Here is a 57,039-nt window from a genome sequence, read left to right as displayed (position 1 = left end):
TGCTGCTGCTCTGAGTGCGAAAGTGAAGGCATACCGGTCAACATGAATGTGTTCCTGTTCTATTTCTATAGTGAAGCGAGCTTAGCCGCACATTATACGCCTTAATTTGCCAATGACCTACCCACATCAAATCTATGCTAGGATCGGTTCGCCAGGAATTGCATTGTCACCGTGTCGGGAATTTTCAAAATACTATGCCATCCGTTCAATCCATTGATTTTTATAAATTAGATTATCAACCTGATGCGCTGCTCACGCGCTTTGCCTCCCTGTCGTCACTGCCTTGGGCCATGCTGCTGCACTCCGGCGCTGCCGACCATGTCCACAACCGCTTCGACATTTTGGTCGCCGACCCGCAGGTCACGCTGACCACGCGCGGGCTGCATACTGAAATCTGCCGAAAAGACGCCTCGGGCGTGACGGCTGAAATTAGCGAGGCGGACCCATTCCAGCTGTTACAGCAGGAGCTTGAGGCCAGCGGAATGCGGGCAGAAGTTAACGCCGACTTCCCTTTTCAGGGTGGCGCGTTAGGGCTGCTGGGCTACGATTTAGGCCGCAGGATTGAAAAGTTGCCGTCGCTGGCGGAACCTGACATTACTCTGCCGGATATGGCGATAGGGATTTACAGCTGGGCGCTGATTGCCGATCACCATTTACAGCGGCTGACGCTGGTGAGTCAGGGAGATATCCACACCCGCCTTACGTGGCTCGAGCAGCATCAACAAACGCTGCCCACCGAGCCTTTCCAGCTGACTTCGCCGTGGCAGTCGAACATGACCCGCGAAGCCTACGGTGATAAATTTCGCCAGATACAGGAATATTTGCACAGCGGCGACTGCTATCAAATCAACCTGACTCAGCGCTTTAAAGCCCAATATCAGGGCGATGAATGGCAGGCATTTCTACGCCTGAACCAGACTAACCGTGCGCCGTTCTCGGCGTTCCTGCGTCTGCCAGAAAACGCCGTGTTGAGCCTTTCGCCCGAGCGTTTTATCTGGCTGGAAGAAGACAGGATCCAGACCCGTCCGATCAAGGGTACAATGCCGCGCCATGAGGATCCGCTTCTCGACCGACTTCAGGCCGAAAAGCTGAGATCTTCAGCCAAAGATCGCGCCGAGAACCTGATGATCGTCGATCTCTTGCGTAATGATATTGGCCGTGTTGCCACCCCCGGCAGCGTAAAAGTGCCTGAGCTGTTTGTGGTCGAACCCTTCCCCGCCGTGCATCACCTGGTGAGCACTATTACTGCTCGCCTGCCCAACGCCTGTCATCCGGCGAGCCTGCTGCGCGCATGTTTCCCCGGCGGGTCTATCACTGGTGCACCGAAAATCAGGGCAATGCAGATTATCGAGCAGTTGGAGCCACAGCGCCGTAACGGCTACTGCGGCAGCATCGTCTACATCAGCTGTTGCGGTACGATGGACAGCAATATCACTATCCGCACTCTGCTGGCCGAAAAAGGCGAACTGTTCTGCTGGGCCGGTGGCGGCATCGTCGCCGACAGTCAGGAGCAAGCGGAATATCAGGAAACCTTCGATAAAGTGGCGCGCATTCTGCCGCTGCTCGGTGAGGATATCGCGCCATGATGGACTTCAGTCCTCAACCTTTACCGCCAGACGTTGAGCGATTTGTTCGCCAGTTTCAGCTGAATTTGCCCACCACGCCGGTGCGCAAGGCCGTTGGACGACGACAGGCTGCGGTGCTGATCCCGATCGTCTGCCGCGAGCAGCCCACCCTGTTGCTGACCCGCCGATCCGACAATTTACGCAAGCATGCGGGTCAGGTGGCGTTTCCGGGCGGCAAGGCGGACGCGTCCGACCCTTCGCTTATTTTCACCGCGCTGCGCGAGGCGCAGGAAGAGGTCGCCATTCCCCCCTCTTGCGTGCGCGTACTGGGCCAGATGCAGCCGGTCGACAGTAGCAGCGGGTTTCAGGTGACGCCGGTGGTGGGATTGATTCCGGTCGATGTGCCGTTACACCCCAATGAAGACGAAGTGGCAGAGCTGTTCGAAATTCCGTTGCAGGAGGCGCTTAACTTTGCGCGCTATCATCCGCTGGATTTTCAGCGCGCAGGCGTTCGTCGTCGAGTGTATTTATCCTGGTATGAGGAGCAATTTGTGTGGGGAATGACCGCCGGGATCATTCTTCAGTTGGCTAAACAGATAGGCAACTGACGACGAGTTGTGATCCCGCTCCTCACCCACTTCACACTTATGCGATGAATTACTTTTTTTCATGCGAAAACCGCTGTGTAATCCTTCACACCCTTTTACACTATAACGCTAACAACCGAACAATAAATAAACAAAGCTTGTGCAAATTTGGCCACCCAAGATTCACCTGCAGCCGATTTGCTTCTATCAGGAGCCTTTAAGTGATCAGTGTTTTCGACATGTTCAAGGTGGGTATTGGCCCGTCCAGTTCCCATACGCTCGGCCCAATGAAAGCCGGCAAACAATTCGCCGATGATCTGTTGGAAAAAAACCTGTTGCCTAACGTGACCCGCATCGCGGTCGACGTCTATGGTTCATTATCTCTGACCGGTAAAGGTCACCATACCGACGTGGCGATTATTCTGGGCCTCGCCGGTAACAGGCCGGATACGGTCGACATCGACGCCATTCCACACTTTATCAAAGACGTTGAGCAACGCCAGCGCCTGCCTATTGGCGATACCCACCACGAGGTAGATTTCCCGCGTGATACCGGTATGGTATTCCGCGGTGAAAACCTGCCGCGCCATGAAAACGGCATGCAGATTCACGCGTTCGTTGGCGAGCAGATGGTTTATAGCAAAACCTATTATTCGGTCGGCGGGGGTTTTATCGTCGACGACGAGCATTTTGGTCAGCCGGTACTGGACGAAGTCAGCGTGCCTTACGCCTTCAATTCGGCCAGCGAAATGCTGCAAAAATGCCGTGAAACGGGCCTCTCATTGTCGGGACTGATGATGAAGAATGAGCTGGCGCAGCACAGCAAAGCCGAAATCGACAAGTATTTCGAGTCAATCTGGCACACCATGCAGGCGTGTATCGACCGCGGCCTCAATACCGAAGGCGTGTTGCCGGGTCCGCTTCGCGTTCCACGTCGTGCCTCGGCGCTGCGCCGCATGCTGGTGTCGAATGACAAACTGTCGAATGACCCCATGCACGTCATTGACTGGGTCAATATGTTCGCGCTGGCAGTCAACGAAGAAAATGCCGCCGGTGGCCGCGTGGTCACGGCGCCGACCAACGGGGCCTGCGGCATCGTTCCTGCGGTGCTGGCCTACTATGACAAGTTCATTGGCTCGGTCAGCCCAGACATTTACCAGCGTTATTTCCTGACTTCGGGCGCCATCGGCATCCTTTACAAGATGAACGCCTCGATTTCGGGTGCGGAAGTTGGCTGTCAGGGAGAGGTCGGTGTGGCATGCTCGATGGCAGCAGCGGGTCTTACCGAACTGCTTGGCGGCAGCCCGGAGCAGGTGTGTGTAGCGGCTGAAATTGGCATGGAACATAACCTGGGTCTGACCTGTGATCCGGTCGCCGGGCAAGTTCAGGTTCCATGCATCGAACGTAACGCGATCGCCTCGGTGAAAGCCATCAACTCGGCGCGCATGGCGCTGCGTCGTACCAGTGAACCGCGCGTCTCGCTGGATAAAGTTATTGAAACGATGTACGAGACCGGCAAGGACATGAACGCCAAGTATCGTGAGACCTCACGCGGCGGTCTGGCTATCAAGGTACAGTGTGACTAAAGGCTGAGTGATATTTTACTCCCAAAAAAAGGGCAGGTTTCGATAAGAAGCCTGCCCTTTTCTATTCTGATTACGGATTACTCTTCTTCATCACGCATCTCGTTGGACGATATCTTGGTAATACGCACACGTTCGATGCGATATTCAGAGACCTCGATCACCTCGAAGCGCAGCGGAGGCATCTCGATAACTTCGCCTTCGAACGGCATCTGACCGGATTCGGACAACAGCAGTCCGGCAAGGGTCGCGTAATCGGCGTTTGGACTCACCAGCTCATAGGTGTTGAGCAGCTGTTCCAGCGAATGAAGGTCGGTACCGCCCTTCGCCATCCAGCCGTCGCCGTCTACCACGACATCCGGCGTTTCGTCTTCGTCAGGGAATTCACCGGCGATAGCTTCAAGCACGTCGAGCGGCGTCACCAGCCCTTGAATGACACCAAACTCGTTGCTCACGACGACCAGACGCCCCTTGGCACGACGCAGCACGGCCAGCAGCTTGATGACGTCCATGGTTTCGGGCACCACGATCGGCGGCGTTTTCTCCGCGAAGGCAACAATGTCTTCACCGTTTTCCAGCGCCACCAGCAAGTCTTTCGCCCGCACCACGCCTATCACGTCGTCCAGCGACTGACGGCAAATTGGGAACAGGCTGTGCGGCGTGTCCAGCAATTGTCGTCGAATCTCGTCGGGAGAGCGTTCGCAGTCTACCCAAGAAATGTCGTTACGCGGTGTCATGATGCTGCGCAGCGTTCGGGAGGCAAGCGTCAGTACACCGCTTATCATGAAGCGCTCTTCTTCGGCGAAGGTTTCTTGTTTCGGCTCAGCGGTGTCGTGTGCGTCTTCTTGCTGCACGTCGCTGTCGCGTTTTCCACCCATCATGCGGAAAATAGCTTCAGCGGTGCGTTCGCGCAGCGGTCGATCTGACTGATGCTTAATAAAGTTTCTGCGCGCAATCTGGTTGAACAACTCGATCAATACCGAGAATCCGATCGCCGCATACAGATAACCTTTCGGAATATGGAAACCGAAACCTTCGGCTATCAGGCTCAAGCCGATCATCAGCAGGAAGCTGAGGCACAGGACAACCACCGTAGGATGCGCGTTAACGAAACGCGTTAGCGTTTTAGAGGCCAGCAGCATCACGCCCATCGCGATGACAACGGCGGTCATCATAACCGCGAGGTTATTCACCATGCCGACAGCGGTAATCACCGCGTCGAGCGAGAATACGGCGTCAAGCACCACTATCTGTGCCACTACGGCCCAAAATCCGGAATAGCCGCGATTATTACTTCCTAACCCATTGTGGCCTTCCAGCCGCTCATGCAGCTCGCTGGTCGCTTTAAACAACAGGAACAGCCCCCCGACCAGCAGGATAAGATCGCGCCCCGAAAAGGTAAATTGCGCGATGCTAAACAGCGGCGTCGTCAGTTTCACCATCCAAGAGATAAGCGAAAGAAGGCCCAAGCGCATCACCAGCGCCAGTGATAAGCCAATGATTCTCGCCTTGTCGCGCTGTTTCGGCGGCAGTTTGTCGGCCAAAATAGCGATAAATACCAGGTTGTCGATCCCCAGCACGATTTCCAGAACGATAAGCGTCAACAGGCCGACCCAAATCGAAGGATCCATTAAGAATTCCATTGCAGTCTCCGAAATTCGGCGCAGCGGCCATGACTGAGGTGTGTTGCTTTATGGGGAGTTGATAATGCTGAGGATTCAAATGCGGTTAAACGTCTTCGGTGACAGTCCATAGGGTGGGCTGATGCCCGGCACTCCTGTGTAATAATTGGAAATACAATGTAACAGGTCTATTTGTTTTAGAAAAGCGTCTTTTAGAGCAGGTCCCTTCATCCCTGCCTATGCTCAATGTTGTTTTATGCGGTAAATCATTTAAATCGTGAAAACCGGGTTAACGCGGGGTAATTCGTCTCTGAATAGCAGACAGGGGTCACAAAATTTATTTTTTCACGCACTAAAATAAATCCAGTCGATACTTTCGACAGATTTTTTCGATGTTTGGTTATTGATTTTTCAGAAACAAAAGGATTAGAGAGTTTTTTTAACTCAAAAATAATGTAGGGAACACAGCATTCGTCAAGGGAATCTGTTGGCGAATTAAAAAAGCTTTATCACTAAGTGCAGGACTCGCAAAGCGGGTCACAAGAGGAGGTAGCAGGTGAGTATAGCTATTATCATCGGCACTCATGGTTTGGCGGCTGAACAGCTGCTAAAGACGACGGAAATGTTAATAGGTGACCAAGAAAACGTCGCCTTTATCGACTTCGTCCCAGGGGAAAATGCCGATACACTGTTTGAAAAATATAATGTAAAACTTGAACATCTCGACACCAGCAGCGGCGTTCTGTTTCTGGTTGATACCTGGGGCGGCAGCCCGTTCAACGCCGCTAACCGTATCTGCGTTGATCGCGAAAACTACGAAGTCGTTACCGGCGTTAACGTCCCTATGTTGGTCGAAACCTTTATGGGACGCGACGACAACCCATCCCTCAGTGAACTGACAAGCATTGCGCTGGAAACCGGCCGTCTTGGCGTCAGAGCGCTGAAGTTTGTCGAACCGGAAGCCCACGCTGAAAAACCCGTTACTGCCCCGGTGGCTGCTAAACCTGCCGCGCCAGCCAAAGCCCTCGGCCCGAATGACCACATGAAAATCGGCCTTGTCCGCATCGATGACCGTTTGATCCACGGCCAGGTCGCGACCCGCTGGACCAAGGAAACCAACGTTAACCGCATTATCGTCGTCAGCGATGAAGTCGCCGCCGACACCGTGCGCAAAACGTTGCTGACCCAGGTTGCCCCTCCCGGTGTCACCGCCCACGTGGTTGATGTTGCTAAGGCCATTCGCGTCTATGACAACCCGAAATATGCCAGCGATCGCGTGATGCTGCTCTTCACCAATCCTACCGACGTCCTGCGTGTGGTAGAAGGCGGAGTCAAAGTCACGTCGATCAACATTGGTGGCATGGCCTTTAAACAGGGGAAAACCCAGGTCACCAATGCCGTCTCCGTTGATCAGAAAGATATCGAAGCATTTAAGAAATTAAATGAAAAAGGTATCGAACTCGAAGTGCGCAAAGTGTCTTCAGACAGCCGTGTGAAGATGATGGATTTGATTAACAAGATGAATTAGGAGAAGGTCAATGGAGATCACCACACTACAAATTGTGCTGATATTTATTGTCGCATGTATTGCAGGGATGGAATCCATCCTCGATGAATTTCAGTTTCACCGTCCGCTCGTCGCCTGTACCTTGATAGGTATTGTTCTCGGAGATATGAAAACCGGGATCATTATCGGGGGTACGCTGGAAATGATCGCCTTAGGCTGGATGAACATCGGTGCTGCCGTTGCACCAGATGCCGCCCTCGCCTCAATCATCTCTACCATTCTGGTTATTGCAGGTGGGCAGTCGATTGGTGCCGGTATCGCGCTGGCTATTCCGCTGGCCGCCGCCGGTCAGGTATTAACCATCATCGTCCGTACCATTACCGTCGCCTTCCAGCACGCCGCCGACAAGGCTGCCGAAAAAGGGAATCTCAGTGCGATTTCCTGGATACACGTCTCCGCGTTGATTCTGCAGGCGATGCGTATCGCTATCCCTGCGGCGATTGTAGCGGTTTCAGTCGGTACCAGCGTGGTTCAAAGCATGCTGAACTCAATCCCTGAAGTGGTAACCAGCGGTCTTAACATCGCAGGTGGCATGATTGTGGTTGTTGGTTACGCCATGGTTATCAACATGATGCGTGCTGGCTACCTGATGCCTTTCTTCTATCTGGGCTTCGTGACCGCCGCATTCACCAACTTCAACCTGGTTGCGCTGGGCGTAATCGGCGTGGTGATGGCAGTGCTTTATATCCAGCTGAGTCCAAAATACAACAAGTCTTCACAGGCTGCCGGACCGGCTCATGGCGTTAACGACCTCGACAACGAATTGGACTAAGGGTGAGAGAAATGGTTGATCAAACTCAAGTAAAAAAACTCACGCCTGGCGATATTCGCGGTGTGTTTCTACGCTCCAACCTGTTCCAGGGTTCATGGAACTTCGAACGTATGCAGGCACTGGGCTTCTGCTTCTGTATGGTGCCAGTCATTCGTCGTCTTTATCCTGAAAACAACGACGATCGCAAACAGGCGATTAAACGCCACCTGGAGTTCTTTAACACCCACCCTTACGTCGCCGCCCCAGTATTGGGGGTAACGCTGGCGATGGAAGAACAGCGTGCCAACGGCGCACCTATCGACGACGCGGCCATTAACGGCCTGAAAGTCGGTTTGATGGGGCCGCTGGCTGGCGTAGGTGACCCTATCTTCTGGGGGACGGTGCGTCCGGTATTTGCAGCGCTTGGCGCGGGAATTGCAATGAGTGGCAGCCTGCTTGGCCCGCTGCTGTTCTTCTTCCTGTTCAACCTGGTTCGCCTGCTTAACCGTTATTACGGCGTGGCATACGGCTACAAGAAAGGGGTCGATATCGTTAGCGATATGGGCGGCGGCTTCCTGCAAAAACTGACCGAGGGGGCGTCCATTCTCGGCCTCTTTGTCATGGGGGCATTGGTCAATAAGTGGACCCACGTAAACATTCCGTTAGTGGTGTCCAAAATTACCGACCATACCGGGCAAACAACGGTGACCACGGTTCAGGGCATTCTCGATCAGCTGATGCCTGGCTTGGTGCCGCTGCTGCTGACCTTCGGCTGTATGTGGCTGCTGCGTAAGAAAGTCAATGCGCTGTGGATTATCATGGGCTTCTTCGTACTGGGTATTTTCGGTTATTGGATTGGCCTGCTGGGTCGCTAAGCGCTGAACATCCACCGGGGGTTTCAAAGCCCCCGGTTTTTTATTGGGAGAAAGGGATGTCGGTCACAGATATTGCGTTGATCATTTTTATTATTTTTCTGCTGGCGTATGCGATTTATGATGAATTCATCATGGACAAACAGAAGGGAGAAACCCTGCTTAGGGTTAAGCTACAGCGTAGAAACAAGCTTGATGCGATTATCTTTATCGGGCTACTGGCCATTTTGCTCTATAACAACCTGAATGCCCACGGCAGTACCGTGACCACCTATTTGCTCATTAGTCTGGCCCTGATTGCGTTTTATAACTCCTTTATTCGCTGGCCCAAGATGTTGTTCAAAGCGGGCGGATTCTTTTACGCCAATATCTTTATCACCTATGACAGAATCAAGGCGATGAATCTGTCTGAAGACGGGATTTTGGTGATTCAGCTCGAACAGAAGAAACTGCTGGTGAGGGTTCGCGAGTTAGACGACCTTGAGAGAATTTACAAGCTGATGGTTAACTTCCAGTAAGGCTGTTACCCCCCCAACATTCATTGAAATCAGGCGGACTCTCCGCCTGACTGACTCTCGAATAACCTTTAAGCGTCTACCTCGTCTTTGCGACGAAACAGGCTAATTACAAAGTCCGTTTCGCAGGCAAAGGCTTCGCGCTGAGAAAGACTCTGCATCAACGCTTCTGTGGCGCGCCATGCAAAGGGAGTCATCTGCAATAAATCAAACGCCTGCTTGCCATCAAGGGCCATCTCATAGCCGAGCGACTCGGTGCTGATGCGTTCAAAACCTTCGAGACTCTCTTCGGCGTCGCTGTGAAGCTGAACGTCGGCATAAATGCACGCCTTCAGCTGATACAGATGCCTTGGCCCCGGTGCAACGGTAAGCACCAGCCCAGAGGATTTCAGCACACGATGCAGCTCAGGGGCCTTGCAGGGGGCGTAGATGCGCACAATGGCGTCCAGAGAGTCGTCGGCGAAAGGCAGACGATGGCTCGAGGCCACGCAAAATTCGACCTGGTGATAGCGTTTTGCCGCATAGCGAATGGCGACCTTCGAGACATCAAGACCGTAGACCTGCATCTTGCGGCTGGCATTGAGCCCCTGCTCTATCGCCGAGGTGTAATACCCTTCCCCACAGCCGATATCCAGCAGCGCGTCGGCATCGCTCCCCAGATGCTCATTGAGCAGCGCCACCAGCCTATCCCGCAGCGGCTGATAGTGGCCTCCTTCAAGAAAGGTTCGCCGTGAGAGCATCATTTCGGCGCTATCGCCAGGCTGCTTCGAACGCTTGTGTTGGACCGGGAGCAGGTTGACGTATCCCTCTTTGGCATTGTCGAACTGATGATTATTCTCACAGCGCCATTGTTTATCAAGGCGTTGCAAAGGGAGATGACAAAGAGGACATTGATAGGTCATGCAGGTTTCCAGAAAGGTGAAGACCGGGAATAGTGACACGCCGGTGTCTTGCAGGGTTGCTGGCGCTAAGTCTAAAGAAGCCGACTGCCAGTTGCAACTTTTGCCCTTATCGGGCGGGGACATAGATGAAAATGCGATGGTCAGCGGCCTGCGAGGCTACTACACTGCTTTGACGCGCTTTCTGAATCTTTCCCATTAACCGATGTTTTTAACCAAAAGTGATGTCATGAGTGATATGTCTACCCTGCTCAGCCAAATTCCCGCCGTCAGGCACGGTTTTGGCAGTAAAGAAGCGTTATTACCCGAATCGCTCCAGCCATATAGCGCTACCCTGCCCGAAAAAAAACAGGTGCATGGCGTCAGAATTGTCGATGTGATGCAGCCGCAGCAGGCCTGTGGGGAGGCAGACGGATTCTATACCGAACAGCCGGGAATTCTGCTTACCGTCTTTACCGCCGATTGTTTGCCGATAGTCTTCAGCCATCGTCAGGGAAAGGCGGTTGCCGTAGTCCATGCAGGCTGGCGCGGACTGCTCAATGGAATCATTGAGCAGATGGCCGCTCGCATTAATCAGCAGAGTAATACGCAGGATTGGGTGGCATCTATTGGCCCTGCCATAGGGGCGTGCTGCTATGAGGTGAGCGAGGAACTGGTGATTGAGTTTAGGCGTGGCCTGGATTTACCGCCGACGTTGATTTCACCCTCTTACCGCCATCTGGATCTGCCCGCCATTGCGTTTGCCAAACTGACCCAGGCCGGATTCTCCGCAGTAGACTTTGCGGGCAGCTGTACCCTTTGTACTCAAAATCCGCGCAATGAGCTGTCAGCACCGAAATTCAAATACACCAGCTTTCGTCGCAACAGCCTACAGCGCGCGAGAGACCCTCAGATTCCAGGCATCAGTGGCCGTAACCAACAATCAGGTATTCTCATCCTGCCTGCGTAAATGTGCAGGGGACAAAAACAAAAAACCCGCACATTGGCGGGTTTTTTTTACAGCTAACGCTGCTTAGATTGCAGTTACGTTAACTGCAGATGGGCCTTTCTGGCCATCTTGGATTTCGAACTCAACGTTCTGGCCTTCAGCCAGGGTTTTGAAACCGTTACCCTGGATTGCAGAGAAGTGTACGAACACGTCTTTGCTGCCGTCAGCTGGAGTGATGAAACCGAAACCTTTAGACTCGTTGAACCACTTAACTTGACCTTTGATCTTTGCCATTTTGAGTATTTCCTTTGGATTGTTTAAACCGCCCTGCGGCGTTACACAGACAAACTTGAGTCGTTACTGCTTGAGGCACCAAGATAAAAATCGGCAGAGAAGCGGTATTCAACGATAACGTCTTTACTCAAAACTTCTTTACTGAAAATGCCACACATATACAGAACTGTACCTCGTTTTACCCAGATGCGTTATCACATACTCTGAATTCAATGGCAAGCCATTTTTAATCAGCGATGGACTTGTCGCACATATTTGAGCCGGTTAATCGCACTTACTGTTAAGTAAGGCGAAAATAGGTTGATAGGTCTGCTATTTTCTGCTTTCAACAAAGCAGGGCTGACAATCAAATCTATAACCACTCAAACTAGAGTATTGATCAATAAACGCTAAACCGTAAGACTAAAAATCAGCTTTAATTGAATCATTATTGTATTTGATATAACACAAATCGATTTTACGCAAGTTTTTCAACACTTCTGGTGGCAAATTAAAACCTGATTTCAACTCGCCCTCTTCAGTCATAGCAGGGTTCTCTTACACATTGTTAGCCCGGCGCGCCCGTCAAAGAGGCGTTACGGCGAAGCCGTGCAATTGCACAAAGGATGTACAGGCTTCTAAAGAAATTGATTGTATAACTACTCGTCAAAACAGGCAGTAGAGTACTACTGTGGTGCAAAATAATTGCTGCACTCTATTCTACTGCACCTTTAGCGTGCGCATTTAGAATGCGGAAATAGGAGATCAAGAATGTAATAAAATTCGTCAAAGAGAACTTTTTTGATCCGGATCAATAAATAAGCACTTTGCAATAACCCTTATACTGCATGAGATTTACAGGCCAGTGAATTTTATATTAAAGCATTTGCACAAAAATCAGACGGCATATTCAAATTAACGCATAGCTATTTCAATATTTAAATTTAGAATAACCGTGAGCCATGCTGCATTTCTATTATTTCCCCTCATTATTTTGCGGTTTTTGTTCTACGCCCGGCACACATTTTCTCATCCTTCATCACCCAAGCACGCGGGGACCCCAGAGCCGGAGCAGCTTACGGGGAAGCTCCCGCTCAGTGGGCAGAGTGACAAAGGTGAAATCCTCTAAACGCCATGGGGAAAATCAAATTATGTTTGGAAAGAATGGCAATAACGAGACTTAACAACCCATTGTTCTGAATAGTGGAACTATGACTATCATCAAATGTGAAGCAATAAAGTAAACAAAATGTTAATCATTTATACAAGAATCGGTAAGCGACGGGAAATCTCGACTAGTTTTTGCATGAAAAAATATCTCGTTTGAAGAAATGAAGGCGCTATTTCCTACAGGTAAGAAAATAAAACGCCCACATTTTTACAGCGAAATATGTTCGCCTATTTTTAGCGGCGCGAAATTTTCACCGCTGAGACCGCCCTCTTCAATCGCGACACGTAATTCCTTTGGCGGTTCATCGAGAGACTCATCGGCCAATTCAAATACCCCCCAATGTATGGGGACGGCACGATGACATTTCGTTTCCTTGAACACCTGTACGGCCTGCTGCGGGTCCATGTGATGAGAATGCATGAACCATCTTGGTGCATAGGCGCCAATCGGAATTGCCGCAATATCAAAGGGCCCCAGACGTTCGCCAATCTCGGCAAACTGGTCGCTGTAGGCGCTGTCACCGGAAAAATAGAAGTTTAGCTCATGGTGTTTTACCACCCATCCACACCACAGCGAGCGATTGCGGTCCCAGGGCGTGCGCATACTCCAGTGTCGTGCGGGTACCGCATGGAAGCTCACCCCGTCAAGCACCAATGCGTCCCACCAGTCCATTTCTTCGATGTAATGAGCCCCCTGGCGTTCCAGCCAGGGTTTCATGCCCAGCGGCACCATAAAGATACTTTGTGGGAAACGTTTGACCAGCTTGCGAATGGTCGATTTATCCAGATGATCGTAGTGATTATGGGAGATGAGGACATAGTCGATCACCGGTAAATCGGCCACCGTCACTGCGGCAGGCGTCTTACGTTTCGGGCCATAAAAACTCAGCGGCGAAGCACGTTCAGACAGCGCGGGATCAGTCAGAATATAGCGACCTGCTACACGCAGCAGCAGGCAGGCGTGCCCCAAAAACCACAGTCTGTCTTCGGTCCCGCTAAAATCGGGTTTCTGGCACCACTCGCGAATGAACTGCTCATATCCCCTGCCAGGCGGACGCGGAAATCCCTGCTTTTTGCGCTCCTGACGCCAGCGTTTGAGATCTCCCTCTTTTCGCGTTTCGGGTTCAGGATTAGTAAATCCGTACGGCGTATGGTGAGGTTTTGCAGGATCATAATAGGGATTTTTTTCGGCCATGATTTCCCTTATCGATAAATTTTTTGTAGGAAAAGTTGATAAAAAACCAACCTCTTTCTCTTTAGTAGCATAAAGGTTTGAAGGTTTTCACTACAAAAAGTGCAAGACGGTGTATGTAAAGCCACTTAAGCTAATGTCAGGAATTTTTAAGCGATACTCAGGCAAAAAAACCCCGCCGACGAGGTTAAGCGTCGGCGGGGTTTGCGGCTATTACAAAAACAGGTTAGTCAGATGTCTACACTGTCAGCCTGGACTCAGGCTGCCATCCCACAAAGCTTGGTAAGGTTTCGGGCTCCAATCATTAATGTCGCAACGTAAGACTGCCTGCGCGTAACGACTTCTACGGCAACACGCGTGTCTTTGTATTTGATCAGGTAAGTTGAGGGCCAGCCCTGGCGTCTTTTACCGAAGGCTTTTTCATGACTGTCTATGGCTGCATGAGCCACGACCAGATGAGAGAGAGTTTTATCACCTTTAATGATGCGCTTCATAATGGACTCCGCCTTAGACACTACTGTCAAAATGAGGAAACATTAATCACTTGATACGCATCGCTTTATGCGATGCTTATTCGAATCACTGCTTTGTATATAGCTTGTAACAGAATGAGTATCTCTGCGCTTTTTGTTACGCGCAAGTCTTACTTAACAAGAAACAAATCATTGCCGCACGGAGTGGCCTGGCGCAACGGGCCTGCCATTGGCCTTCGGCGCTTGAAATCTGCGCAGACCAGTCTTTACTCTCTGGCAATTCAATGAAATTAAGGCTTATTTTATTGGCGCAGATAATCGGCCAAGCGTCGGAGGGGTTGTTGCAGTAGTCTTTTCCTTTCACACCGCCGTAGGGATACCATTTATCTGGATCTTCTCCAGTCAGTAAAGCGATGTTGTGATTCAGTTCGTTGTCGTGTTCTTCAGACCATTTAATCATCTGGTAATCATCCTGCTGAGTTGTTATTGAACAAGTTACAGCAGAAATAAGACACTTTTATGAACGAAAAAACCGCCTGTTGAGAGCGGTTTCTTCTTTCAACCCGTTATTTTTCGAACGATATGATTATCTTTCCGGGATGAAGCCCTTGAGGCTATACGCAGAGTCGTCATCGTTGTTCTCCAGAGAACCCTGACCTTGCGCTTTGACTAACTGCTCCAGCAGTTCGGTTTGACGGCGTTGCTGATCGGCAATTTCAGTCAGCAGCTGCACCTGTTGATTCGCTTTGACACTGGAACGGTTGACAACAAACCATACCAGTAAAAATAACAGTGCGCCCAAGAGGCTCAGCACTATTGGGGCCAGACCAGATTGGCCAATTACTTGATCGAACATTGACAACCCTACAACGTGATTAACCAGACGAGTATCTTATCATCGTCTGCTGTACAGGGAAGGTATTCACAAAAAAACAGAAGCTTCTGACAGGCTTTTGGCACTACCAGGGAATAAATGAGGTCACTGAACAAATCCCGAGATCGAAGTTACCGCCTTGATCGCAATAGCTGTTAAGTGCCAGTAGATAAAGCCCAATACAGAGCAGCAGGAAAACGATGAAAGCAGCGATTCTCCTGACAGAAAAAATGGGTTTTTTCAGTTTTATGGCAGATCTCTTAGGATTTATCACGCGCTTATTGCTGCCCAATATCTGCGTCCGAAAGGAAGTAAAACATAACCTATCCTACTCTGTATAAGTTAAACAATATTAAAACGGAGCAGTCCCAATGAACTCATTAGCCGTTTTAATGCATCTGACGATCCTTTTTTTCATGATTTTTTTCAGAGAATTAGAGAAGCGTTGCAGAGCAGTATACGATTATACTCAGTGTCGGCTTAAGCCATAAAGGGAGTGTAAGAAATGGGCGTCATTAAAACAATAATCGTACTGGCGGTGATTTATGCTGTTTTCCTGTTTTCAGGCTATGGGGTAACCGTAGGCAGCAGTGAAAATGCAGCGGGACTGGGACTTAAATGCCAATATTTGACGGCACGCGGAATTGTTGATTCGCAGTATCTCCACTCTGACAGTGGTATCGTTGGCGTAGCAAAATGCCCGATTCTGAAACAGGTCAGCGAGGTGGTAGATAAGTCATAACATCCTGTAAAATAGAGAATAACCCGCAATTTTCTGCGGGTTATAACCACACTTCTTCTTTCTTAGCTGTCGTGCTTGGTAAACTTGAGCTCAATCAGCGAAATCGCTTTCTCAATCGCACGACGAGTAACAGGATCGGCACCGGCAGGATGGGTGCTAAAATCGATACTTTTCAGTTGGTGAGACATTTTGTCACGCACTTCGGTCGGCGCGATAACGTCAATAACGTCCAGAATTTGTTTAATAACCAGCTGGCACGCAACCAAATCTGACTCAAGTTCCTGCTCTTTAGATAAGCTCTCTGACATCCCCGTAACTCCTCGGTACTCAATTTAAGCGTAAAAAATTCGGCGCAAAGGATAACACGTCGCTGTTGAATTTCATCAGAGCTTCTATGCTTAATGAGGTAAATTGCAGAGGAGGCAATGATGTTCGCACTGGTTCTCACAGTATGTTATCTGGGTGGTGGATGCGACGATATGGTGGTCGATGCCTTTGATACAGTTCAGGAATGCCACATCGCCATGCGCCAACAGGGGCTGCATCAGGCAGGGTGTTATCCCATTGAAGAGTTTATCGATGGCGACTGGATCCCTGCTCATTCCCATGCTGATTTTTAAAACTTAAGCGCCGTTAACGCAAATCCAATCATTAAACGTTGATTATTCTTAGCAATAGCGCTATCAATTACCTGTTATTCATTGATATTTAATATATTAATTGAAATAGGAAAATAGCGATGCAAAGAAGCAACACCTTCGGAAAACGACTTCCTCTTGTACTGTTGGTTTCAGGCTTTTGTTTATCTCCGCTAATGGCTCAGGCAGCCACCGTACCTCAGGGCGTCGTGCTTGCTCAAAAACAGGAAATTGTGCGTAACAACGGTTCTGAACCTGCCACCCTGGACGTTCATAAAGCCGAAAGCAATGTGGAAAGCAACATCCTGAGCGACCTGTTTGTCGGATTGGTCAGCATCGATGATAACGGTAATCCGCGCCCTGAATTAGCGGCAAGCTGGGACACCAAAGATAATAAAACCTGGGTGTTTCATTTACGCCCGGGATTACGCTGGTCGGACGGCTCACCGATTACTGCGCAGGATGTGGTTTACAGCTGGCGACGTCTTATCGATCCCAAAACCGTCTCCCCTTATGAAAGCTACCTTGGCACGGTGCACGTGTTGAACGCCGACAGCATTATCGCAGGTAAAACGTCGCCCGACAGGCTCGGCGTCAAGGCGCTAGATGCGCAGACCGTGCAGGTTGAGCTCGACCGTCCGATGTCCTACTTCCTGCAGATGATCTCACACTATTCTCTGTTCCCGGTCAGTCAGGCCGACGTTGAGAAGTATGGCGATAAATGGACGCAGCCGGGTAATCTGGTCAGCAGCGGGCCTTTCAAGCTCAAAAGCTGGACAGTGAATGAGCGCGTGGTCGCCGAGCGCAACCCGAATTACTGGGATAATGCGCATACCGTTCTTTCACAGGTCACTTACTTGCCCATTGCTTCAGGTGCCGCAGACGTCAACCGTTACAAGGCCGGTGAGATTGATATTACCCTGACCATTCCTGAAGTTCAGTTTGCCTCACTGAAGAAAGAGCTGGGTTCGCAGGTTCACACCAGCCCTTACCTCGGGGTCTATTACTACGCGTTTAATAATCAGAAACCGCCATTTAACGACGTCCGTGTACGTCAGGCGTTGAGTCTGGGAATAGACCGCGGCATCATCGCGGATAAAGTGTTGGGTCAAGGCCAAACGGCGGCGTATACCATTACCCCAGATAATACGGGCGGCTACACTTTCAAATTACCGGCTGTCGCCAATATGACGCAGGATCAGCGTAACGCCGAGGCCCGCAAGCTGTTAGCCGAGGCCGGATTTGGTCCACAGCATCCTCTGAAATTCAATCTGCTTTATAACACTAGCGAATCACACCAGCACATCGCGATTGCAGCCGCCTCAATGTGGAAGAAAAATCTGGGCGTGACGGCAGTGTTGCAGAATCAGGAATGGAAGACCATGCTGGATACCATGCATCAGGGTAACTACGACGTGGTGCGTTATGCATGGATAGCCGACTATAATGAACCCTCGACCTTCCTGAATACTTTCCGCAGTGATAACAGCGAGAATACCCCGAAATTCCACGACGCCGACTATGATAAGGTGCTCGACGATGCGCTGGCGGCCACCAGCAAAGATCAGGTACAAAAGGACTATCAGAAGGCTGAGGATATTCTGAATACTCAGGCCCCGGTGGTTCCGCTTTATCACTATGTCAGCGCCAAGCTGGTTAAGCCTTATATCGGCGGCTTTGATGACCACGATCCGCAGGGAAGGGTTTTTGCAAAAAATTTGTATGTGATTAAACACTGATTTTAGATTCTACTCAGACTAAAAAGCCCCGCCAACTCTCTGAAAGGCGGGGCTCATTTCGAAATTCCCCTCGATGTTGCCGATAATCCGCCCCCAACTGTTCGCCGAATAGGCCTTGCCACCGGTGTCTCAGATGATAAATTGAACATCATTCGTACAGACGGGAGGCCTTATGCAATTCTCGGAAAGCGAGATCCAACCCCTTTGGGACGAAGTTGCTCGCATTATTGGTGAGGGAGTGATTGAGCTACGCCATCGCGGCGAGCCCCTCACGGCAGATTCGTTAATTGATTATCTGGAACATAAACTGAGCACTGCGGGCGTTCAGCAGCGTATCTTGATTGGGGCTGCGGTTAACCTGCTAAAAGCAGACAGGCGCTCATAGCCTGTTGATGCTAAAGGGTAAAGCAGCGCTGTCTTGTCCAGGTTAGCGGGATTGAGACGCACGCCCTTGAGCAAACAGGAAAATGCGCTGGGTAATATCATCGGCCCCGAGGATATTGCCTTTCTGCTCGATATTGGCTCTGGCATAGGCGATATCATGGGCTTGATCGACCATATGGATCACCTTGTCACGCGTGGTTTTATCAAGATTGCCCAGTAGCGTGGTCAGGATTGCCTGATAAGCATTCGATGCATAGGTAAGTTGTTTTTCGCGCTCTTCCAGCGCGTCAATACGCGCCATCAGCACCTCAAACTGCTCTTGATTGGACATAGCGGCACCCCTCTTTGTCTCGCAGTGAAAACTGTTGCGGTGATATTGAGTGAATTTCATACAGTTTATTCCACTTTAGAACAAAATCTGCGGTAAACCAATCCCGCTCCTGCACAAATAATGACAGGACCGTGCATATAATTGTAAAGGTCGGCAGGCTTTTATTCCCTTCTGTGCTCTATATTCAAGCTCAAAGGCTACATGATGCGTAACATAAGCAGTAATTGCTTACAGAAGGCACCATGACAGCAGGCTGGAAGTTATGACATGTTAATAATGAGTCTATTCTTTCCTTTGGGGATATAATTCTATGCGTAAGATTTCCTGTTGCTTTATCGTTTTCGCTACGCTGATGTCAGCAACGACTTTTGCTCACGCTGAAGGCTGCCTGAAAGGCGCGGCCGTTGGCGCTGTCGCGGGCCACGTTGCGCATCACCACGCCGTATTAGGTGCCGTTGGCGGCTGTGTCGTCGGCCACCACATGGCGGCAAAAGCCAAAAAAGAGAAGGCCGCCGAAGCGCAGAAACAGCAGTAATCTGCCGGGCTGCTTACAGCAGACTGTAAGCGAATAAAAAGGGAGCCCTCAGGCTCCCTTTTTTATGTATTCCGGTTTCCCGAAATTACATATTGGCGATCATCGCATCGCCGAACTCTGAACATTTCAGCAGCTTAGCGCCTTCCATCAGACGTTCGAAATCATAGGTCACGGTTTTCTTGGCAATCGCCGCTTCCATGCCTTTAACAATCAGGTCAGCCGCTTCGAACCACTCCAGGTGGCGCAGCATCATTTCCGCAGAAAGGATCACTGAGCCTGGGTTCACTTTGTCCTGACCGGCATATTTCGGTGCAGTACCGTGGGTGGCTTCAAACAGCGCACAGTCGGAACCAATGTTGGCCCCCGGCGCAATACCGATACCGCCAACCTGCGCCGCCAGGGCGTCAGAGATGTAGTCGCCGTTCAGATTCATACAGGCAATCACGTCGTATTCAGCAGGACGCAGCAGGATCTGTTGCAGGAACGCATCGGCAATCACGTCTTTAATGATGATATCTTTGCCGTTGTTAGGGTTCTTAATTTTAACCCAAGGTCCGCCGTCGATCAGCTCACCGCCAAACTCTTCGCGAGCCAGCTGGTAACCCCAATCCTTGAACGCACCCTCGGTGAATTTCATGATGTTGCCTTTGTGTACCAGCGTCAGTGAATCACGATCGTTAGTGATGGTGTATTCAATCGCTGCACGTACCAGGCGTTTAGTGCCCTCTTCGGAACATGGCTTCACGCCGATGCCGCAGTCATGAGGGAAACGAATTTTGTTTACGCCCATCTCGTCTTGCAGGAACTTAATGACTTTATCCGCTTCGGCAGAACCGGCTTTCCATTCGATACCCGCATAAATATCTTCGGAGTTCTCACGGAAGATAACCATATCAATATCTTCAGGGCGTTTAACCGGGCTCGGCGTGCCGGTGTAATAACGCACAGGACGCAGGCAGATATAAAGGTCAAGCTGCTGGCGAAGTGCGACGTTTAAAGAACGAATACCCCCGCCGACCGGAGTGGTCAGTGGACCTTTAATAGCAACGCGATATTCGCGGATCAGATCCAGCGTTTCCTGCGGCAGCCACACGTCCTGGCCGTACAGCTCTACAGATTTCTCACCGGTGTAAATTTCCATCCAGGAAATTTTACGCTCACCGTTGTAAGCCTTCTGAACAGCTGCATCGACAACTTTAAGCATTGCCGGGGTTACATCAACACCAATACCGTCACCCTCAATAAAAGGGATAATAGGATTATTTGGAACAACCAGTTTACCTTTGGCATCAACGGTAATCTTGGTACCTTCAGTAGGGACAACAACTTTGCTTTCCATTAATCTCTCCTTTAGCGCACTATTTGTTAATGATTTGTAAGATGCGAGTCAATACTACTTGATTATTTTCACGACGCCAATCGCAAACAATTTTCAAGTATAATGCGCTAATTCTCGGCTACTTCAACGACTATGAAAAAATTCCCTTTTAAAAATCACCAAGTTAAACGTTTCAGCACCAAGCCACATCGGGAAAGCACTTCGTTGAAAAAAGAGCGTAAAGTCCTGCTTTTCAACAAGCCATTCGACGTGCTGCCGCAGTTCACCGATGAGGCAGGTCGTACCACTTTGAAGGATTTCATCCCCGTGAGCGACGTGTATGCGGCGGGTCGTCTGGACAGAGACAGCGAAGGCCTGTTGGTGCTGACCAACGACGGTCAACTCCAGGCTGCGTTAACCCAGCCGGGAAAACGGACGGCCAAGGTCTATTACGCGCAGGTGGAAGGTGAGCCGGACGCCCTCTCTTTGAAAGCGTTTCGCAGCGGGCTGGAGCTTAAAGATGGTAAAACGCTGGCCGCAGGCATTGAGCTTGTTCCCGAACCCGAGTGGCTATGGGCGCGTGTTCCGCCGATTCGTGAGCGTAAAAGCATTCCCACCAGCTGGCTCAAAATCACGCTATATGAGGGTCGAAACCGTCAGGTTCGTCGCATGACGGCAAACATCGGCTATCCTACATTACGACTTATCCGCTACAGCATGGGCGACCTGACGCTCGATAACCTGGCGCCGGGACAATGGAAGGAAATACCTTATGTTTAGACCCAACGTCACCGTTGCTTGTGTTGTGCAGGCAGAGGGGCGGTTTTTGCTGGTTGAAGAAATCATCAACAACAGGCTGACGCTGAACCAGCCCGCCGGACATCTCGAGGCCAATGAAACGCTGCTCACCGCCGTGCGCCGCGAGCTGTTCGAGGAGACCGGCATTGACGCATCGCCGCAGTTTTTTCTCGGCCTGCATCAGTGGCAGGCGCCCGATGAGACGCCTTTTCTGCGTTTCACCTTCGTGATTGATTTAGCGGAAATCGTGCCGACTTTCCCGCAGGATAGCGATATTTCTGGCTGCCGCTGGCTCACCGCCGACGAGATCTTCAACGCTAAAGAACTACGCTCACCGCTGGTTGCCGAGAGTATTCGCCTGTATCAGCAGCCCGCGCGCTACCCGCTGGCGCTGTTCGGCAATTACAACTTGCCCGACTAACGTCCTATCTCCGTCTTGCGCACCAATCACCGGTGCAGCAAGGCGGCCAACGTGATAAAATTCTGCCTGCTATTTTTTATGCCCCCGAACAAAACGTCGTTGGCACGCGGCCTTCATCCTCGTGTGGACGGCGTTTAACGGGTTATGACTCTATGTTTTGGAACTGCTATGTCAGACAACAGCCAGAAAAAAGTGATCGTCGGAATGTCCGGCGGCGTCGACTCCTCGGTATCTGCCTACCTGCTGCAACAGCAGGGATATCAGGTCGAGGGACTCTTTATGAAGAATTGGGAAGAGGACGACGATGAAGAATATTGCTCCGCAGCCACCGATCTTGCCGATGCACAGGCGGTAAGTGACAAACTGGGTATCAAGCTGCACACCATCAATTTTGCGGCAGAGTATTGGGACAACGTGTTCGAACATTTCCTGCAGGAATATAAGGCAGGACGCACGCCAAACCCGGATATTCTGTGTAACAAAGAGATTAAGTTCAAAGCGTTTCTCGAGTTCGCTGCCGAGGACCTGGGCGCAGACTATATTGCCACCGGTCACTACGTCCGTCGTCACGACGTTGACGGTCAAAGCCAGCTGCTGCGCGGTCTGGACGGCAACAAGGACCAGAGCTACTTTCTTTATACGCTGGGCAGCCATCAGATTGCCAAAAGCCTGTTCCCGGTGGGTGAGCTTGAAAAGCCAGAGGTTCGTCGCATTGCCGAAGAGCAAGAGCTGGTCACGGCCAAGAAGAAAGATTCAACCGGTATCTGTTTTATCGGTGAGCGTAAATTCCGTGACTTCCTCGGCCGCTATCTGCCTGCTCAACCTGGCGTGATTAAAAGCGTCGAGGGTCAAGAGATGGGTAAACATCAGGGCCTGATGTACCACACGCTGGGTCAGCGTAAAGGCCTCGGGATTGGAGGACAAAAGGACGGCGGAGAAGATCCGTGGTACGTGGTCGATAAAGACGTCGCCAACAATATCCTTTATGTGGCACAGGGGCACGAGCACCCGCGTCTGATGTCGGTCGGCCTGATTGCCCAACAGCTTGACTGGGTCGATCGCCAGCCGATTACCGCGCCGTTTAACTGCGTGGTGAAAACCCGTTACCGTCAGGAAGATATTCTGTGCGTGGTGACACCTCTGGATGACAACCGCATCGAGGTTCGCTTCGAATCACCGGTGGCAGCCGTCACCCCGGGTCAGTCCGCCGTGTTCTATCAGGGCGAAGTCTGCCTTGGCGGCGGCGTGATTGAACAGCGTATTCCGCTGACGCAATAAGCCTTATCAAGTCTCGCAATACCCGATAACGGCAACCGAATGCACCCCCAGACGCTTACACCCGTAAGTGACTGGGGGTGAACGAGAACTTTCAACGCCGTTGCAGCATGAAATCCTGAGGGGTTTAGCCCTGCCCGTTACTTAAATCCAGACTCCCTGCAAAAGCATTTAATTCAATCGCCTTGTGGCGGATAAAATCGAGCTTGGCCTGCGCATCCACGATGCCCCAGACGGTTCCCTGCTGCTGGCGATAAAAATTGTCCAACGCGTTAAAATACGATTTCTGATAAGTCAGCCAGTCGCGCTGTGACTGGACGATAGCCTTTTTAACCGCCGCCGGTTGCCCCTTGAGCAGCGCCTGATACTGTACGTTAAGCTCTTTGTCCCAGTCGGTGTAGCCCTGTTGCAGACAGGCCTCTGAATCCAGCGTCGAGACCGCCTTTTTTGAACAGGCCTCAATTTTTTGATCGATAGCCTTTCCCGGCACCTCGGCATGGGCGGCCAAAGCGGTCAGCAAAACACTCGGACACAGTATAAGCAGCCATAACTTCTTCATCTTTTATTCCTTTTTTATGAAAACGTAAAAGCAGGTTCTGCACGTATTCCGTGGGCAGACTGGCGTTTCGCCTCCTGATTAGCGCCTAGTTTAGGCTATCTCGCCCATTTTATCGGGCTAAGACTCGCATTCCCTGCTTTTCGGCGCTGTGTTTAGCCTGCGTTTTATGGCATGATCTGTCGCCATTAGTTTGGCGTACGCAAAAGTCACAGAATCTTGCCGTCGAATAACGCTTACAGGAGTAACCGTGGCCAAAAATTATTATGACATTACGCTCGCCTTGGCCGGAATGTGCCAGTCTGCGCGTCTCGTTCAACAATTGGCCCACGAAGGCAGCTGCGCGAAAGAAGAGATGATGGTCTCCCTGCGCAGCCTGCTCGAAATGAACCCGGCGTCAACGCTCGCGGTATACGGAAATAACGAAGCCAACCTGAAAATGGGGCTCGAAACCCTGCTCGGCGTGCTGAATGCAAATCGTCAGGGGCTGGGTGCCGAGTTGACCCGCTATACTCTAAGTCTGATGGTGCTCGAACGTAAGCTGCACGCCAAAAAGTCCTCGATGGAACAACTCGGGCAGCGTATCGACCAGCTCGATCGTCAGCTGGCGCATTTCGAGCTCGAGTCAGATCAGGTAATGAGCTCACTGGCCTCGATTTACGTCGATATCGTCAGCCCTGCGGGGCCAAGAATTCAGGTTGTCGGCTCACCGGCAATTTTGCAGAACACACAGATTCAGGCTAAAGTCCGTGCCTTGCTTCTCGCGGGTATCCGCGCAGCAGTACTTTGGCAGCAAGTAGGCGGTGGCCGTCTGCAGCTAATGTTTTCTCGTAACCGATTGTTCGAACAAGCGAAAACCATTCTCGCTCGTTGCTGAAAATCAGATTTGCCACACCTGTATCACGTAGGTGTGAAATTTTACTGTTAATAAGATCCTGGAGTTGCTACCGATGGAATTATCCTCACTGACAGCCGTTTCCCCCGTTGATGGACGCTACGGTGATAAAGTCAGCGCGCTGCGCACAATTTTCAGCGAGTTTGGTCTGCTGAAGTTTCGCGTGCAGGTTGAAGTACGTTGGCTGCAAAAACTGGCCACCTGTGCAGAAATCAAAGAAGTTCCCGCTTTTGATGCCGACGCAAACGCTTTCCTTGACCAGTTAGTGGCTAATTTCGATGAAAATGATGCGCAACGTATCAAAGACATCGAAAAAACCACCAACCACGACGTCAAGGCCGTGGAATATTTCCTGAAAGAAAAAGTAGCAGCGATCCCGGCTCTGCACGCTGTGTCTGAGTTCATTCACTTTGCCTGTACTTCTGAAGACATCAACAACTTGTCTCACGCGCTGATGCTGCAAACCGCACGTCAGGACGTGGTGCTGCCTTACTGGTTGAAAATTGTTGATTCTATCAAGGCACTGGCTCTGCAATATCGCGACATTCCACTGCTGTCCCGCACCCACGGCCAGCCTGCGACCCCGTCTACCATCGGTAAAGAGCTGGCCAACGTCGCCTACCGTATGGACCGTCAGGTCAAGCAGCTACAGCAGGTCGAAATTCTGGGCAAAATCAACGGTGCCGTCGGCAACTACAATGCCCACATCGTGGCTTACCCAGAGGTTGACTGGCACCAGTTCAGCGAAGAGTTCGTCACCTCACTGGGCATTACCTGGAATCCGTACACCACGCAGATCGAACCCCATGACTACATCGCCGAGTTGTTCGACTGCATCGCGCGCTTTAACACCATCCTGATCGACTTCGATCGTGATATCTGGGGTTACATCGCGCTAAACCACTTCAAGCAAAAAACCATTGCCGGTGAGATTGGTTCTTCAACCATGCCGCACAAGGTTAACCCAATCGACTTCGAAAACTCCGAAGGCAACCTGGGCCTGGCGAACGCCGTTCTGGGCCACCTGGCGAGCAAACTGCCGGTTTCTCGCTGGCAGCGTGACCTGACCGACTCTACCGTGCTGCGTAACCTTGGCGTGGGCATCGGCTATGCGCTGATAGCCTATCAGGCAACCATGAAAGGTATCAGCAAGCTGGAAGTGAACGAAGCAAATCTGGTCGGTGAACTGGACCGCAACTGGGAAGTATTGGCTGAGCCTATTCAGACCGTGATGCGCCGCTACGGCATCGAAAAGCCCTACGAGAAGCTGAAAGAGCTGACCCGTGGCAAACGCGTTGACGCTGAAGGCATGAAAGTCTTCATCGATAGCCTCGAGCTGCCGGAAGAAGAAAAAGTTCGCCTAAAAGCGATGACGCCAGCCAACTACATCGGCCGCGCCACCACCATGGTCGACGAACTTAAATAATCGTTTAAACCATTACGTTCAACGGGGGAGAAAACGCAGGTTTTCTCCCCCGTTTTTTTATTATCCTGTTGAATTACTTCCCTTCAGAAAAAATAACTCAGCGTGCCTTTCTTTTCTCGTTTATATTTCGTTTATATTTTAAATCTTATGGTTGATATCAGGTTTATCTTGTAGCGATGATAATGAGCCCTTGCCGAAAACGGAGAACGTTATGCGAATTTTAGTCGTTGAAGATAATGCGCTTTTGCGCCATCACCTTTCTGTGCAGCTGCGCGAAATGGGCAATCAAGTCGATTCTGCGGAAGACGCCAAGGAAGCCGACTATTTTCTGCAAGAGCACGCCCCTGATATCGCGATCGTCGACCTGGGTTTACCGGGTGAAGACGGCCTGAGCATGATCCAACGCTGGCGTAACCACCAGGTCAAACTGCCGATTTTGGTACTGACCGCACGTGAAAGCTGGCAGGACAAGGTTGCCGTGCTGGAAGCCGGTGCTGACGACTACGTGACCAAACCTTTCCACCTCGAAGAAGTGATTGCGCGCATGCAGGCGTTGATGCGCCGCAACAGCGGGCTAGCCTCACAGGTTATCGCCCTGCCGCCGTTCGTCATTGACCTCTCACGCCGCGAATTGACGGTCAATGAACAGCCGGTAAAACTCACGGCCTTCGAATACACCATTATCGAGACGCTTATCCGCAACGCCGGAAAAGTGGTGAGCAAAGACAGCCTGATGCTACAGCTGTACCCTGACGCCGAACTGCGCGAGAGCCACACGGTTGACGTGTTGATGGGCCGTCTGCGCAAAAAATTGCAGGTTGAACATCCGGCTGAGGTCATTACTACCGTGCGAGGTCAGGGTTATCGCTTTGATATCCGAGGCTAAAGCCGATGATAACCAAAAGCAAAAATCCGTTTTCGCTTCGCGCCCGCTACATGATGGCTACCGCCGCCGTGGTGCTGGCGCTGTCGCTCGCCTACGGATTAGTGGCCGTCGTCGGCTACATGGTGAGCTTCGACAAGACCGCCTATCGGCTACTGCGCGGCGAGAGTAACCTGTTCTTCAGCCTCGCGCAGTGGCATGACGACAAGTTGACCATCAATGTTCCCCCCGATCTCGATCTCAATTTCCCCACGCTGGTATTCATTTACGACAGTAACGGGAAACTGCTCTGGGCTCAGCGACGCGTACCCGATCTGGAATCACAAATCAGCAAGTCATGGCTGAATAAACCCGGCTTTTATGACCTCGACACCGACACGCAAACCTCCAGCGAAGTCGTGGGTAACAACCCCAAAGCGCAAGACCAGTTGAAGAATTACGACGGGACTAACGCCACCGCAATGACGCACTCGGTGGCGGTAAATAACTATGCCGCAACCTCACGCCTGCCCGCGCTGAATATCGTGGTCATCGACAGTATTCCGCAGGAGTTGCAGCATTCCGATTTAGTGTGGGAGTGGTTCAGCTATGTGCTGCTCGCAAACCTGCTTCTGGTGGTGCCCTTACTCTGGCTGGTAGCCTACTGGAGCCTGCGGCCGATCAAGGCATTAATCGGCCAGGTGGCAGAGCTTGAAACCAAAGAGCGCGACCTGCTCGACGAGCAAACTCCCTCCGAGCTGCGCGGACTGGTGCGCAATCTCAATATTCTGCTCAGCAGCGAACGCGGCCGCTATGACCGCTATCGCACAACGCTCGCCGACCTGACGCACAGCCTCAAAACACCGCTGGCGGTGCTGCAAACCACGCTGCGCTCGCTGCGCAACGGCAAGGAGATGAGCATAGAGAAGGCCGAACCGATAATGCTTGAGCAGATAAGTCGTATCTCGCAGCAGATTGGCTATTACCTGCATCGCGCAACGCTACGCTCTGAACACCTGATTCTGGTCCGCGAAATCCACTCAGTCCCGGCGCTGCTCGACAGCCTTTGCTCGGCGCTCAATAAGGTTTATCAGCGCAAGGGGGTGGTATTGACGCTCGATATCTCGCCTGAAATCACTTTCATCGGTGAAAAGAACGACTTTATGGAGGTGCTGGGCAATGTCATCGACAACGCCTGCAAATACTGTCTGGAGTTCGTCGAAATCAGCGCGGTGCACACCGAAAACGAATTAGTGATTCTGGTGGAAGACGACGGTCCTGGCATTGCTGAAAACCAGCGTGAGCTTATCTTCAAGCGCGGCCAACGGGCAGATACGCTGCGTCCGGGGCAAGGTCTCGGCCTGTCGCTGGCGAGCGAAATCATTGAACAGTACGACGGTAAGATCCTTATCGGTGACAGCGAATTAGGCGGCGCGAGCATGCGCATCTGCTTCGGTCAGCAGTACGACAGCGATCAATCCTGAGTTTTTTGCCGGTGTGGGTGTGATTCACATGTCAGAGTTTAAATTTGCCGATGATTGCCTGCGCCAGCGCACTGATGTTCCGTTATAATCCATGTCAGACTTTAGCAATCCGCGGAACAAACACATGGATTATCAACTTGATTTAGACTGGGACGATTTTCTCGCCAACTACTGGCAAAAGCGTCCGGTCCTGCTTAAACGTGGTTTCAAAAACTTTATCGACCCGATTTCCCCGGATGAACTGGCGGGTCTGGCGATGGAAAACGAAGTTGACAGCCGCCTGGTCAGCCATGACAAAGGGCGCTGGCAGGTTAGCCACGGCCCGTTCGAAAGCTATGACCACCTTGGCGAGAATAACTGGTCCATTTTGGTTCAGGCCGTCGACCACTGGCATGAACCTTCCTCACACCTGATGCGCCCTTTCCGCCAGATCCCAGATTGGCGCATGGACGACCTGATGATTTCCTTCTCTGTTCCCGGCGGCGGCGTTGGCCCGCACCTCGACCAGTATGACGTCTTCATCATTCAGGGCACCGGCCGTCGCCGCTGGCGCGTTGGGGAAAAAATCCCGATGAAACAGCACACGCCGCACCCTGATCTTCTTCAGGTTGAACCGTTTGACGCCATCATCGACGAAGAGATGGAACCGGGCGATATCATCTATATCCCGCCTGGATTCCCGCATGAAGGTTACTCGCTTGAGAATGCCCTCAACTACTCCGTTGGCTTCCGTGCACCTAACTCACGCGAAATGATCAGCAGTTTCGCCGACTACGCGCTGTCTCGCGAGCTGGGCAGCAAACGTTATAGCGATCCAACGCTGGTGAAACGCGATCATCCTGCCGAGATCCAGCAGCACGAGCTTGACGGCCTGCGCAACATGATGCTGGATCTGGTGAACAATCAGGAGCATTTCAACAGCTGGTTTGGGGAGTTCATCTCTCAGTCACGCCACGAGCTTGACGTTGCGCCACCGGAGCCGCCTTATCAGCCGGGTGAAGTGTACGAGCTGCTGGAGTCGGGTGAGACGCTGCAACGCCTGGGTGGGCTTCGCGTTCTGCACGTTGGCGATCGTTGCTACGTGAACGGTGAGGCGATTGTGACCGAACAGACCGCCGCTGCGGATGCGTTGAGCCGTAACCTGACCGTCACTCATGCCATGCTGGGCGACGCGCTCGAGGATCCTTCTTTCCTCGCAGCACTTTGCGCATTAGTGAACAACGGCTACTGGTATTTCAACGACTAAGCCTTAAACGGTCCCCTTCTTCGCTCATGGACGAGGGGATCGAACCGCTATCTTTTCTTAGCCGCATTCTCTGCGGTCAGCGCTACAATCCGCATAATCACCGATACCGCACTCTCCATCCCTTCCAGGGTAATAAACTCGTGCTTGCCGTGGAAGTTATAGCCACCGGTAAAAATATTCGGGCAAGGCAGTCCGCGAAATGAGAGCTGTGCGCCGTCTGTGCCGCCGCGAATCGGTTTGACCGTCGGCTGAATATTGCAGTCTTTCATCGCCTGCTGAGCACATTCGATCACATGCGGATGCTTCATCACCTGCTCTCGCATGTTGTAATAGTGATCGTCGAGGGTGACATCGATATAGCAGTCGCGGTGCAGCCCTTCCCCTACCCACTGCGCCACCTCTATGATTTTATGCTTGCGGGCTTCAAACCGAATTCGGTCAAAATCACGCACAATGTAGTGCATTTCGGCGCGTTCTACCGTGCCCTTGATGCTGACCAGATGATAAAAACCGTCATAACCCTGCGTCTGCTCGGGCGTTTCTGAAGCCGGTAGCGCCTGATGGAAACGCGTCGCCAATGACAATGCGTTGACCATCACGCCTTTTGCGCTGCCGGGGTGCACGTTGTTACCCACAATTTTGATTGTCGCCGACGCGGCATTAAAGTTCTCATATTCAAGCTCACCTACCCCGCCGCCATCGACGGTGTAGGCCCACTCAGCGGCAAACTGCTCGACGTCAAAATTCTGCACGCCTTTGCCAATCTCTTCATCAGGCGTAAAGGCGAAGCGCACATCACCGTGAGGAATATCGCCATTTTTGAGCCGCACCATCGCGGTGACTATCTCGGCGATCCCAGCCTTGTTATCGGCACCGAGCAGGGTTTTACCGTCGGTGGTAATGAGGGTCTGCCCAAGCAGTTGATGCAACACCGGGAACATCACCGGAGAGAGTATCTCTTCGCCCTGTCCCAGCGCGATATCACCGCCGCGATAGTTTTCGACAACCTGCGGGTTGACGTTTTTGCCGCTGAAATCAGGCGCTGTATCAAGGTGAGAGATAAAGCCAATGGTGGGTACTGGCCAACTGACGTTAGCAGGCAGCGTAGCGGTCAGGCAGCCTTTAGGGCTCAATACCACGCGGTCAAAGCCGAGCGAAATGAGTTCGTCGCGCAGTGAGAGAGCCAGTTTGACCTGTCCTTCACTGCTCGGGGTGGATTTTGCGTTGGCTTTTGATTGGGTATCAAAAGAGACATAGTGGAAGAAACGGTCAAGCAAGTTATCCATATTCAGGCATCCTCTGGCGACAGAGTTTCATTATGCGCAGCCTGAATATCTCAAATATTGCGTCAGGTCATTTTTAGTACGTTTACAGCCTGGTGGGAAATTAACGCCAGCTGTCGCTCTTCTTGCTCAGAAATGCGTGCACGAACTCGGGAACCACCTTACTGGCAAGCCCGTAAATGCGCTCATCGAATTGGCTTTCGACCTGACTCGGCTCCAGATTGAGCTCGAAGGTATGCGCTCCCTGAACCCGTGCCTCATGCACAAAGCCTGCCGCCGGATACACATGTCCGGAAGTGCCGATAGCAATAAAGAAATCGGCTTTGCCCAGTGCGGTGTAGATTTCGTCCATCCGCAGCGGCATCTCACCAAACCACACCACGTGTGGGCGCAGCGGGGCAGGAAACTGGCAGCAGTGGCAGCGGTCATCAACCGAAAGGTCGTGGTTCCAGTCAAACACCTGTCCCGACTCGGTACAACGCACCTTCATCAACTCGCCGTGCATATGCAGCACCCGAGAACTGCCTGCACGCTCGTGCAGGTTGTCGATGTTTTGCGTAACCAGCAGGAAGTTGTCTCCCAGCGCCTCTTCGAGCACCGCCAGCGCCTGATGCGCCGCGTTGGGCTGAATCGTTTCCTGTTGCAGCTGCTGACGCCGAGCGTTGTAGAACGCCTGCACCCGCTGCGGGTCACGCCGATAGCCTTCCGGCGTGGCAACGTCTTCAACCTTATGCTCTTCCCACAGCCCGTCTGCGGCGCGGAAAGTGCGGATCCCTGATTCGGCCGAGATCCCGGCACCGGTGAGCACCACCACGAACGGTCTTTTCAACTCCGCCGCGGCCATACTGTCGCGATGGAAGATATTCGACCGAAAACGCTGATGGCGTATGCGCTTATTTTTGCGAAACCGACGCAGCCGATGGCGTGTGCGCATATTCACCGCTCCTTTTCTTTATCCGGAAAAACTTCTTTGCTCAAGAAGACTGATTACTGACCACCGCTCAATACGCGCGCGGGGTCGATGCGGCTAGCGCGACGCGCTGGGTACCAGCTGGCGAGCAGGCTCAATACCAGGGCGGTCGCTAAAACGCTTAAAACGTCTAACCAATGCAATTCCGACGGTAGAAAATCGATGAAGTAGATATCACCGGATAAAAATTTATGACCGACCATTTTTTGCAACAGGTTGATGATGTTGGTCAGCTCAAGCGATGCCACCACGCCAATCACCACGCCCAGCACGCTGCCTACCAGCCCGGCCATCAGCCCGTACCAGATAAACACCGCACGGATAAGTCCGTCTTTGGCACCCAGCGTTCTCAGTACTGCGATATCGCTGCTTTTATCCTTAACGGCCATCACCAGCGTGGAGACAATGTTAAAGCAGGCTACACCTATCACCAGCACCATCGCTAAATACATTATGGCGCGGATCATCTGGATATCACGGTACATATAACCGTAAGTCCCTATCCAACTGCTAATGTAGACGTAGGCTTTTGTGACCTCGCCCGCATCGCGTACCAGCTTGTTGGCAGCGAAAACATCGTTAACTTTGATATCGATTCCGGTTACGCTGGATCCCATGTCCTGATACTGCTGGGCATCGGCCAGCGGCACCATCGCCATACTGTGGTCAAGCTGTCCGCTGAGCTGCAAAATTCCGCTCACGTGCAGACGGATACGCTTAGGCTGAAGCAGCTTCATGTCAGGGTCGCTGTTGGGGATCATCACTGTTACCCAATCGCCCTGCTTGACGTTAAGCGCATCGGCAACCCCTTTACCCAGAATCACCTGCTGCTCGCCAGGCCTGAAGTTCTGCCAGGCATCGCCCTGTACAAATTTCGGTGCTGCGCTGATGCGCTCTTCCTGTTGGGGATCAACCCCCTTAACCTGTAGCGCCCTCAGCTTGGCCCCGTTTTCGACCAAACCGCTGAACTGTATGTAAGGCGCCGCCGCAACGATGCCCGGCACCTTCTCGACGCGCTGGATAACGTCTTCCCAGCCAATAAATGGCTGATTAACCGGGCGAATTTCGCCATGCGGTACCACAGCCAGCACGCGGTCCTTAAGCTCTCGCTCAAAACCGTTCATGGCGCTGAGGCCCACAATCAGTACCGCTACCCCGAGCGCAATGCCCAGCGTGGAAATCACCGAAATAAGCGACACCATGCCGCCACGGCGGCGGCCACGGCTAAAACGCAGGCCAACAAGAAGGGAAAAAGGCATAGCTGACATTAACGCGCCCCCAACAGGGTTGAGTCCTGCTGTAACTTACCGTCGCGCATTTCGAGCTGACGGCTGAGACGATTAGCCAGATGCAAATCGTGCGTGACCACCAGGAAAGCCGTGCCCTGACGCACATTGAGCTCGCCGAGCAGCTCAAAGATGCTGTCGGCGTTCTTTTGATCGAGGTTACCCGTTGGCTCATCGGCCAATACCAGTGCAGGATTGTTCACCAGCGCACGGGCAATCGCCACGCGCTGACGTTCACCGCCGGAGAGCTCGGACGGACGATGCTTGCTGCGATGCTCGAGCCCCACGGCCGCCAGCATCTCACGCGCCTTGTCCTGCACCTCTGACGCCTTGTTTTTACCGATTAGCAGCGGCATGGCCACGTTTTCGAGGGCGGTAAAGTCCGGCAGCAGGTGGTGAAACTGATAGATAAAGCCTAGTTGGCGGTTACGCAGTTCGGCCTTGGCGGAAGAAGACATCGCGTTCAGCGACTGCCCCTTAAACACCACCTCACCCGAGGTCGGGGAATCCAGACCACCCAGCAGGTGCAGCAAGGTACTCTTGCCGGAACCGGAGCTGCCCACGATAGCCATCATCTCGCCCGGCTTGATGGCAAACGAAACGTTACGCAGCACGTCGGTATTGAGTTTGCCTTCATGGTAAGTCTTACAGAGGTTTTCGCACTGCAACAACAAAGAATTATTCATAACGTAGAGCCTCTGCGGGTTGGGCGGCGGCGGCGCGCCATGAAGGGTAGAACGTAGACAACAACGCGATGACCATCGCCACCAGCGCAATAACAATAACCTGCATCGGTTCGATGTCGACCGGCAGAGACGCGCCGTCAAGCATCACGCCAATCGCAGGCATGATGGTGTTCAGTTGCGTCGCGAGCAGCACGCCCAGCACCGCACCGAGCAACGCGCCGATGATACCGGCGCTCGCGCCCTGCACCATAAACACCGCCATAATCTGCGCGCGGGTCAGCCCCTGGGTTTTGAGGATAGCGACCTCACCCTGCTTTTCCATGACCAGCAGGCCCAGCGAAGTAATGATGTTAAATGCAGCAACCGCCACAATCAGACTCAGCAGCAGGCCCATCATATTTTTTTCCATGCGCACCGCCTGGAACAGCTCGCCGCGACGCTCGCGCCAGTCCTTCCATTCAGTGCCCTTTGGCAGCGCCTGAGTGCTGAGCGTATCGACGTCGAGCGGTTTATTCAGATACAGCCTCCAGCCAGTGACATTACCCAGCGGATACAGCATCATGCGCGACGCGTCCTGAATGTTGACCAGCATCTCATAGCCGTCAACTTCACTGTTGGCGTCAAAAGTGCCTGCTACAGTAAAAATACGCTGGCTCGGGATATTGCCCATCGGGGTGAACTGGCTGACGCTGGTGACCATCAGACGCAGCTTGTCGCCGCGCTGCACCTTGAGCTGCTGCGCGAGCTGACTGCCGAGGATGACCTTGTACTGGCCCGGCTGTAGGTCCTGCTGACTGACACCCACCAGGGATTTCGAGAGCGTGTCATTCTCCTGAGGGTCAATACCCAGCATCACGCCTACCGCAACGTTACCGGGGCTTTGCAGCACCACGTCACCGGTCGTGAAAGGCACAGCACGATTCACACCCTGCAATTTTGCAGCGTCGTCGTGGGTGATTTGTTTTGGATTTAGCGATCCCTGCGCCGTGGTGATGTACGCCTGAGGCATCAGTCCCAAAATATTACTTTCGAGATCTTTCTCAAAACCGTTCATGACCGACAGCACCGTGACCAGCGCCATCACCCCAAGGGTGATGCCAATGGTGGATAGCCAGGAGACAAACCGCCCAAAGCGGTCTGAAGCACGCCCGCGCATGTAGCGCAGGCCGATAAATAACGCGACAGGTTGATACATGAAATCCGTTAAGTGCAGTAGCTCATTGCAAAGTGATCAAGGATAATAAAGGCTACCAGTGCTTTATGGAACCATTAACGGTGTAACTATGCGGCTTTTATTTATGTAGAGTCGTGTACAAATCGGATTGACCTGATAGCAAACCGCATCGCAAGATACGGTCTGAAAATTCGGACTTCCCCCGCCGACAAACGAGATTGCGAAACTGCTTATGCTTCAAAATATGCCTCAAGAGCCGCGTTATTCACTGCCAGAGCGTCCCGGCGATACCCGTCAGTTGGGGCAACTCACCGGCTCGGCCTGCGCGCTGGAGTGCGCCCAAATCAGCGAACGCCACGCGGGTCCGGTGATGCTTATCGCGCCGGATATGCAAAATGCCTTGCGTCTGCGCGACGAAATTCAGCAATTTACCGAACATAAGGTGATCAGCCTCTCCGACTGGGAAACGCTGCCTTACGACAGTTTCTCTCCGCATCAGGAAATTATTTCCGCCCGTCTGTCGAGCCTGTATCAGCTGCCGACCATGGAGCGTGGCATTATCATCCTTCCAGTCAATACCTTGATGCAGCGTGTTTGTCCTCACGAGTTCCTGCACGGGCACGCGCTGGTGATGAAAAAGGGCCAGCGCCTGTCGCGCGACAAACTGCGCGCACAGCTTGAACAGGCGGGCTATCGCAGCGTTGACCAGGTGATGGAACACGGCGAATTTGCTACCCGTGGTGCCCTGCTCGACCTCTATCCCATGGGCAGTGAAGAGCCTTACCGCATCGACTTCTTCGATGACGAGATTGACAGCCTGCGTCTGTTTGACGTCGATACCCAGCGTACGCTGAGCGAAGTCGAGTCTATTAATCTGTTGCCCGCGCACGAATTCCCGACCGACAAGAACGCTATCGAGCTGTTCCGCAGCCAGTTCCGCGAGAAGTTCGAGGTGCGCCGCGACGCCGAGCACGTTTACCAGCAGGTGAGTAAAGGCACCTTCCCCGCCGGTATCGAATACTGGCAGCCACTGTTCTTTAGCCAGCCGCTGAGCACGCTGTTCAGCTATCTGCCAGAAAATACGCTGGTGCTGAACACCGGTGACCTGGAACACGCCGCCGAACGCTTCTGGCAGGACGTGGTGCAGCGCTACGAGAGCCGCCGCATTGATCCAATGCGCCCGCTGGTTGAGCCTGACCTGCTGTGGCTCAAGGTGGATGGCCTCTATTCAGAGCTAAAAAAATGGCCGCGTATTCAGCTCAAGGCCGAGCGACTGCCGGAAAAAAGCGCCAACACCAACCTGGACTATCAGCCGTTACCAGACCTCTCCGTGGTGCCACAAAACAAGGCGCCGATGGACAACCTGCGCCGTTTCAACGAATCCTTTGGCGGCAGTCTGGTGTTCTCGGTCGAGAGTGAGGGCCGCCGCGAGACGCTGCAGGACCTGCTGGGCCGTATCAAGCTGAATCCGACCCTGATTGAGCGCATCGAAGAGGCTACCGCACCGGGTCGCTACATCATGATAGGCGCGTGTGAAAAAGGCTTTCTCGATAACCAAAAACAGCTGGCACTGGTCTGTGAAAGCGACATGCTGGGTGAGCGCGTGGCCCGCCGCCGTCAGGATACGCGCCGTGCTATCAACACCGATACGCTTATCCGCAACCTCGCCGAGCTGCGCCCCGGACAACCTGTGGTCCACCTCGAACACGGCGTCGGCCGCTATCTCGGCCTGACGACCCTCGAAGCCGGCGGTATCAAAGCGGAATACCTGATCCTCACCTACGCCGGTGAAGACAAGCTTTACGTACCGGTCTCGTCGCTGCATCTGATAAGCCGCTACGCCGGTGGCGCAGACGAAACCGCGCCACTGCATAAACTCGGTGGCGAAGCCTGGTCCAAGGCACGGCAGAAGGCGGCAGAGAAGGTTCGTGACGTAGCCGCTGAACTGCTCGACATCTACGCCCAGCGCGAAGCCAAAGCCGGTTTTGCCTTCAAGCATGACAAAGAACAGTATCAGCTGTTCTGCCAGACCTTCCCGTTTGAAACCACGCCGGACCAGTCGCAGGCCATCAACGCGGTGCTGACTGACATGACTCAGCCGCTGGCGATGGACCGTCTGGTCTGTGGCGACGTAGGCTTTGGTAAAACCGAAGTCGCGATGCGCGCCGCGTTCCTCGCGGTTTCCAACAACAAGCAGGTTGCGGTGCTGGTACCGACCACTCTGCTGGCGCAGCAGCACTTCGACAACTTCCGCGATCGCTTCGCTAACTGGCCTGTGCGCATTGAGATGATGTCGCGTTTTCGCAGCGCCAAAGAGCAGCAGGCGGTGCTGGAAGAGGCCATTGAGGGCAAGGTCGATATCATTATCGGCACCCACAAGCTGTTGCAGAGCGACCTGCGCTGGAAAGATCTCGGCCTGCTGATAGTCGATGAAGAGCACCGTTTCGGCGTGCGGCACAAGGAACGTATCAAAGCGATGCGCGCCGATGTCGATATTCTGACCCTGACCGCCACACCGATTCCTCGTACGCTGAACATGGCAATGAGCGGCATGCGTGACCTGTCAATTATCGCTACGCCACCGGCACGCCGTCTGGCGGTGAAGACCTTCGTTCGCGAATACGACAATTTAGTGGTTCGCGAGGCTATCCTGCGTGAAATCCTGCGCGGTGGGCAGGTTTACTACCTGTATAACGACGTGGCAAACATCGACAAGGCCACGGAACGTCTGGCGGAGCTGGTCCCTGAAGCGCGCATTGCGATCGGCCACGGCCAGATGCGCGAACGCGATCTCGAACGGGTGATGAACGACTTCCACCACCAGCGTTTCAACGTGCTGGTCTGCACCACGATTATCGAAACCGGTATCGATATTCCAACTGCCAATACCATTATTATTGAACGTGCCGACCACTTGGGCCTGGCGCAGCTACACCAGCTCCGTGGTCGCGTGGGACGTTCTCACCATCAGGCTTACGCTTATCTGCTGACGCCAAATCCGAAGGCGATGTCGGCGGATGCGCACAAACGCCTCGAGGCGATCGCCTCACTCGAGGATCTGGGTGCGGGCTTCGCTCTGGCGACGCACGATCTTGAGATCCGCGGTGCAGGCGAACTGCTCGGCGAAGATCAGAGCGGCCAGATGACTACCATCGGCTTCTCGCTGTACATGGAGCTGCTGGAAAACGCCGTCGATGCGCTGAAAGAGGGGCGCGAGCCGTCTCTCGAAGACCTCACTACCAGCCAGACCGAGGTTGAGATGCGTATGCCTGCGCTGCTGCCCGAGGAGTTTATTCCTGACGTCAACACCCGCCTGTCGCTGTACAAACGTATCGCCAGCGCACGCAGCCAGCAGGAAGTCGATGAACTGCGCGTAGAGCTGATTGACCGTTTCGGCACCCTGCCAGACGGTGCGCGTAACCTGCTGAGCATCGCCGTGCTGCGACTCAAGGCGAAAGCGTTGGGGATTAAGCGCATCGAGGGCAACGAGCGCGGCGGTTTCATCGAATTCAGCGACAAAAACCGCGTCGATCCGGGGTATCTGATTGGTTTACTCCAGAAGCAGCCTCAGGTGTACCGACTGGACGGCCCGAGCAAGCTGAAGTTTATGCTGGACCTGACCGACAGACCGAAACGCCTGAAATTTGTCGATGAACTGCTTGAGGAGTTCGCCGGGCACCAGCTTCCCGCCTGACGATTTCCTGAATAACCGCCATAAAAAAACCTGAGCTAAAAACTCAGGTTTTTATTTTTAGGATTTGGCGATTAGCTACGCGTTGAGGTCAACTCAAGCTGACCGCTTTTATCCAATGGGATCTTGGTGCCCGGATCGTGGTCCATCCGCACTTTGCCCTGCTGGTCGCCAATTTTATAGGTGACGTCATAGCCCAGCATTTTCTCCGACTTGTCATAGACCGTGGTGCAACGTTGTCTCTGCGTGGAGTAGGTGTCGTTATCCTGCATGCTGCTCTGTACGCGGTTCCCTGCATAGCCGCCACCCAAGGCACCCGCTACCGTGGCCAGGCTGCGTCCGCGCCCACTGCCGAACTGATGGCCTATTACCCCACCCGCTACTGCCCCCAGTAAAGAACCCGCAATCTGATTCTCGTCTTGTACCGGACGACGATGCGTTACCGTCACGTTCCGACACTCCTGACGAGGCGTTTTGGTGGTTTCTTTAATCGGTGTCGCGCTTACGACCTGCGCATACTGCGGACCAGAAGAAAATACGTTCATACTTGCTACAGCTGCGACACCCAGTGCCGCAGCAACGCCGATCCCGACGCCAGCTAACATTGACTTATTCACAGGACATCCTCCTGAAAGTGTTACCACGCATTTTGCTCCCCCCTAACAAAATCCCTCTGAGGAAACGGCGTGCGTGAATCGCCTGCTGTAAAGAGTTCGTTTGAACCTGTGTCAAAGTTTGCGCAATTAGCGTCCGAGGGACAATAAGACTTTTGGATAAAACCAACAGATAAAGTGCAGGTGAAGCAGGAATTGGGAGGATTCTTAAGAGAAGTGCGAGAGAGTGGCAGTAAAAAGCCAACAGTCTATGGCTCGAATCGATTCAGCCTCCGATTTAAAAAAAATCGGAGGCGGGTCAAACGTTTAGTGCAGTTTAAGACGCGGACGAAGCACGCGGTTAATTCTGCCAACAAACATCATCAGGCCTGTTTTTACATACCCGTGCAGCGCAATCTGATGCATACGGTACAAGGAAACATAGACCAGACGTGCCAGGCGACCTTCAATCATCATCGAGCCCTTGGTCAGGTTACCCATCAGGCTGCCGACGGTGCTAAAGCGCGAAAGCGAAACCAGTGAACCGTGGTCCTTATAAACGTACGGCTTCAGGCTCTGACCGCTGCGCTGCGCCAGAATGTTGGCATAGCAACGTGAGGCCATCTGGTGCGCAGACTGTGCGCGCGGAGGCACAAACCCGCCCGCCGGCAGAGCGCAGGAAGCACAGTCACCGATCGCGTAAATATCTGGGTCACGCGTGGTTTGCAGCGTAGGCTCAACCACCAGCTGATTGATACGGTTGGTCTCAAGACCCGCGATATCTTTCATGAAATCAGGAGCTTTAATCCCCGCAGCCCACACCATCAGATCGGCTTCGATAAATTCGCCGTCTTTGGTGTTTAGCCCGTTTTTCTCGGCGCTGGTCACCATGGTTTTGGTCAATACGCGAACACCAATCTTGGTCAGTTCCTGATGTGCAGCGGCAGAAATGCGCGGCGGCAAAGCAGGAAGAATACGTTCACCGGCCTCAACCAGCGTTACGTTCAGCGCCTGACTGTCCAGACCTTCGAAACCGTAGCTGTGCAGCTCTTTCACCGCGTTGTGCAGCTCGGCAGAAAGCTCAACGCCGGTCGCGCCGCCGCCCACGATAGCGATGTTAACGGTGCCCTGTTTATCGGGATTGGCCGAATATTTAAGGAACAGATTTAACATTTCATTGTGGAAACGGTGTGCCTGATGCGGGTTATCCAGGAAAATGCAGTTTTCTTTCACGCCCGGCGTGCCGAAGTCGTTAGAAGTACTGCCCAGCGCCATCACCAGTTGGTCATAGTCCAGATCGCGCTCAGGCACCAGCAGCTCTCCGTTGGTGTCACGGATTTCGGCCAGCTTAATGCTTTTATTTTCGCGGTTGATATCGGTCAGTGTACCGATTTGGAATGTGAATCCATGATTGCGCGCGTGGGCAAGATAGCTCAACGCGTCAACGCCGTCATCCAGGCTTCCGGTGGCGACTTCATGCAGCAGAGGCTTCCACAGGTGGCTGTGGTTGCGGTCCACCAACACTATCTCGGCCTTCTTGCTACGGCCAAGTTTGTGACCCAGGCTGGTTGCAAGCTCAAGACCGCCCGCTCCACCGCCGATAATCACAATTTTCTTCTTTGCTTCAGTCACTATGACTCCCTCAAATGTAAACCAAATGTTATCTAAGGGTAACGTTATTATCCTTAGATAACATAGGGTTGCTCAAGTTAAATCATCTTGAAAGACGAGGATAACATGCGGGAGTCGGATGATTATACCAAAATTGATCTGCATCAATTCTTTTTGACTGCGTCCCAGAGGTAACAAAAATTTTGCATCTTGCTATTCAATCAGTTAGCACCGGGACGCAAAGAGACTATTTTTCAGGAAAGATTTTTGAAGGCGTTGATTCGCTGCAAATGGACCGAGATATCCTTAAACTTATGGCTTTGAACCTGGTCCCAGACGATAGAATAATAGGGAGAGAGAGCCTTGGCCGTTTCGGCGCTGTCGAGGACACCGTCGTCACGCGAGAGGATAACCAGACAGCGACCGCGGTTTTTCTCTCTAAAATCACTGATACATTTGGTCGCAATATCAACGTACTCTTCTGGCCTGTCTATCTTGCCTGTCATGTTGTTCTGTGGTGACAAATTGGGGTTGAACATCACCTGACGAACGCCGCATAAAAAGCCGATCCGTTCTGCCCAATAGCCTCCCAGACCCACGCCGCAAATCACCGTATGTGGGTCTGGAGCCTGTTGCAACGCCTTATCAACTTCCTTAAGCAGGTGCTGCATGTCGTGACGCGGATGCAGCGTGCTGTAGCTGATAAAGCGCACGTCGGGGTCAATAAACTGTAGCTGTAACACCTTTTCATGATTACCCGGACTGGTTGAGTCAAAGCCATGCAGATAAATGATCATATCTTTCCTCATTAAACCTCGGTATCACTGCAAAAGCCTGAAACAGCTAACGCGCTGTCAGGCCTGCTTGTGCGCCTGCCAGCGCTCATTCAGCGCCGTAAGCTCTTGGTGAGAACGCTGCCAACGGCGAGTGTCTCGCAAAGCCTGACGACTGGATTTACCCTGATAGGCCCCACCATGGTACAAGCCCGCCACCTTGTCCGCTTTGACTGGAGACAAGTTATCCAGCACGCTGACCGCACCGTCGCGGTTGTTGCACACCAGAATCATATCGCAACCGGCATCGAGAGAAGCCTGACCGCGTTCGGCGTAGCTGCCCATCACCGCCGCGCCTTCCATCGACAAATCGTCGGAGAAAATCACGCCGTTGAAACCCAGTTCCTGACGCAGGATCTGTTTCAGCCAGTAGGGCGAACCACTGGCAGGACGTGGGTCAGCCTGAGTATAAATCACGTGTGCCGGCATCACCGCGTCGAGCATCTTGCGTTCAATAAGCTGGCGGAAAATCGCCATATCATGAGCGCGAATCACCTCAAGCGGGCGTGAGTCGAACGGCGTCTCTTTGTGTGAGTCTGCGGTGACCGCGCCATGACCCGGGAAGTGCTTGCCGGTGACCTTCATTCCTGCGGCGTGCATGCCGCGGATATAGCGCTCGGCGATATCCAGTGCCTTCTGTGGATTTTCATGGAACGAACGTTCACCGATAGCGGCGCTGATGTGGCCGATATCCAGGACCGGCGCGAAGCTTATGTCGATGTCCATGGCGATCATTTCTGCCGCCATCAGCCAACCCGCCTCTTCGGCCAGACGTCCGGCCTCAGGTTCATCGTTCAAAGCTGCAAAAGATTGCGCCGCCGGAATACGGGTAAAACCTTCACGAAAGCGCTGCACCCTGCCCCCTTCCTGATCGACTGCCAGCACCAGACGTTCGCGGGACGCCGCGCGAATCTGGCGGATCAACTCCTGCAACTGATCCACGTCGTGGTAGTTGCGGGTAAACAGGATCAGGCCACCGACCAGCGGGTGTTGTAAAATCTCACGCTCTTCAGCATCCAGCTCATAGCTGGCGACGTCTAACATTACTGGACCCAAGACCCACTACTCCTTTACTGAAATTCAGAAAATAATTGCTGGCGCAGAGGCTGCGCCCAAAGCGTATAGCGCGCATCGGCGGTTTGCTGCCAACGCACTTCAAACCACATTAACATCAGATAATCGAGCCAAGGTTGCCAGAGGCGGATCTGCGCCTCAAGCCGCACAAGGTCGGGGTATCCGCCGCACCGGGCATAGTCCAGCAACAGCTGCGATTGCTGAGACGGACTGTAGCCATTGCCGCGAAACAAGGCGGCGAACTCCAGTGCGATATCGGCAGAAACCGCGTATTCCCAGTCGATGAGGCGCGTGCCCTGCGGACTCACGACCCCATTTTCAGGATGAATATCCATGTGTGTCACCGCCGTCTTCAGCGCCTTTGGCGGCGAGCGTTTCATCATTCGCTGATGCACTCGCAGCCACGCCGGTGTCAAACGCCGCCGGTCAATCGCCTGCCAGTATCGCCCCAGCCGCCGTCGGATATCCAGCACCTCGCCCTGCGGCGCAACGCCGTGCAGTCGGGCCAACAAGGCCGCCAACTGCCGCTGCTGCTCGGCGGAGAAAAACAGCGCCTGACTCAGCGTTTCGCCGTCCACCCAACTCACCACCAGCCAGGGATACGCCCAACGCAAGACCTGAGGCGCGATGCCCGTGGAAGAGAGGTGGCGCAGCAGGCGGTTTTCACGCCGCCGGTCGATCCCCAGCAACTGTTTTTCAGCCGATTCAAGGCGGGCAAGATAGCGATGCGTGGGCGATTCAATCCGCCAGCTTTCGCTGCTCAACCCTTCTACCGGAGTAAAAACACAACCGGCGGAATAATCCGCCGGAAGATGTTTTTCAACGAGACTGCGTAAACTACTGTTGATTTTGAACGGCACCGCTGCCAGACCAGACAATTTCACCGGTCTGCACGGTCATCAGCTGCATATCGAGCGTTGGCGATTTCACGTTGCCGCTCGCATCGCTGTACAGCACATACTGGGCATTGACCTGACGCGCCAGCGCAATCGCCTTGCTGCGCGAGACCAGGTTGTCGTCGGCAGAAAGGCCCATCGCCTGTTTGGCGCTCGCCAGCTGCGAAGCCGGAACCACGGTGAAGGTGTTGTTAGACGCCAGTGCGGTATGCATTGCATCGGTTATTTTACCGGTTTGCAGCGAACCGTTAGTGCTGTTCTTCACGTTATCCAACAGTAAAACGCTGCCAGACTGAACGCCGTCAGCCTTGAGCATTTTCGCCACTAACGGCTGTACCGTTGCGCTCCAGTCGATGGATTGCAGTTTCGGCGGCTGAGGAATAGTTTCAACCGGCGGCTGACCCGAGGTCTCAGGCGTACCGATAGGCGGCACGGTGGTGATAGGCGCGGTCGTCGGCGGTGGTGTCTGAGGCTGTTGCTGCTCTTGTTGTTCTTGCTGGGTGGAAATACAACCGCTTAACGCTAAAGTTGCCAATGCCACGATTAAATACTTTTTCATCAACCCTCTCCCTACGGGAAATTAAAGGTAAAGGTGGACACGTACACTGTACGCATCAAGATTGCCGTTAAGCGAATAGATATCGGCGTCGGAATTTGCTGGAACGGTAATGGTTCGCGGCGCAGCAAACGGCAGCAGGTCCAACCCCTGCTTATCATACCAATAGAATACATAGTGTATCTGTATCGGTTTAGACTGATTATTGCTGAGCGTCAGCGTCGCCTTTTGGCGTCCTTCGTCGTTGGAAAGTGACGGCTCGCCTGGGATAATCCCTGCGGTCAAGACCGGCGACTCCATGATAACCGTTTGCTGATTATTCAGCGCAATGCCCGGTTTCGTACTGCATCCTGCCAGACAAAGCAACATCGCACAGGCAATCAAAAATCGCATAACCTTCCCTCAATAAGCGCTAGAACACCCGCAGCAGCGGGCATCCTGATGGCGAAACCGCGTGTTAACGCGACAGCAGAGGGCCAAGATTATGACCGCCCACCAAGTGCATATGGATATGATACACCACCTGACCGGCGTCTTTATTGCAGTTCACAATTAAACGGTAACCATTTTCTGCAATACCTTCCTGCTCGGCGATTTTCGCCGCGACGGTCATCATGCGACCCAGTGCGGCTTCATGCTCGGCGGTCACGTCATTCATGGTCGGGATCAGGATATTGGGAATAATCAGGATATGGCTTGGCGCCTGCGGGGCGATATCGCGAAACGCGGTCACCAGTTCGTCCTGATACACCACGTCAGCCGGAATTTCGCGGCGGATAATTTTACTGAAAATCGTTTCTTCGGCCATGATAGTTCTCCATTGAAAGCTCTTTATTACAAATAACTGCGAGCGCAGTATGAGTCAGCCATTCTGCTATTTTCAAGTTTATTAGGGCGTTTGCAACTCAATACCCGAATAAGGAGCGGCGGCAACGGAAATCAGATCGTCTTTTGTCTCTCTGCCGCCACGTTTGATTGGCTAAAACCCAACCGATGTCGCCTGCTATTTTGTAATCACCAGCCGGTCTTTTCAACAACGCCACCCACGACACTCTCATGAATTTTAAAATAAAAAAGGAGACCGAAGTCTCCTTTTTTATTTTTATGATACGAGTGTTTTACTTGTCGATTAGTGGTTGCGGATATAGTCGTCCATATCCGTTTTCAAGTTATCCGACTTGGTGCCAAAAATCGCCTGTACGCCCGAACCTGCGACGACCACACCCGCGGCGCCCAGTTGTTTCAAACCCGCCTGATCGACCTTGGAAACGTCGGCCACGCTCACCCGAAGACGGGTAATGCAGGCGTCGAGGTTGGTGATGTTTTCTTTGCCGCCGAACGCCTTGACCAGTGAGGCGGACATTTCGCTGCTGCCCTGTGCCGTCTGTGTCGTCGCAGTGTCTTCACGGCCCGGTGTTTTGAGGTTCAGTTTGACAATCAGCACGCGGAAAATAGTGTAGTACACCAGACCATAAATCACGCCAACGATCGGGAACAGCCAGATACGACTGCTGTTGCCGCTCAGCACCACGAAGTCAATCAAGCCGTGGGAGAAACTGGTTCCGTCACGCATCCCCAACAGAATACAAATCGGGAAAGCCAAACCGGCCAGAATCATATGGATCACGTAGAGGATTGGCGCGACGAACATGAAGGCAAATTCAATCGGCTCGGTAATACCGGTCAGGAAGGCGGTCAGCGCGGCAGACATCATGATGCCGCCCACTTTGGCCCGGTTTTCAGGTTTTGCCGAGTGCCAGATAGCAATCGCTGCGGCCGGAAGGCCGTACATTTTGAACAGGAAGCCGCCGGACAGTTTGCCCGCCGTCGGGTCACCCGCCATGTAGCGTGGAATGTCACCGTGGAACACCTGGCCCGCCGAGTTAACGTATTCGCCAACCTGCATTTGGAAAGGTACGTTCCAGATATGATGCAAACCAAACGGCACCAGCGCGCGTTCTACGATGCCGTAGATACCGAACGCCACCACCGGGTTCTGGTAGGCTGCCCACTGGGAGAAGGTCTGAATTGCGCTGCCGATCGGTGGCCAGATAAAGGACAGCACAACGCCGAGGATAATCGCTGCCAGTCCGGAAATAATTGGCACGAAGCGTTTACCGGCAAAGAAGCCCAGATATTCCGGCAGCTTGATGCGATAAAAGCGGTTAAACATCGAGGCTGCAATCACGCCCGACATAATCCCGCCGAGTACGCCGGTGTCGGCAAGATGCTTGCTGACAATCTCCTCCGCCGGAAGATGCAGGACCAACGGTGCTACTACGGCCATGGTTTTAACCATGATGCCGTAGGCCACCACCGCCGCCAGCGCAGAGACGCCGTCGTTGTTGGTGAAACCTAGCGCTACGCCGATAGCAAAAATCAGCGGCATATTGGCAAAGACTGATCCACCCGCTTCGGCCATAACGTGAGAAACGATGACGGGCAGCCAGCTAAAGTTTGCCGAACCGACACCCAGCAGGATCCCTGCGATAGGTAAGACGGAAACGGGCAGCATTAGCGATTTACCGACCTTTTGAAGGTTTGCAAACGCGTTCTTGAACATATGAGAGTGCTCCTGAGTAATGGTCATACCCTTGTTACTCAAAGACTCAGCCAAGGCTGAGTCTTGATGACGACGGGTATCTGCTTCGTAGGGTCTTTAGCGGGTGCCGTAAACCCTGTTGCGGCGGCTTTTATCGCCGCTGCGGGCGGGACATATTTTTGCCCCTTTTATTTTTTACGAAGGGTAAAATAAATCGCCTCAATATTATTTGATGACAGTCACGTTTTGTTAAAAAAACGCCAACGATGGCGTAAAAAGTGGCGTATTTTCAATAAATCAGGCGTTTTATATCCGGATCGCCGGCGAGTATCGCCCAAACCGCGGCGTGCAGATTAGCGGTTCAGACGATTAATTACGAGGTGAAAAATAAAATGCAGAAAACGCTACACGCAGTATCAGGCGAGGCGGGCAGCGTCTACGTGGAACAGGCGTGAGAAGTTTTGCGTTGTGGCTACGGCCAGCGTTTCGAGGCTGACACCCTTAACCACCGCGAGATACTCAGCTACGTCGCGAACGTAGGCCGGCTGGTTCTCTTTTCCACGATGCGGCACCGGTGCAAGATAAGGCGAGTCGGTCTCGATCAGGATGCGGTCCAGCGGCACGTAGCGCGCGGCTTCCCGAATTTGTTCGGCGTTTCTGAAGGTGACCATTCCCGAGAAGGAGATGTATAACCCGAGATCCAACAGTTGCTCAGCCGTGTCACGGTCTTCGGTAAAGCAGTGAAGCACGCCGCCACATTCACCGGCCTTCTCTTCACGCAAAATATCCAGCGTGTCCTGACGGGCATCACGGGTGTGCACGATAACCGGCTTGTTAAGCTCACGACCGACGCGGATGTGATGACGGAAAGAATCCTGTTGCAGCTTAATCAGCGCCTCTTCTTTCTGATAGAAATAGTCCAGCCCGGTCTCACCCATCGCGACGACGCGCGCATCAGCAGCCTGAGTGCGCAGCTCTTCGAAGTCATATCCGCCCTCAATATTCAGCGGATGAACGCCGCAGGAGAAGGACACTTCTGGACGATCGCCAATCAGCTCTGCCATCGCGCGGTAACCGGGCAGCGTACAGGCTACTGCCAGCATAAATTTCACGTCGCGTTCGCGGGCTTTTGCCAGCACATCGTCAACGCCGCCGTGCAGTTTTTCGTAGTCCAGGCCGTCAAGATGGCAGTGTGAATCGACTAAAAACATAGATTTAACTCTTTGTGTTTGCAGGTAAAATTTACAGGAACAGGCTTAAAGCGAGTTTTCCCATTCCAGCAACTGTTCGGTGAGCAGCAGCTCTCGGTTAACGCCAACGACGCTGAGCAACTGTTGCCTACAGCGCATCCAACCCTGCAGATTCTGCTGCAACGCCTCATTGCTTAAGGTATTGGCCAGCGCGGCAATCAGCGGCTGCTGATCGAGATTAATCACGTAGTGACCCGCACCCTGCTGATATTTGATGACGTCAAGCAGCAGCGAACACAGCCAGAACAGGCGTTCAACGGCATCATCATGATTCAGCTGAGGGAGCAGCGACAGCAGACAGCGCTGCTGGAAGCTGGCGGAGACCTGCTGACACAGCTCTTCGCGCTGTTTCCAGCGCTCCGGCTGAAGCAGTTCCAGCGCGGCCAACGGTGTGCCTTCGCCGAGACGCAGTGCGGTCTGAATCGACAGTGGCGCAACCTGAAGCTGACGGGCAATCCACTGTGCGGCCAGTGAGGCCTCCGGCGTCGCTAGATGCCAGTAAAAACAGCGGCTGCGAAGCGTCGGCAACAGCCTCGACGGCTCACGGCAACCCAGCAGGAAATAGGTCCCGGCCGGGGGTTCTTCGAGCGTCTTGAGCAGGGCATTGGCCGCCGCCTCGGTCAGCAGTTCGGCCTGCGGCAGCCAGACGACTTTTGCCCCCCCCTGCTGAGAATAATTGTACAAGGTTTCAATCAGCTGACGAACCGGCTCGACGCCGAGGGTATTTTTCCCCTTTTCTGGCGTCAGGACGTGCCAGTCCGGATGGTTACCGGCAATCATCAAATGGCAACTGTGGCATTTTCCACAGCTTTTTTCCCCGTCAGGATGCTGACACAGCAACCAGCGGCTCAGACCATAGACCAACGCCTCGTCGCCCATGCCTTTGGCAGCATGCATCAACAGGGCGTGATGGCCGCGACCGCCCTGATACTGGGCGATCAGCTGGCGGTAAGGACCGTTTAGCCAGGGATACCAATTCATCCGCGGCTGTCCTGCTGGCGCTGGCGGGAAATCCAGCCAATCAGCGCGCGGCGAATATCGGCGGTCACCTGCTCGAGCGTTTGTGACGCATCGATAGTGATAATGCGGTCATCTTCGGCGGCCAGACTCAGGTAACGCTCGCGGGTGCGTTCAAAAAACGCCAGTGACTCCTGCTCGATTCGGTCGAGCTCGCCGCGCGCGCGCGCGCGTTGCAGGCCAATAGCCGGGGGCAGGTCAAGATAAAGCGTCAGGTCAGGGCGAAAATCGCCGAGCACCGTGTCGCGCAGAGAGGTCATCAGGCGTGCGTCGATACCGCGGCCACCGCCCTGATAGGCCTGGGAGGAGAGGTCGTGACGGTCGCCGACGACCCATGCACCGCGTGCCAGGGCCGGTTTAATCACGTTTTCGACCAGCTGTACCCGCGCGGCATAGAGCATGAGCACCTCTGCCTTGTCGGTGAGCGGCTCGCCCTCAATCCCCTGTTTAATAAGGTCACGCAGTTTTTCGGCAAGCGGCGTTCCGCCCGGCTCACGAGTAAACTGGATGTCTTTGATGTCCTGTTCGCGCAGCGTATTGACCACGACGTCACGCGCCGTGGTTTTACCTGCCCCTTCAAGGCCTTCGATAACAATAAAACTACTTTTCATTCTTGTTTTTCATCAGGTCGCGATACGCGCGCACTGCCTTGTTATGGCTGTCGAGGTTAGTGGTAAAGGTATGTCCACCCTTTCCGTCAGCGACAAAATAAAGGAAATCGGTTTTCGCCGGATGCGCCGCAGCCTGAATGGATGCCTCACTCGGCATAGCGATTGGCGACGGCGGCAGGCCTTCGATAATGTAAGTATTATACGGCGTTGCGGTCTCAAGATCCTTCTTAGTGATCGCCCCTTTGTAGGCATCACCCATACCGTAGATAACCGTCGGGTCAGTTTGCAAACGCATGCCGATACGTAAACGGTTGATAAATACCGATGCAACCTCTTGGCGCTCGTCTTTTAGCGCGGTCTCTTTCTCGATAATCGAGGCCATGGTCAGCAGGTCGGTCGGCGTCTTGTACGGCAGTGACGGGTCGCGATCGGCCCAGATCTGCGCCACGGTTTTTTCCATTCGCAGATGAGCACGCTTAAGCAGCGAGACGTCGGTGGTGCCCGCCGTATAGGAATAGGTGTCAGGATAGAGCCACCCTTCGGCATTTTTAGCGTCCTTCATGCCCAGCGCGGTGGCGATGTCGTCATCGCTTTTGCCGGTCAATTCATGCTTGAGATAGCCCGCCTTTTGCAGCTCCTGCATCCAGTCTTGCAGGCGGAAACCCTCCACAAAACGAACGTTGAATTGGGCCTCTTTGCCGCTTTTTAGCAGCTCGAGCATCTGACGCACGGTCATACCCTGCGGGAATCGATAGGTCCCGGCCTTGAATTCGCTCAGCGCCGGTTCGATGCGCAGTAGCCAGCCGAACAGGGTCGGAGAATTGATAAGCTTTTGGCTCACCAGCATGTCCTGCAATACCACGCGCCCGGTACCGGCTGGCAGGGTGAAAATCTTTTCCTGGACGATGTTCAGCTTGCGATCGGCAAAACGTTCAACTTTGACGTAGCCCGCAATCATCAGCGCCACTAAGACGATGACGATAATGCCAAAAATTTTGATCTTTTTATTTTTCATGACGTTGTTCACTTTACAAAAAAACAGCAGCGGCGCTTAGCTGCAATGCGGATGTAAAAATTCAAATAATTTCGAGGCGTTATAATGCCAGTTTTCGGCCTTTCTGACTGAAAGAATTGGCATTAAGGCATTACAAACGAGCACTTCTTCAGCATCTGCCAACGTAGTAACGGGTTGGTTGACAATCTCGAGGCTGAATGAGTCCGAATGGGCTAAAACGTCGATAATTTTTTGGCGCATGAGGCCGTCCACGCCTGAGTTTGACAGGTCGGGCGTGAATACCTGGTCTCCCTTACGCCAGAACAGGTTGGCGGCGCAGCATTCGACCAGCATACCGGCGGTGTCCACCACCAGCGCCTCATGAGCATCGGTGTTATCGAGATGAGCGCGGATCATCACCTGCTCGAGACGATTCAGGTGCTTGATGCCCGCAAGAAGCGGACTGCGCGCCAACGCCACCGGACTAAGCGCCAGCGCAATGCCCTGCTCTCGCCAGGCGTGATAGTGCTGCGGGTAACCGCTCAGGGAAACAATCCGCGTCGGGCCTTTCACCCCTTGGGTACTGTAACCTCGCCCGCCCTCTCCGCGAGAGAGTATGACCTTGAGCACGCCCTCGTCACACCCCTCGGCGGCGGCCTGCATCTCTGCGCGCAACTGTCCCCAGTGGCAATCGGGCATCAGCAGCGCTGTAACGGCTTTTTGCAGCCGTATAAGGTGCGCGTCAAGGTGCTGCACCCTGGAGTTCTTTACCCACGCGGTGGTGAAACAGCCGTCACCGAACTGCACCGCGCGGTCACCCAGCGCAACCGAGTGCTGAGAAACACCGTTAACCCAATACATCTTATCTCTCTCCTTCGGCCTTAGACTGGCGTAGTCCCCCCATGGATACCACGAGAGCATTCCGACTTTCAATCCGATTTCGGCGTCTGACAGACAGCAAAAAGGCCCGCAGAACGGGCCTTTCTTTCAGCTTAAGTGACGCTTACAGTTTGCGGAACAGCAGAGAACCGTTGGTGCCGCCGAAACCGAAGGAGTTACACAGGCTGTATTCCATGCCTTTAACCTGACGCGCTTCGTGTGGTACGAAGTCGAGGTCGCAGCCTTCGTCTGGATTATCCAGATTAAGCGTTGGCGGTACGGCCTGATCGCGCAGCGCAAGCAGCGTGAAGATAGACTCTACCGCACCGGCCGCACCCAAAAGGTGACCGGTCATGGACTTGGTCGAACTGACCAGAACCCTGTGCGCGTCTGCACCGAAGACCGACTTCACTGCCTGCGCTTCAGCCTTGTCGCCTGCAGGCGTAGAGGTGCCGTGCGCATTGATGTAGCCAACCTGAGACGGAGTAATTCCGGCATCACGGAGCGCATTTTGCATTGCCAACGCGGCACCTGCGCCGTCTTCCGGCGGTGAAGTCATGTGGAATGCATCGCTGCTCATGCCAAAACCGACGATCTCGGCATAGATTTTCGCGCCGCGTTTTTTCGCATGTTCGTACTCTTCCAGCACCATGATACCGGCGCCGTCACCCAGCACAAAACCGTCTCGGTCTTTGTCCCACGGGCGGCTAGCAGCCTGAGGGTTGTCATTACGCGTTGAAAGGGCACGCGCTGCGCCAAAACCACCTACGCCCAATGGCGTACTGGCTTTCTCACCGCCGCCTGCCAGCATCACGTCTGCGTCGTTATAAGCAATGATACGTGCCGCATGACCAATGTTATGGACGCCGGAAGTACAGGCGGTGGCAATAGAAATACTTGGGCCTCGCAGACCGAACATAATGCTCAGATGACCGGCAATCATGTTGACGATGGTAGAAGGTACAAAGAACGGGCTTATTTTACGCGGGCCGCCGTTAACCAATGCAGTATGGTTTTCTTCGATGAGACCCAATCCGCCAATGCCTGAACCAATCGCGGCACCAATACGCGGGGCATTTTCTTCTGTCACTTCAAGGCCGCTATCTTGCATAGCTTGAATACCGGCAGCAACACCGTACTGAATAAAGGGATCCATCTTGCGAGCATCTTTACGCGAGATGTACTCTTCACAGTTGAAATCTTTTACTAAGCCAGCAAAACGCGTTGCGTAGGCACTAGTATCAAAATGGTCGATTAGGCCAATGCCACTCTTACCGGCAAGAAGAGCGTTCCAGGTGGACTCTACCGTATTGCCGACAGGAGAAAGCATGCCAAGTCCAGTCACAACAACTCGACGTTTAGACACGTGTGTCCTCCAGGGAGGGAAAAAATACCGTGGGACGAAAAAAACTTAGGCGGTCAAATGACCGCCTAACTATCAAAACCTGTTAAAAGAACAGTTTCGATTACGCCTGAGCGTTGTTGATGAAATCAATAGCTGCCTGAACAGTAGTGATTTTTTCAGCTTCTTCGTCAGGGATCTCGGTATCAAACTCTTCTTCCAGAGCCATAACCAGCTCAACGGTGTCGAGAGAATCTGCGCCAAGGTCGTCTACGAAAGATGCAGAGTTAACTACTTCTTCCTGTTTAACACCCAGCTGTTCAACGATGATTTTCTTAACGCGTTCTTCGATAGTGCTCATACTATTAAATTTCCTATCAAAACTCGCTTTCGCGATGGTTTTCGTAGTGTATAAAATGTTGGAAAAGATGCAACTAAATCCCGGCTGGTCAAACCACTATTTTGCTATATTTGACTATTTTTAAAGCCAAATAAGCAGATTCCTAGTGATTATCAGACCATATACATGCCGCCATTGACATGTAAAGTCTCACCAGTGATGTAGCTGGCCTCATCAGAGGCTAAAAATGCAACAGCGCTGGCAATCTCTTTTGCATCGCCCAACCGGTTGGCTGGAACTGATGACAAAATGCCTGCGCGTTGATCATCTGTCAACGCCCTTGTCATGTCCGTCTCAATGAAGCCGGGAGCCACGACGTTGACAGTAATGCCGCGTGAAGCAACTTCACGCGCCAAAGACTTGCTAAAACCAATCAAACCGGCCTTAGCTGCCGCGTAGTTAGCTTGCCCTGCGTTACCCATGGTCCCAACTACAGAACCAATGGTGATGATCCGGCCAAACCGCTTTTTCATCATAGATCGCATTACTGCTTTTGACAGCTTAAACACAGAAGTCAAATTCGTATCCAGGATATCCTGCCACTCGTCGTCTTTCATACGCATCAGAAGGTTATCACGGGTAATGCCAGCATTATTGACTAAAATGTCGATTTCGCCAAATTCAGCACGAATCGTCGCCAATACTTGATCAATTGACGACGAATCAGTCACATTGAGTGCAAAACCTTTGCCGTTTTCGCCTAAATAAGCACTGATAGCTTCAGCACCTTGTTCGCTGGTCGCGGTGCCAATAACACGTGCGCCACCGGCAACCAGTTTCTCTGCAATAGCTCGGCCAATACCCCGGCTTGCGCCGGTGACCAAAGCAATTTTTCCGTTGAAGCTCATGGTTTTCCTCTTCTTATTGTTCAATCGCCGCAGACAGGCTTGCAGTATCGTTCACTGCTACTGCCGTCAGGGTGTCAACAATACGCTTGGTCAGTCCGGTTAATACTTTACCAGGACCCACCTCTACTAACTGCTCAACGCCTTGCTGCGCAATGAATTCGACGCTTTCAGCCCAACGCACGGGACTGTAGAGCTGGCGAATCAACGCACTGCGAATTTCTTCTGCCGAGGTTTCAACCTTCACATCCACGTTATTAACGACAGGATACTGTGGTTGGCTGAAAGAAACTTGATCCAGCGCAATTGCCAACTTATCTGCTGCAGGCTTCATCAGCGCGCAGTGAGAAGGAACGCTGACTGGCAATGGCAGGGCACGTTTTGCACCGGCGGCTTTACAAGCTTCGTTAGCACGTTCAACCGCAGCTTTGTTACCCGCGATAACGACCTGGCCCGGAGAATTGAAGTTCACCGGCGAAACAACCTCACCCTGTGCAGACGCTTCACAGGCTTTGGCGATAGACTCGTTGTCCAGACCAATAATAGCGGACATTGCGCCTGTTCCTTCCGGAACGGCTTCCTGCATCAGTTTGCCGCGCAGTTCAACCAGGCTGATAGCCTGCTTGAAATCCAGAACACCGGCACAAACCAACGCAGAGTATTCACCCAGGCTATGACCGGCCATATATGCCGGCTCAGCGCCCTTTTCCTGCTGCCATACGCGCCAGATAGCGACAGAGGCCGCAAGCAGCGCAGGCTGGGTCTGCCAGGTCTTGTTCAGCTCTTCAGCAGGACCCTGCTGAACCAGCTGCCACAAATCATAGCCTAATACTGAAGAAGCTTCAGCAAAGGTCGCTTCCACTACGGGATGCGACGCCGCCAGATCTGAAAGCATGCCCAGAGCCTGAGAACCCTGGCCAGGGAAAACGACTGCAATCTTGGTCATTTAACTATCCTGTCAAAATAAAGCGCGTGTAACACCCATCGCGCCTGTGTTAGTCAAAAGAGTAAATATAGGTCCGAAAAATTAGAAACGGACTAAGGCAGAACCCCAAGTAAAGCCACCACCAAACGCTTCGAGCAGCACTAACTGCCCGCGCTGGATACGGCCATCACGCACGGCTTCGTCGAACGCAGTAGGAACGGACGCTGCTGAGGTGTTGCCGTGTCGGTCGAGGGTAACCACGACTTTATCCATCCCCATGCCCAGCTTCTTAGCGGTTGCGCTGATGATGCGCAGGTTTGCCTGATGCGGCACCAGCCAGTCGAGCTGCTCACGGTCCATATTATTGGCCTGCAGGGTTTCATCAACAATGTGCGCCAGCTCAGTAACGGCCACTTTGAAGACTTCATTACCTGCCATTTTGACATAAGCGGGTTGGTCAGGGGTTTTCTGGTTTGGATACTCGAGGCTCAGCAGATTGCCATAGTGGCCATCGGCGTGCATATGAGTAGAGATAATTCCCTGTTCTTCAGAGGCACCCAGCAAGACTGCGCCCGCGCCGTCACCAAACAGGATAACGGTGCCGCGGTCTTCGTCGTCGAGCTTGCGGGACAGCACGTCGGAACCAATAACCAGCGCGTAACGCACGGCACCGTTTTTGACGTATTGGTCCGCCACGCTCAGTGCATAGGTAAAGCCTGCACAGGCCGCTGCGAGGTCAAACGCCGCCGAGTCACGAATGCCCAGCAGATTCTGAATCTGGCAGGCTGAACTTGGAAACGCGTGGGAAGATGAGGTTGTGGCAACAATGATCAGTCCTACGTCGTTTTTATCGACGCCGGCCATTTCCAACGCCCTTTCGGCCGCAGTCAAACCCATTGTTGCAACAGTCTCATCCGGCGCCGCAATGCGTCGCTCACGGATACCCGTACGAGTGACTATCCACTCATCGGAGGTTTCAACCATTTTTTCTAAGTCGGCGTTAGTCCGAACTTGTACGGGCAAGTAGCTCCCCGTACCGAGAATCTTTGTATACATGTACAGTCAGTCACTCTTGGGTAGTAAAGCCTCAAGGCGCGCGGCAATCCGCTCGGGAACCTGCCGCTGCACCGCCTGAACAGCCTGTTCGATAGCAACAGCAAACGCCCGCTGATTTGCTCCGCCGTGGCTTTTTATCACGATGCCGCGTAATCCTAACAAACTTGCGCCATTGTACTGGTCCGGATTGAGATGACTGAAACGCTTTGCTAATTTTTTCTGTACTATTTTTTGCAAAGCTGGCCCAAACCACCTCATCCACCAAGACTTCTTGCCATTCTCCCCAGAGGATTTAAGCAACGACAAAAACATCCTGATCACACCTTCCATAGTTTTCAGTGTGACATTACCTACAAAACCGTCACATACCATGACATCAGTTTTACCGGTCAAAAGGTCATTGCCTTCAAGATAGCCGATATAATTGATTACGGGTATGTTTTTTAAAATCGTAGCGGCTTCGCGAATATTACCCAGCCCCTTCGACTCTTCTTCACCGATATTTAATAGAGCCACGCGCGGATTAGGCGTACCTACCACCTCTTCCGCCATGACCGACCCCATCACAGCAAACTGCACCAGCATCTGGCTGTCGCATTCGACGTTGGCCCCCAGATCGAGCACCACGGTTTTTCCGCGCTGCTGATTCGGTAAAACGGTGACCAGCGCCGGGCGCTCAATGCCTTCGAGCGGCTTGATAACCAGCTTTGCCAATCCCATCAGTGCGCCGGTATTCCCGGCACTGACGCAGGCCTGCGCCTCTCCACTCTTGACAAACTCCAGCGCTACGCGCATAGAGCTTCCACGACTGGTGCGTATTGCCTGCGAAACTCTCGCATCATTCGCAATCACAGACTCAGCGGCAATAACACGTATCCGGTCCAGTAAAGAAGGATCGGTCTTAGCCAGGAGTGGTGTGATTTTATCGGGATCGCCGACGAGAAGAAGATTGAGTTCAGGATTAGAGGTCAGTGCCTGCAATGAAGCAGGCACTGTGACGGAAG

At 53.0% G+C, this 57,039-nt stretch carries 61 protein-coding genes (2 of these 61 cut by a window edge); 22 read left to right on the top strand and 39 right to left on the bottom strand.

All coding sequences use genetic code 11. The features are described 5' to 3' along the window. Positions 1-44: the 5' portion of a YoaH family protein gene (locus BS640_RS09370; protein WP_017491921.1), read on the bottom strand. It extends 139 nt beyond the left edge of the window; only the first 44 of its 183 coding nucleotides appear in the window; it begins with the start codon at positions 42-44; its stop codon lies off the left edge, out of view. 150 nt (positions 45-194) lie between these two features. Here BS640_RS09370 and pabB point away from each other — a divergent pair, with 150 nt between their 5' ends. From pabB to BS640_RS09355, 3 genes are all read left to right on the top strand, one after another. Next, a complete protein-coding gene (gene pabB / locus BS640_RS09365) occupies positions 195-1,586 on the top strand; it encodes an aminodeoxychorismate synthase component 1 (RefSeq protein ID WP_084912435.1) in 1,392 nt (463 codons plus the stop codon). Then, positions 1,583-2,173, top strand: coding sequence for a CoA pyrophosphatase (locus BS640_RS09360; RefSeq protein ID WP_017491923.1), 591 nt, complete (start codon positions 1,583-1,585; stop codon positions 2,171-2,173). Before pabB ends, BS640_RS09360 begins: the two co-directional genes overlap by 4 nt. A gap of 200 nt (positions 2,174-2,373) precedes the next feature. Beyond that, entirely contained in the window at positions 2,374-3,738 is a 1,365-nt protein-coding gene (locus tag BS640_RS09355) for an L-serine ammonia-lyase (protein ID WP_017491924.1), read from the top strand. Positions 3,739-3,815: 77 nt separating this feature from the next. Here BS640_RS09355 and BS640_RS09350 read toward each other — a convergent pair whose 3' ends face one another. Next, the gene (locus BS640_RS09350) at positions 3,816-5,378 is read right to left on the bottom strand and encodes a TerC family protein (protein ID WP_026110537.1); all 1,563 of its coding nucleotides are present in this window, start codon (positions 5,376-5,378) and stop codon (positions 3,816-3,818) included. A 535-nt stretch (positions 5,379-5,913) separates the two neighbouring features. On the opposite strand from BS640_RS09350, the gene manX reads away from it, so the two are divergent. From manX to BS640_RS09330, 4 genes are read left to right on the top strand one after another with little or no spacing between them, the layout of a single operon-like run. Next, positions 5,914-6,885, top strand: a complete 972-nt coding sequence (gene manX / locus BS640_RS09345) for a PTS mannose transporter subunit IIAB (protein WP_084912434.1) — start codon at positions 5,914-5,916, stop codon at positions 6,883-6,885. A gap of 10 nt (positions 6,886-6,895) precedes the next feature. Next, positions 6,896-7,696 carry a PTS mannose/fructose/sorbose transporter subunit IIC gene (locus BS640_RS09340; protein WP_017491927.1) on the top strand — a complete coding sequence of 267 codons (801 nt, stop codon included), beginning with the start codon at positions 6,896-6,898 and terminating at the stop codon, positions 7,694-7,696. Positions 7,697-7,707: 11 nt separating this feature from the next. Beyond that, a complete protein-coding gene (locus BS640_RS09335; protein ID WP_017491928.1) occupies positions 7,708-8,550 on the top strand; it encodes a PTS mannose transporter subunit IID in 843 nt (280 codons plus the stop codon). A gap of 56 nt (positions 8,551-8,606) precedes the next feature. Continuing rightward, complete coding sequence (locus tag BS640_RS09330; RefSeq protein ID WP_017491929.1) at positions 8,607-9,065, top strand: DUF986 family protein; 459 nt, start codon at positions 8,607-8,609, stop codon at positions 9,063-9,065. A 68-nt stretch (positions 9,066-9,133) separates the two neighbouring features. Here BS640_RS09330 and rlmA read toward each other — a convergent pair whose 3' ends face one another. Beyond that, positions 9,134-9,964 (bottom strand): 23S rRNA (guanine(745)-N(1))-methyltransferase, encoded by an 831-nt coding sequence (gene rlmA / locus BS640_RS09325; RefSeq protein WP_084912433.1) that lies wholly within the window; start codon positions 9,962-9,964, stop codon positions 9,134-9,136. Positions 9,965-10,190: 226 nt separating this feature from the next. Between rlmA and BS640_RS09315 the strand changes: the two genes are divergently transcribed. Then, positions 10,191-10,910 (top strand): purine nucleoside phosphorylase YfiH/LACC1 family protein, encoded by a 720-nt coding sequence (locus BS640_RS09315; RefSeq protein WP_084912432.1) that lies wholly within the window; start codon positions 10,191-10,193, stop codon positions 10,908-10,910. 63 nt (positions 10,911-10,973) lie between these two features. On the opposite strand, the gene cspE is transcribed toward BS640_RS09315, so the two are convergent. From cspE to mgrB, 7 genes are all read right to left on the bottom strand, one after another. Next, on the bottom strand, positions 10,974-11,183 hold the full coding sequence (cspE, locus tag BS640_RS09310; RefSeq protein ID WP_002221949.1) for a transcription antiterminator/RNA stability regulator CspE: 210 nt from the start codon (positions 11,181-11,183) through the stop codon (positions 10,974-10,976). A 41-nt stretch (positions 11,184-11,224) separates the two neighbouring features. After that, complete coding sequence (locus BS640_RS09305; protein WP_081601405.1) at positions 11,225-11,341, bottom strand: DUF2627 domain-containing protein; 117 nt, start codon at positions 11,339-11,341, stop codon at positions 11,225-11,227. Positions 11,342-12,540: 1,199 nt separating this feature from the next. After that, positions 12,541-13,527 (bottom strand): MBL fold metallo-hydrolase, encoded by a 987-nt coding sequence (locus tag BS640_RS09300; protein ID WP_084912431.1) that lies wholly within the window; start codon positions 13,525-13,527, stop codon positions 12,541-12,543. Between the two features lie 254 nt (positions 13,528-13,781). Next, positions 13,782-14,018, bottom strand: coding sequence for a DUF4060 family protein (locus BS640_RS09295; RefSeq protein WP_017491935.1), 237 nt, complete (start codon positions 14,016-14,018; stop codon positions 13,782-13,784). 136 nt (positions 14,019-14,154) lie between these two features. Further along, positions 14,155-14,457: a phage protein NinX family protein gene (locus BS640_RS09290; protein WP_084912430.1), complete on the bottom strand. Its 303-nt coding sequence runs from the start codon at positions 14,455-14,457 to the stop codon at positions 14,155-14,157. Between the two features lie 126 nt (positions 14,458-14,583). Next, entirely contained in the window at positions 14,584-14,853 is a 270-nt protein-coding gene (locus BS640_RS09285; protein WP_017491937.1) for a YebO family protein, read from the bottom strand. A gap of 103 nt (positions 14,854-14,956) precedes the next feature. After that, positions 14,957-15,085: a PhoP/PhoQ regulatory lipoprotein MgrB gene (mgrB, locus tag BS640_RS09280; RefSeq protein ID WP_376783539.1), complete on the bottom strand. Its 129-nt coding sequence runs from the start codon at positions 15,083-15,085 to the stop codon at positions 14,957-14,959. A 291-nt stretch (positions 15,086-15,376) separates the two neighbouring features. Here mgrB and BS640_RS09275 point away from each other — a divergent pair, with 291 nt between their 5' ends. Then, a complete protein-coding gene (locus BS640_RS09275; RefSeq protein ID WP_017491939.1) occupies positions 15,377-15,613 on the top strand; it encodes a YobH family protein in 237 nt (78 codons plus the stop codon). A gap of 62 nt (positions 15,614-15,675) precedes the next feature. Here BS640_RS09275 and BS640_RS09270 read toward each other — a convergent pair whose 3' ends face one another. Continuing rightward, positions 15,676-15,921 carry a DUF2766 family protein gene (locus BS640_RS09270; protein WP_017491940.1) on the bottom strand — a complete coding sequence of 82 codons (246 nt, stop codon included), beginning with the start codon at positions 15,919-15,921 and terminating at the stop codon, positions 15,676-15,678. Positions 15,922-16,041: 120 nt separating this feature from the next. Here BS640_RS09270 and BS640_RS09265 point away from each other — a divergent pair, with 120 nt between their 5' ends. The 3 genes from BS640_RS09265 (at position 16,042) to BS640_RS09255 (ending at position 18,375) form a co-directional block, all read left to right on the top strand. Next, positions 16,042-16,233 carry a YdfD/YebW family protein gene (locus BS640_RS09265; RefSeq protein ID WP_017491941.1) on the top strand — a complete coding sequence of 64 codons (192 nt, stop codon included), beginning with the start codon at positions 16,042-16,044 and terminating at the stop codon, positions 16,231-16,233. A gap of 119 nt (positions 16,234-16,352) precedes the next feature. Then, entirely contained in the window at positions 16,353-17,990 is a 1,638-nt protein-coding gene (locus BS640_RS09260) for an ABC transporter substrate-binding protein (protein ID WP_084912429.1), read from the top strand. 172 nt (positions 17,991-18,162) lie between these two features. Beyond that, complete coding sequence (locus tag BS640_RS09255; protein WP_017491943.1) at positions 18,163-18,375, top strand: hypothetical protein; 213 nt, start codon at positions 18,163-18,165, stop codon at positions 18,373-18,375. Between the two features lie 42 nt (positions 18,376-18,417). Here the strand turns inward: BS640_RS09255 and BS640_RS09250 are convergent, their stop codons facing one another. Beyond that, positions 18,418-18,705, bottom strand: a complete 288-nt coding sequence (locus BS640_RS09250) for a hypothetical protein (protein ID WP_017491944.1) — start codon at positions 18,703-18,705, stop codon at positions 18,418-18,420. 310 nt (positions 18,706-19,015) lie between these two features. On the opposite strand from BS640_RS09250, the gene BS640_RS09245 reads away from it, so the two are divergent. Beyond that, positions 19,016-19,240 carry a hypothetical protein gene (locus BS640_RS09245; RefSeq protein ID WP_017491945.1) on the top strand — a complete coding sequence of 75 codons (225 nt, stop codon included), beginning with the start codon at positions 19,016-19,018 and terminating at the stop codon, positions 19,238-19,240. Between the two features lie 85 nt (positions 19,241-19,325). Here the strand turns inward: BS640_RS09245 and icd are convergent, their stop codons facing one another. Continuing rightward, positions 19,326-20,579, bottom strand: coding sequence for an NADP-dependent isocitrate dehydrogenase (gene icd / locus BS640_RS09240; RefSeq protein ID WP_017491946.1), 1,254 nt, complete (start codon positions 20,577-20,579; stop codon positions 19,326-19,328). 132 nt (positions 20,580-20,711) lie between these two features. On the opposite strand from icd, the gene rluE reads away from it, so the two are divergent. The 3 genes from rluE to mnmA all read left to right on the top strand — a co-directional run bounded on the left by rluE (position 20,712) and on the right by mnmA (position 23,055). After that, complete coding sequence (gene rluE / locus BS640_RS09235; RefSeq protein ID WP_017491947.1) at positions 20,712-21,338, top strand: 23S rRNA pseudouridine(2457) synthase RluE; 627 nt, start codon at positions 20,712-20,714, stop codon at positions 21,336-21,338. Further along, entirely contained in the window at positions 21,331-21,777 is a 447-nt protein-coding gene (locus BS640_RS09230; protein WP_017491948.1) for an NUDIX hydrolase, read from the top strand. The genes rluE and BS640_RS09230 overlap by 8 nt, the downstream gene beginning before the upstream one ends. A 168-nt stretch (positions 21,778-21,945) precedes the next feature. Beyond that, positions 21,946-23,055, top strand: a complete 1,110-nt coding sequence (gene mnmA / locus BS640_RS09225; RefSeq protein WP_084912428.1) for a tRNA 2-thiouridine(34) synthase MnmA — start codon at positions 21,946-21,948, stop codon at positions 23,053-23,055. Between the two features lie 124 nt (positions 23,056-23,179). On the opposite strand, the gene BS640_RS09220 is transcribed toward mnmA, so the two are convergent. Then, positions 23,180-23,611 carry a lysozyme inhibitor LprI family protein gene (locus tag BS640_RS09220; protein WP_017491950.1) on the bottom strand — a complete coding sequence of 144 codons (432 nt, stop codon included), beginning with the start codon at positions 23,609-23,611 and terminating at the stop codon, positions 23,180-23,182. Positions 23,612-23,858: 247 nt separating this feature from the next. On the opposite strand from BS640_RS09220, the gene hflD reads away from it, so the two are divergent. From hflD to BS640_RS09195, 5 genes are all read left to right on the top strand, one after another. Beyond that, positions 23,859-24,485, top strand: a complete 627-nt coding sequence (gene hflD / locus BS640_RS09215; RefSeq protein WP_017491951.1) for a high frequency lysogenization protein HflD — start codon at positions 23,859-23,861, stop codon at positions 24,483-24,485. Positions 24,486-24,558: 73 nt separating this feature from the next. Next, the gene (gene purB, locus BS640_RS09210; protein WP_017491952.1) at positions 24,559-25,929 is read left to right on the top strand and encodes an adenylosuccinate lyase; all 1,371 of its coding nucleotides are present in this window, start codon (positions 24,559-24,561) and stop codon (positions 25,927-25,929) included. A 211-nt stretch (positions 25,930-26,140) separates the two neighbouring features. Next, positions 26,141-26,815 (top strand): two-component system response regulator PhoP, encoded by a 675-nt coding sequence (phoP, locus tag BS640_RS09205; RefSeq protein WP_017491953.1) that lies wholly within the window; start codon positions 26,141-26,143, stop codon positions 26,813-26,815. A gap of 5 nt (positions 26,816-26,820) precedes the next feature. Then, a complete protein-coding gene (gene phoQ / locus BS640_RS09200) occupies positions 26,821-28,275 on the top strand; it encodes a two-component system sensor histidine kinase PhoQ (RefSeq protein ID WP_017491954.1) in 1,455 nt (484 codons plus the stop codon). 124 nt (positions 28,276-28,399) lie between these two features. Continuing rightward, positions 28,400-29,521: a ribosomal protein uL16 3-hydroxylase gene (locus BS640_RS09195; protein ID WP_017491955.1), complete on the top strand. Its 1,122-nt coding sequence runs from the start codon at positions 28,400-28,402 to the stop codon at positions 29,519-29,521. Between the two features lie 47 nt (positions 29,522-29,568). Here the strand turns inward: BS640_RS09195 and pepT are convergent, their stop codons facing one another. From pepT to lolC, 5 genes are all read right to left on the bottom strand, one after another. Further along, positions 29,569-30,807, bottom strand: a complete 1,239-nt coding sequence (gene pepT, locus BS640_RS09190) for a peptidase T (protein ID WP_084912427.1) — start codon at positions 30,805-30,807, stop codon at positions 29,569-29,571. A gap of 100 nt (positions 30,808-30,907) precedes the next feature. After that, complete coding sequence (gene cobB / locus BS640_RS09185; protein ID WP_017491957.1) at positions 30,908-31,738, bottom strand: Sir2 family NAD+-dependent deacetylase; 831 nt, start codon at positions 31,736-31,738, stop codon at positions 30,908-30,910. Positions 31,739-31,791: 53 nt separating this feature from the next. Further along, on the bottom strand, positions 31,792-33,033 hold the full coding sequence (gene lolE, locus BS640_RS09180) for a lipoprotein-releasing ABC transporter permease subunit LolE (RefSeq protein WP_206600921.1): 1,242 nt from the start codon (positions 33,031-33,033) through the stop codon (positions 31,792-31,794). Between the two features lie 8 nt (positions 33,034-33,041). After that, positions 33,042-33,746, bottom strand: a complete 705-nt coding sequence (gene lolD, locus BS640_RS09175; RefSeq protein WP_017491959.1) for a lipoprotein-releasing ABC transporter ATP-binding protein LolD — start codon at positions 33,744-33,746, stop codon at positions 33,042-33,044. Next, the gene (gene lolC, locus BS640_RS09170; RefSeq protein ID WP_084912425.1) at positions 33,739-34,941 is read right to left on the bottom strand and encodes a lipoprotein-releasing ABC transporter permease subunit LolC; all 1,203 of its coding nucleotides are present in this window, start codon (positions 34,939-34,941) and stop codon (positions 33,739-33,741) included. Before lolC ends, lolD begins: the two co-directional genes overlap by 8 nt. A 223-nt stretch (positions 34,942-35,164) precedes the next feature. On the opposite strand from lolC, the gene mfd reads away from it, so the two are divergent. Then, a complete protein-coding gene (mfd, locus tag BS640_RS09165; protein ID WP_084912441.1) occupies positions 35,165-38,614 on the top strand; it encodes a transcription-repair coupling factor in 3,450 nt (1,149 codons plus the stop codon). A 71-nt stretch (positions 38,615-38,685) separates the two neighbouring features. Here the strand turns inward: mfd and BS640_RS09160 are convergent, their stop codons facing one another. The 20 genes from BS640_RS09160 to plsX form a co-directional block, all read right to left on the bottom strand. Then, positions 38,686-39,228 (bottom strand): glycine zipper 2TM domain-containing protein, encoded by a 543-nt coding sequence (locus BS640_RS09160; protein ID WP_026110759.1) that lies wholly within the window; start codon positions 39,226-39,228, stop codon positions 38,686-38,688. A gap of 303 nt (positions 39,229-39,531) precedes the next feature. Continuing rightward, positions 39,532-40,836, bottom strand: coding sequence for an NAD(P)/FAD-dependent oxidoreductase (locus tag BS640_RS09155; protein ID WP_017493567.1), 1,305 nt, complete (start codon positions 40,834-40,836; stop codon positions 39,532-39,534). A gap of 233 nt (positions 40,837-41,069) precedes the next feature. Continuing rightward, on the bottom strand, positions 41,070-41,612 hold the full coding sequence (gene ycfP, locus BS640_RS09150) for an alpha/beta hydrolase YcfP (RefSeq protein ID WP_017493568.1): 543 nt from the start codon (positions 41,610-41,612) through the stop codon (positions 41,070-41,072). Between the two features lie 57 nt (positions 41,613-41,669). Then, a complete protein-coding gene (gene nagZ, locus BS640_RS09145) occupies positions 41,670-42,692 on the bottom strand; it encodes a beta-N-acetylhexosaminidase (RefSeq protein ID WP_017493569.1) in 1,023 nt (340 codons plus the stop codon). A 26-nt stretch (positions 42,693-42,718) separates the two neighbouring features. Further along, positions 42,719-43,606 (bottom strand): phosphotransferase, encoded by an 888-nt coding sequence (locus tag BS640_RS09140; RefSeq protein WP_227955284.1) that lies wholly within the window; start codon positions 43,604-43,606, stop codon positions 42,719-42,721. Continuing rightward, positions 43,560-44,177 (bottom strand): penicillin-binding protein activator LpoB, encoded by a 618-nt coding sequence (lpoB, locus tag BS640_RS09135; RefSeq protein ID WP_017493571.1) that lies wholly within the window; start codon positions 44,175-44,177, stop codon positions 43,560-43,562. Before lpoB ends, BS640_RS09140 begins: the two co-directional genes overlap by 47 nt. Before the next feature lie 21 nt (positions 44,178-44,198). Beyond that, positions 44,199-44,567, bottom strand: a complete 369-nt coding sequence (locus tag BS640_RS09130; RefSeq protein ID WP_017493572.1) for a YcfL family putative periplasmic lipoprotein — start codon at positions 44,565-44,567, stop codon at positions 44,199-44,201. A gap of 64 nt (positions 44,568-44,631) precedes the next feature. Next, on the bottom strand, positions 44,632-44,982 hold the full coding sequence (gene hinT, locus BS640_RS09125) for a purine nucleoside phosphoramidase (protein WP_017493573.1): 351 nt from the start codon (positions 44,980-44,982) through the stop codon (positions 44,632-44,634). 321 nt (positions 44,983-45,303) lie between these two features. Then, positions 45,304-46,737, bottom strand: coding sequence for a PTS glucose transporter subunit IIBC (ptsG, locus tag BS640_RS09120; RefSeq protein WP_017493574.1), 1,434 nt, complete (start codon positions 46,735-46,737; stop codon positions 45,304-45,306). A gap of 395 nt (positions 46,738-47,132) precedes the next feature. Beyond that, the gene (locus tag BS640_RS09115) at positions 47,133-47,927 is read right to left on the bottom strand and encodes a metal-dependent hydrolase (RefSeq protein WP_084912423.1); all 795 of its coding nucleotides are present in this window, start codon (positions 47,925-47,927) and stop codon (positions 47,133-47,135) included. Between the two features lie 45 nt (positions 47,928-47,972). Beyond that, the gene (gene holB / locus BS640_RS09110; protein ID WP_017493576.1) at positions 47,973-48,947 is read right to left on the bottom strand and encodes a DNA polymerase III subunit delta'; all 975 of its coding nucleotides are present in this window, start codon (positions 48,945-48,947) and stop codon (positions 47,973-47,975) included. Beyond that, complete coding sequence (gene tmk, locus BS640_RS09105; RefSeq protein WP_017493577.1) at positions 48,944-49,594, bottom strand: dTMP kinase; 651 nt, start codon at positions 49,592-49,594, stop codon at positions 48,944-48,946. The genes holB and tmk overlap by 4 nt, the downstream gene beginning before the upstream one ends. Next, positions 49,584-50,609, bottom strand: a complete 1,026-nt coding sequence (gene mltG, locus BS640_RS09100; RefSeq protein WP_017493578.1) for an endolytic transglycosylase MltG — start codon at positions 50,607-50,609, stop codon at positions 49,584-49,586. The genes tmk and mltG overlap by 11 nt, the downstream gene beginning before the upstream one ends. Before the next feature lie 36 nt (positions 50,610-50,645). After that, positions 50,646-51,449 carry an aminodeoxychorismate lyase gene (gene pabC / locus BS640_RS09095; protein WP_017493579.1) on the bottom strand — a complete coding sequence of 268 codons (804 nt, stop codon included), beginning with the start codon at positions 51,447-51,449 and terminating at the stop codon, positions 50,646-50,648. Positions 51,450-51,591: 142 nt separating this feature from the next. Beyond that, the gene (gene fabF, locus BS640_RS09090; RefSeq protein WP_084912422.1) at positions 51,592-52,833 is read right to left on the bottom strand and encodes a beta-ketoacyl-ACP synthase II; all 1,242 of its coding nucleotides are present in this window, start codon (positions 52,831-52,833) and stop codon (positions 51,592-51,594) included. Between the two features lie 100 nt (positions 52,834-52,933). After that, entirely contained in the window at positions 52,934-53,170 is a 237-nt protein-coding gene (gene acpP / locus BS640_RS09085) for an acyl carrier protein (RefSeq protein ID WP_009637825.1), read from the bottom strand. Positions 53,171-53,322: 152 nt separating this feature from the next. Then, positions 53,323-54,057 (bottom strand): 3-oxoacyl-ACP reductase FabG, encoded by a 735-nt coding sequence (gene fabG, locus BS640_RS09080; protein ID WP_017494366.1) that lies wholly within the window; start codon positions 54,055-54,057, stop codon positions 53,323-53,325. Between the two features lie 13 nt (positions 54,058-54,070). Further along, positions 54,071-55,000: an ACP S-malonyltransferase gene (gene fabD, locus BS640_RS09075; RefSeq protein WP_017494365.1), complete on the bottom strand. Its 930-nt coding sequence runs from the start codon at positions 54,998-55,000 to the stop codon at positions 54,071-54,073. An 81-nt stretch (positions 55,001-55,081) separates the two neighbouring features. After that, the gene (locus BS640_RS09070) at positions 55,082-56,035 is read right to left on the bottom strand and encodes a beta-ketoacyl-ACP synthase III (RefSeq protein ID WP_026110859.1); all 954 of its coding nucleotides are present in this window, start codon (positions 56,033-56,035) and stop codon (positions 55,082-55,084) included. Positions 56,036-56,041: 6 nt separating this feature from the next. After that, positions 56,042-57,039 carry the 3' portion of a phosphate acyltransferase PlsX gene (gene plsX / locus BS640_RS09065; protein WP_084912421.1) on the bottom strand. It continues 49 nt past the right edge of the window, so only the last 998 of its 1,047 coding nucleotides appear in the window; the start codon falls outside the window, past its right edge; the stop codon is at positions 56,042-56,044.

This window comes from Rouxiella badensis, from assembly GCF_002093665.1.
GTDB lineage: Bacteria > Pseudomonadota > Gammaproteobacteria > Enterobacterales > Enterobacteriaceae > Rouxiella > Rouxiella badensis.
The sequence above is the reverse complement of the archived record's forward strand: the minus strand, read 5'-3'. Positions and strand labels throughout refer to the sequence as shown.

Coding starts and splice junctions, on each gene's coding strand:
- pabB (WP_084912435.1), top strand. CDS start 195: ATGCCATCCGTTCAATCCATTGATTTTTATAAATTAGATTATCAACCT.
- BS640_RS09360 (WP_017491923.1), top strand. CDS start 1,583: ATGATGGACTTCAGTCCTCAACCTTTACCGCCAGACGTTGAGCGATTT.
- BS640_RS09350 (WP_026110537.1), bottom strand. CDS start 5,378: ATGGAATTCTTAATGGATCCTTCGATTTGGGTCGGCCTGTTGACGCTT.
- BS640_RS09340 (WP_017491927.1), top strand. CDS start 6,896: ATGGAGATCACCACACTACAAATTGTGCTGATATTTATTGTCGCATGT.
- BS640_RS09335 (WP_017491928.1), top strand. CDS start 7,708: ATGGTTGATCAAACTCAAGTAAAAAAACTCACGCCTGGCGATATTCGC.
- BS640_RS09330 (WP_017491929.1), top strand. CDS start 8,607: ATGTCGGTCACAGATATTGCGTTGATCATTTTTATTATTTTTCTGCTG.
- rlmA (WP_084912433.1), bottom strand. CDS start 9,964: ATGACCTATCAATGTCCTCTTTGTCATCTCCCTTTGCAACGCCTTGAT.
- BS640_RS09315 (WP_084912432.1), top strand. CDS start 10,191: ATGAGTGATATGTCTACCCTGCTCAGCCAAATTCCCGCCGTCAGGCAC.
- cspE (WP_002221949.1), bottom strand. CDS start 11,183: ATGGCAAAGATCAAAGGTCAAGTTAAGTGGTTCAACGAGTCTAAAGGT.
- BS640_RS09305 (WP_081601405.1), bottom strand. CDS start 11,341: ATGTGTGGCATTTTCAGTAAAGAAGTTTTGAGTAAAGACGTTATCGTT.
- BS640_RS09300 (WP_084912431.1), bottom strand. CDS start 13,527: ATGGCCGAAAAAAATCCCTATTATGATCCTGCAAAACCTCACCATACG.
- BS640_RS09295 (WP_017491935.1), bottom strand. CDS start 14,018: ATGAAGCGCATCATTAAAGGTGATAAAACTCTCTCTCATCTGGTCGTG.
- BS640_RS09290 (WP_084912430.1), bottom strand. CDS start 14,457: ATGATTAAATGGTCTGAAGAACACGACAACGAACTGAATCACAACATC.
- BS640_RS09285 (WP_017491937.1), bottom strand. CDS start 14,853: ATGTTCGATCAAGTAATTGGCCAATCTGGTCTGGCCCCAATAGTGCTG.
- BS640_RS09275 (WP_017491939.1), top strand. CDS start 15,377: ATGGGCGTCATTAAAACAATAATCGTACTGGCGGTGATTTATGCTGTT.
- BS640_RS09270 (WP_017491940.1), bottom strand. CDS start 15,921: ATGTCAGAGAGCTTATCTAAAGAGCAGGAACTTGAGTCAGATTTGGTT.
- BS640_RS09265 (WP_017491941.1), top strand. CDS start 16,042: ATGTTCGCACTGGTTCTCACAGTATGTTATCTGGGTGGTGGATGCGAC.
- BS640_RS09260 (WP_084912429.1), top strand. CDS start 16,353: ATGCAAAGAAGCAACACCTTCGGAAAACGACTTCCTCTTGTACTGTTG.
- BS640_RS09255 (WP_017491943.1), top strand. CDS start 18,163: ATGCAATTCTCGGAAAGCGAGATCCAACCCCTTTGGGACGAAGTTGCT.
- BS640_RS09250 (WP_017491944.1), bottom strand. CDS start 18,705: ATGTCCAATCAAGAGCAGTTTGAGGTGCTGATGGCGCGTATTGACGCG.
- BS640_RS09245 (WP_017491945.1), top strand. CDS start 19,016: ATGCGTAAGATTTCCTGTTGCTTTATCGTTTTCGCTACGCTGATGTCA.
- icd (WP_017491946.1), bottom strand. CDS start 20,579: ATGGAAAGCAAAGTTGTTGTCCCTACTGAAGGTACCAAGATTACCGTT.
- rluE (WP_017491947.1), top strand. CDS start 20,712: ATGAAAAAATTCCCTTTTAAAAATCACCAAGTTAAACGTTTCAGCACC.
- BS640_RS09230 (WP_017491948.1), top strand. CDS start 21,331: ATGTTTAGACCCAACGTCACCGTTGCTTGTGTTGTGCAGGCAGAGGGG.
- mnmA (WP_084912428.1), top strand. CDS start 21,946: ATGTCAGACAACAGCCAGAAAAAAGTGATCGTCGGAATGTCCGGCGGC.
- BS640_RS09220 (WP_017491950.1), bottom strand. CDS start 23,611: ATGAAGAAGTTATGGCTGCTTATACTGTGTCCGAGTGTTTTGCTGACC.
- purB (WP_017491952.1), top strand. CDS start 24,559: ATGGAATTATCCTCACTGACAGCCGTTTCCCCCGTTGATGGACGCTAC.
- phoP (WP_017491953.1), top strand. CDS start 26,141: ATGCGAATTTTAGTCGTTGAAGATAATGCGCTTTTGCGCCATCACCTT.
- phoQ (WP_017491954.1), top strand. CDS start 26,821: ATGATAACCAAAAGCAAAAATCCGTTTTCGCTTCGCGCCCGCTACATG.
- BS640_RS09195 (WP_017491955.1), top strand. CDS start 28,400: ATGGATTATCAACTTGATTTAGACTGGGACGATTTTCTCGCCAACTAC.
- pepT (WP_084912427.1), bottom strand. CDS start 30,807: ATGGATAACTTGCTTGACCGTTTCTTCCACTATGTCTCTTTTGATACC.
- cobB (WP_017491957.1), bottom strand. CDS start 31,738: ATGCGCACACGCCATCGGCTGCGTCGGTTTCGCAAAAATAAGCGCATA.
- lolE (WP_206600921.1), bottom strand. CDS start 33,033: ATGCCTTTTTCCCTTCTTGTTGGCCTGCGTTTTAGCCGTGGCCGCCGC.
- lolD (WP_017491959.1), bottom strand. CDS start 33,746: ATGAATAATTCTTTGTTGTTGCAGTGCGAAAACCTCTGTAAGACTTAC.
- lolC (WP_084912425.1), bottom strand. CDS start 34,941: ATGTATCAACCTGTCGCGTTATTTATCGGCCTGCGCTACATGCGCGGG.
- mfd (WP_084912441.1), top strand. CDS start 35,165: ATGCCTCAAGAGCCGCGTTATTCACTGCCAGAGCGTCCCGGCGATACC.
- ycfP (WP_017493568.1), bottom strand. CDS start 41,612: ATGATCATTTATCTGCATGGCTTTGACTCAACCAGTCCGGGTAATCAT.
- nagZ (WP_017493569.1), bottom strand. CDS start 42,692: ATGTTAGACGTCGCCAGCTATGAGCTGGATGCTGAAGAGCGTGAGATT.
- lpoB (WP_017493571.1), bottom strand. CDS start 44,177: ATGAAAAAGTATTTAATCGTGGCATTGGCAACTTTAGCGTTAAGCGGT.
- BS640_RS09130 (WP_017493572.1), bottom strand. CDS start 44,567: ATGCGATTTTTGATTGCCTGTGCGATGTTGCTTTGTCTGGCAGGATGC.
- hinT (WP_017493573.1), bottom strand. CDS start 44,982: ATGGCCGAAGAAACGATTTTCAGTAAAATTATCCGCCGCGAAATTCCG.
- ptsG (WP_017493574.1), bottom strand. CDS start 46,737: ATGTTCAAGAACGCGTTTGCAAACCTTCAAAAGGTCGGTAAATCGCTA.
- BS640_RS09115 (WP_084912423.1), bottom strand. CDS start 47,927: ATGTTTTTAGTCGATTCACACTGCCATCTTGACGGCCTGGACTACGAA.
- holB (WP_017493576.1), bottom strand. CDS start 48,947: ATGAATTGGTATCCCTGGCTAAACGGTCCTTACCGCCAGCTGATCGCC.
- tmk (WP_017493577.1), bottom strand. CDS start 49,594: ATGAAAAGTAGTTTTATTGTTATCGAAGGCCTTGAAGGGGCAGGTAAA.
- mltG (WP_017493578.1), bottom strand. CDS start 50,609: ATGAAAAATAAAAAGATCAAAATTTTTGGCATTATCGTCATCGTCTTA.
- pabC (WP_017493579.1), bottom strand. CDS start 51,449: ATGTATTGGGTTAACGGTGTTTCTCAGCACTCGGTTGCGCTGGGTGAC.
- acpP (WP_009637825.1), bottom strand. CDS start 53,170: ATGAGCACTATCGAAGAACGCGTTAAGAAAATCATCGTTGAACAGCTG.
- fabG (WP_017494366.1), bottom strand. CDS start 54,057: ATGAGCTTCAACGGAAAAATTGCTTTGGTCACCGGCGCAAGCCGGGGT.
- fabD (WP_017494365.1), bottom strand. CDS start 55,000: ATGACCAAGATTGCAGTCGTTTTCCCTGGCCAGGGTTCTCAGGCTCTG.
- BS640_RS09070 (WP_026110859.1), bottom strand. CDS start 56,035: ATGTATACAAAGATTCTCGGTACGGGGAGCTACTTGCCCGTACAAGTT.